Raw genomic sequence first — 57,671 nt, 5'->3', positions numbered from 1 at the left:
GCATGGCGAGCGTGCCGATCACATCGTCCGCCTCCACGCCGTCAATCACCAGCAGCGGAATACCCAACGCTTTAATCATACTGTGCAACGGTTGAATCTGCTTGCGCAAATCGTCCGGCATCGGTGGACGGTGCGATTTATATTGCTCAAACAACTCATCACGAAAGGTCTTGCCTTTGGCATCAAACACCACTGCCAGATAACGCGGATTGGCTTGGCTAATCAGGCTTTTCAGCATATTCAGCACCCCATACATCGCCCCCGTCGGTTCGCCCAACGAGTTGGTCAACGGCGGAAAGGCGTGAAAGGCACGGTAAAGATAGGAAGACCCATCCACAAGGACAAGGGCGTTATCGGCAATTTTGGCTGTCATAAATGATCACTTTTTTAATAGATGAAGTTGAATGGTATTGTAGCAAAAGTGCGGTTTGAAGTACGGATTAAATTATCACTCGCTGCAATCAAACCGCTCTCCCCTACAATACACTGTCGCCCGATTTTCACGGGCAAAGCCGACGAGGGAAAGGTTGTACTGCTGCGCCAGATTGACCGCAAAGTCGGTGGCGGCGGAGACGGCAATCAAAATTTCAATGCCACAGGCGACGCTTTTTTGTACCATTTCGTAACTGGCACGGCTAGTCACCAGAACAATACCTGGCAACTGACCGCACTTTTGTTTTTGTTGTGCGTGCCAGCCGAGCAGTTTGTCGAGGGCGACGTGCCGTCCGACATCTTCGCGGATTGCCAGCAGTTCGCCATTTAGGTTAAAAAAGGCGGCAGCGTGGGTGGCGCCGCTTTGTTGCGCCAGCTGTTGGGCTTGTTGCAACTGTTGCAAGCAGCCGTTGAGTTTGTTCAGATCAAACTGCAAAGTGCGGTCGAGCGGTTGCAGCGGACGGGTGACGTGCTGTAATTGTTCCACCCCGCATAAACCGCAACCGGTGCGTCCGGCAAGAGTACGTCGTTTCTCTTTTAACGCCATAAAACAGCGGCTTGCCATTTCTATTTGCACTTCAATGCCGTTGCTGACGTCGACCACTTCAAGCGTATAAATCTCGCTTGGCTGGTCGATAATGCCTTCGGCAAGGGAAAAACCCAGTGCGAAATCCGTCAAATCAGCGGGGCTGCACATCATCACCGTGTGCGCAATGCCGTTATACACCAGAGCGACCGGCACTTCATTGGCTAAAATATCTTGTTTTTGCAGCCAATGCGACTGTTTTTCAGTGGGGCTATCGTTGTTGCCATTGTTGCTGCAATTAAAGACCGTAACCGCTCTTTGGCATAAGGTTGACGACATATTTTCCTCTAATCATAAATGGGTAAATCATGCTAATTTTGATGTAACTCACAAAATTACGTTATATCACATTGATCTGGATTACATAAACTGCTTTTGTATATTGCACGGCGCGTGGAACAAGAGTAAGCTACGCTTGGAATGTAATCTATTTTACATTTTCGTTACAACTGAAAAACGAATGGCTATTTTACTCTATCTCTCACAATTTTGAGGAGTTCTTATGCAACTCAGCAGAAGAAAATTCTTTAAAGTTTGTGCAGGAAGCATGGCAGGGACAACCGCTGCCGCATTGGGTTTTGCGCCGGCAACCGCACTTGCCGCACCACGCTCGTATAAACTTTTACGCGCCCGTGAAACCCGTAACACCTGTACTTACTGTGCCGTAGGCTGTGGCATGTTGCTATACAGCTTGGGCGACGGGGCGATGAACGCCCGTGAAAAACTGGTTCACATCGAAGGCGATGCGGATCACCCGGTCAGCCGTGGGGCGCTGTGCCCGAAAGGCGCCGGCGCATTGGACTATGTCAACAGCGAACGCCGGGTGCAGTATCCGGAATACCGTGCGCCGGGGGCAAAAGAGTGGACCCGCATCAGTTGGGAAGAGGCGTATGAACGTATCGCCCGCCTGATGAAAGACGACCGCGATGCCAATTTTATTCCGACCAATGCCGATGGGCTGCCGGTCAACCGTTGGCTGTCGACCGGGATGTTGATGGCGTCAGCCTCCAGCAATGAAACCGGATTACTCAGCCAAAAATGGGCGCGTGCGCTCGGCATGATCGCCATTAACAACCAAGCGAGTATCTGACACGGACCAACGGTAGCAAGTCTTGCTCCATCATTTGGTCGCGGTGCCATGACAAATCACTGGGTTGATATTGCCAATGCCGATTTGGTTATCGTCATGGGTGGTAATGCCGCTGAAGCACATCCTGTCGGTTTCCGTTGGGTTATCGAAGCGAAAAAACGCCGTGGGGCGAAGTTGATGGTGGTCGATCCACGCTTCAACCGTACCGCAGCGGTGGCAGATTTCTATTCGCCAATCCGTTCAGGCACTGATATTGCGTTTTTATCCGGTGTTATCAAATATTTGTTGGATAACGATAAAATTCAGCACGAATATGTGCAGCAATACACCAATGCCAGCTATTTAGTGAATGAAGGTTTTCAGTTTGAAGACGGACTGTTTACCGGTTATAACGAAGAGAAGCACCAGTACGATAAATCGACTTGGAACTATCAATTTGACGAAGAAGGTTTTGCCAAACAAGACCCGACTTTGCAAGATCCACGTTGTGTCATCAACTTGCTGAAAGCGCACGTTTCGCGTTATACGCCAGAAATGGTGGAGCGGATTTGCGGCACCAAGCAAAAAGATTTCCTGTATTTTTGTGAAGAGATCGCCAAAACAGCGGCGCGTGACAAAAACGCTACTTTCTTATATGCCTTGGGCTGGACCCAACATACGGTCGGTTCGCAAAATATTCGTACCATGGCGATGATCCAATTGCTATTGGGCAATATCGGTGTCGCTGGCGGCGGCGTGAATGCGTTGCGCGGTCACTCTAACGTTCAAGGGATTACCGATCTCGGCTTGTTCCCGAATATGTTGACCGGCTATATGCCGTTGCCGACCGATAAAGATGCGTCTTTGGAAGCGTTTTTAAATCGGATCACGCCAAAGCTGACCCAGAAAGATCAGGTTAACTATTGGAAAAACACCCCGAAATTCTTTATTAGTCTGCTCAAAACCTTTTATGGCGACAAAGCGACTAAGGATAACGAATTCGGTTATCACTATCTGCCGAAAATTGATGGCGCTTATGATCATTTCCGCTACATCGATATGATGTTTGAAGGTAAAGTTAACGGTTATCTCTGCCAAGGCTTTAACCCGATAGCTTCTTATCCGAACCGGGCGAAAATGATGACCGCACTGAGCAAGTTGAAATATCTGGTGATTTTTGATCCGCTCAAAACCGATACCTCGGATTTCTGGCAGAACTACGGCGAATATAACGATGTAGATACCACCTCGATTCAAACTGAAGTATTCCGCTTGCCGACGACCTGCTTTACCGAAGAAGACGGCTCGATTGCCAACTCCGGCCGTTGGTTGCAATGGCACTGGAAAGGTAATGATGCTCCGCAAGAAGCTAAACCGGATGTGGAAATTTTATCCGAACTGCGTGAATACCTGTTACACCTGTACCAAAAAGAGGGTGGTCAGGGAATTGAGCCGTTGCAAGCGATGCAATGGAATTATCGCAATCCGTCAGAACCGTTGCCGGCTGAACTGGCAAAAGAAAATAACGGTTATGCCTTAGAAGATTTGCTGGATGAAAACGGTAATGTGATTGCGAAAAAAGGCGAATTGTTATCCAGTTTTGCCCAGTTGCGTGATGATGGCACCACCTCATCAGGTTGCTGGATCTACACCGGTCAATGGACGGAGCAGGGCAATATGATGGCACGCCGTGATAATTCTGACCCATCAGGCTTGGGCAATACCTTGAATTGGGCGTTTGCATGGCCGTTGAACCGTCGGGTAATCTATAACCGTGCTTCTGCCGATCGTCAGGGCAATCCTTGGGATCCGACCCGTCAATTGGTGAAGTGGAATGGCAAAAACTGGAACTACACCGATATTGCTGATTACACCACAGCACCTCCGGGCAGCAATATCAGTCCGTTTATCATGCAGCCGGAAGGGGTTAGCCGTCTGTTTGCGATTGATAAAATGGCGGAAGGTCCGTTCCCGGAACATTACGAACCGATTGAAAGTCCGATCGGCACCAATCCGCTGCATCCGAAGGTGGTTCACAATCCGGCGGCACGAATTTTGCCAAACGATAAGAAAACTATGGGCAGTGCGGATGAATTCCCTTACGTAGCGACCACTTACCGCTTAACTGAGCATTTCCACTACTGGACTAAAAATGCGCTGTTAAATGTGATTGCTCAGCCTGAGCAGTTCATCGAAATGGGCGAGGTGCTGGCAAAAGAGAAGGGTATCAACAATGGCGATACGGTGAAAGTGTTCTCCAAACGGGGTTATATCAAAGCCGTTGCGGTGGTGACCAAGCGGGTGAAAGAGCTGCAAGTGGACGGTAAAACCATTCATACCATCGGTGTGCCAATTCACTGGGGCTTTGCCGGTGTGGGCAAAAAAGGCTTTTTTGCCAATAACTTGACACCAAGTGTCGGCGATGCCAATACACAAACACCAGAATATAAAACCTTCTTGGTGAACATTGAAAAAGTGACGGGGGCTTAATATGGCAGTTCAAACTCAAGATATTATTAAAGCCTCTGCGACTTCGTCTCTGACCCCGCCGCCACAGACGCGGGATCATAAAGTCGAAGTGGCAAAACTGATCGATATCAGTGCCTGTATCGGTTGTAAAGCCTGTCAGGTGGCGTGTTCCGAATGGAATGATTTGCGTGATAAACCCGGTACGTGTATCGGGATTTACGATAACCCGATTGATTTAACCGCCAAATCTTGGACGGTGATGAAGTTCAATGAAGTGGAGGAGAATGATCGTCTGGAATGGTTGATCCGCAAAGACGGCTGCATGCACTGCGCAGAACCGGGCTGCTTGAAAGCCTGTCCGTCACCGGGAGCGATTATCCAATATGCCAACGGGATTGTGGATTTCCAATCGGATAAATGTATCGGTTGTGGCTATTGCATTGCCGGTTGTCCGTTCAATATTCCGCGTATTAACGAAGCAGACAACCGCGCTTACAAATGTACGCTCTGTTCCGATCGCGTCAATGTCGGGCAAGAGCCGGCATGCGTCAAGACTTGTCCGACCGGCGCGATCCATTTCGGCAGCAAGGAGTCCATGAAGCAGTATGCACAGACCCGAGTGGCCGATTTGAAAGCACGCGGTTATGAAAACGCCGGTTTGTACGATCCGCAAGGCGTCGGCGGTACGCATGTGATGTATGTGCTGCACCATGCCGATAAACCGGAGTTGTATTCCGGTTTACCGAAAGATCCGTCAATCAGCCCGGTCGTTGGCTTGTGGAAAGGAATTTTGAAACCACTGGCAGGGATGGCGATGGGCGCATTGGCCATCGCTTCTGCCGCACATTACATTGGGGTCGGACCAAACACGGAAGAGGACGATGAAGAGCTGCAAAAACCACTCGATCCACATGGGAAAGGAGAATAATCATGGTTGATTTAAACAGACGCGTTATTCGCCATAACCTGAAAGAGCGGTTGAGCCATTGGTTGTTGGTGCTGTGCTTCTTTATGACCGCACTTTCCGGATTGTCGTTTTTCTTTGCCGACTTTGCCTGGATTGCCGAAGTATTGGGCACACCGCAATTGGCACGGGTGTTGCACCCGTTCACCGGTTTGGTGATGATTATCGCCTTTGCCATTTTGGCGAAACATTACTGGCGTGATAACCTGATTGAAAAAGGCGACTGGCAGTGGTTGCTCAAAGTGGTTGAAGTGCTGAAAGGCAACGAACACCATGTTGCCGATGTTGGTCATTACAATATGGGGCAAAAGTTGCTGTTCTGGACCTTGATGATGGCGTTGGCCATTTTGTTGGTCACCGGTGTCATCATGTGGCGTCCTTATTTTGCCGAGAATTTTTCTATTCCGGTGATTCGGATTGCATTATTGCTGCACGCTACCAGTGCGATTGCCCTAATATTGGGGATTATGGTGCATGTGTATATGGCAATTTGGGTTAAAGGCTCGATTCGAGGCATGGTTGAAGGCTGGGTAACAGCACGTTGGGCAAAAAAACACCACCCACGCTGGTTCCGTGAGTCCATTCTACCTGAATTGGAGAAAGAGCATAGACAAGGGAAGCAAGAGCATAAATAAATGAGTATTCGCATTCTAGCGGAAAGCGAAATCAAACAAGCAGCGGCGGGGTTTTTTGCTCCACCGCTGCTTTTCGCCAATCCGAAAAATTTATATCAACGCCGGGCAGCCCGTTTGCGTAAGCTGAGCGAGAATCACCCGTTGCAAGATTATCTGCGTTTTTGCGCCAATATTGCCGATGCCCAGTTAGACTTATTGCAAACGCTACCGATTGCCGTTGATGCCCGCTTAAGTGCGGTCAAAGACAATGCTGCATTATTGGCACAACAGCCGTTGCATTGGAAAAACTGGCAGCGCGATCCGATTTGGCTTGAACTGTTACAGCAGTTGTTACAACGGATTAAACCGAGTGCCAATGATACGATTTTAGCGACAATTGAGTGGTTGGAAAAAGCGTCTGCCAGTGAGCTGAACGCACTAGCCGATCAGCTGTTACGTGATAATATGCTGCCTAATCAAAGTGATAAGGCTATATTTCTGTGGGCGGCACTGTCGCTGTACTGGACTCAACTGGTACAACAAATTCCGCACCAAGCCAAAACCGAACTGGGCGAAAACCGCCAATTCTGTCCGGTTTGCGGCTCCGCACCGGTTGCCAGTACGATTCAGCTTGGGGAAGTGCAAGGTACACGCTATCTGCACTGTTCGTTGTGCGAAAGCGAATGGCATATGGTGCGGGTGAAATGCAGCAATTGTGAGCAAGGCGGCAAGTTGAATTATTGGTCGCTGGATTCAGATCCTGCGGTGAAAAGTGAAAGCTGCGATGACTGCCATAGCTATCTGAAAGTCTTGTATCAGGATAAAAACCCTGAGGTTGAAGCCGTTGCCGACGACCTCGCCAGTCTTTTCCTCGACGACGAAATGGAGAAAATGGGCTACGCCAAAAGTGCGGTCAACCCGTTTTTATTCCCGTCAGAATAGCGTCAGAATCGTAAAAGCAAACAAGGGGGATTGATTCTACCCCCCTTCAATCTTTTAAGCCCTGGCTTTCAGAAAACGCTGTGCGCATTCTGAGGCAGCGGTCAATCCACCTGCCATCATGATAATATCTTTCAAAATTAACCGACCCGCCCCCGACAGATATGGAAAGCCGTAATTCGGTGTCGGCAGATCACCGCCCAAATTCAGTACATACGTCTCCGGAGTGGTGATCAAAAACGAGAGCGTGACAATCGACATTCCGAAGGTTAGCAAGCCGCCGAGCATGCCTGTCGTCGGATTCCAAATTCCCGATAAGGTCAGTAAGCCAATAGTGACAATCACTGCGCCCAAACCGTAAGAGAACGGATAAGTCCCGTTTTGTTTATGCCAATCAATATTTTTTTGTACCATTTTTCCTTCTGGATTTTTGTATAAGGTATATTCTTTGACCAACTCGCCTTTCTCATTTTCAACCATTTTTTGGCTGTCTTTGTAGAAAAAACTCATAAACGGGCTGTTGGCAACAAAATGCACAATGCCGTCGGCTTCATACTGAAAAGCCTTCAAGCCGCCGATCCACAACATCACGATACAGATAGCGATTCGGATAAAATTAATAAATATACGTTGTTTACCGGCAAGAAATTCTGCCGCAATTTTGATGATATTAACACTCATGTTGACCCCATTATGATTAGATTGAAAAATGCCTTAAAAAGCTTCAGCCAAGCGGTATGGTTAGCTAGACAGCACTGATTGCAACTGAATATTATTCTCATTTAATGAAGTCTGACAGGTGAAATAATCGCAATAACACCGATGTAAAATCTTAATGGGAGTAGAATATGATCTGATACATAAAAATAACAAGATGGGAATAAGGCGGAAAGTGCGGTTTGGGCAGATCGCTATTGATCTGCCCAATGTTCAAATGCTTATTTTTTACCGATTTCGTCCGTAACTTGACCGTAAATCATAATGGTAAACACGACGGTTCCACCGAGAATATTGCCTAATGCCGTCGGACCTAAAAAGGTGACGAAATAGTCATAGAGATTGGCATCGCCTTGAATCACCAGATAAGCCATTTCTGCTGAACCGACCACCACGTGAGTAAAATCGCCTAAGGCGATCAAATAGATAAAGAAAAAGATCATCACAAATTTGCCGTTACCGACCGTTGGCATCATCCACACCACCGATGCAATCAAAATGCCCGCTGGAATACCACGCAGAATATTGTCGCTGACCGACATCGAGGCAACGTGGTGGGCTATGTCATTCATTGCCACCACAAATTCAGGATTGAAAACGTGATGGTTTTGTAAAAACAACGCCGCCAGGGTAGTACCGATTAAATTGGCACCGAACACCGTTGTCCATAACTTTGCCACCGCCAGCAGTTTTTTTAGACTAAGCGGATTAAATAAGGGAACGACGGTAGTAATGGTATTTTCGGTAAACAATTGCATCCGCCCTAAAATCACCAACAAAAATCCGACGGTATAGCCCATATTGGTAATCAACGGCGCCCAAGGTTCATTTGGTGTATAAGCGGTAAATACGGCCTTGAAAATAAAGGAAAATGTAATGACTAAGCCTGCGGTAATGCCTGAAAAAAGCAACGCTTTAGTCGGGCGCGATAGTTCTTCAATCCCGTCTTGGCGGATAATTTCATACAGCAAGCGCGGGCTCAAACGCTCGTGTTCCTCCACCGCCATGCGATCGCGATAGGATAATTTGCTGCTGCTTAATTCTGATTTCATTACTCCTCCTGTTAAGTATATTTTTTGAGCAAAAAAATTAAAAAGTTTGCCACTATAGCATAAACCGTGAGTAAATAAAAAATGCCATCAACAACCGCCACAACCGCACTTAAATGCAGCAAACAGAATTGTGCCTGTTAAATCGTCGCTAAATATCATATAATTTCTCCCCTTTACAGTGAATTTATAATCGGTATTTAGAATGTTTGAAATTAATCCCGTCAAAAACCAAATCAGCGATCTCGGGCAACGCACCGAGGTTCTTCGGGGGTATCTTTGACTTCGACGGCAAAGTCGAACGATTGGAAGAGGTTAATGCTGAATTAGAGCAGCCGGATGTGTGGAATGACCCGGAAAAAGCGCAAGCACTGGGCAAAGAGCGGTCAGCGTTGGATGCGGTGGTCGATACCATTCGCACTTTGGATCAAGGTTTGCAAGACGCCGAAGGACTGTTGGAATTGGCGGTAGAAGCCGAGGATCAGGAGACCTTTGACGAAGCGGTTGCCGAGCTGCAAGTGCTGGAAGCCAAACTGGCGCAATTGGAGTTCCGCCGCATGTTCAGCGGTGAACACGACAGCGCCGATTGCTATGTTGATTTGCAAGCCGGCTCCGGCGGCACCGAAGCGCAAGACTGGACCGAGATGTTGGTTAGAATGTACCTGCGTTGGGCGGAAAGTAAGGGCTTTAAAACCGAATTGATGGAAGCTTCCGATGGTGATGTTGCCGGGATTAAATCTGCCACCATTCGGGTTAGCGGCGAATATGCTTTTGGTTGGCTGCGTACGGAAACCGGTATCCACCGCTTGGTGCGCAAAAGCCCGTTTGATTCCAACAACCGCCGCCACACTTCGTTTAGTGCCGTGTTTGTTTACCCTGAAATCGATGAAGATATTGACATCGACATCAATCCGGCAGATTTGCGGATTGACGTTTATCGCGCCTCCGGTGCGGGCGGACAGCACGTCAACCGAACGGAAAGTGCGGTGCGGATCACCCATATTCCAAGCGGAATCGTGGTGCAGTGTCAAAACGACCGCTCGCAGCACAAAAATAAAGATCAATGTATGAAGCAGTTGAAAGCCAAGTTATACGAAATGGAACTGCAAAAGAAAAATGCCGAGAAACAGGCGCTGGAAGACAGCAAATCCGACATCGGCTGGGGCAGCCAGATCCGCTCCTATGTGCTGGACGACGCACGGATTAAAGACCTGCGCACCGGCATTGAAAACCGCAATACCCAAGCGGTGTTGGACGGTGATTTGGACAAATTTATTGAAGCCAGCTTAAAAGCGGGTTTGTAACCGAATATTGAAATAACCCTAAGGAATACATAAGGAATACATTATGTCAGAACAACAACTTCCGGAACTGGATCTGCACGGTGAAATGTTGGTGCGTCGTGAAAAACTGACCGCACTTCGCCAACAAGGCAATCCATTTCCGAACGACTTTCGTCGCGAGCATTTGGCGCAAGATCTGCACCGCCAATACGAAAGCCAAGACGGCGAAACACTGAAAGCGCAAGAAATTGCCGTGAGCGTTGCCGGACGGATTATGACCCGACGCAAAATGGGCAAAGCCAGTTTTATCACTCTGCAAGATATGAGCGGCAGAATTCAACTGTATGTGGCGCGCGATCTGTTGCCGGAAGGCGAATATGAGAGCCTGATGGCGTTGCTGGATTTGGGCGATATTGTCGGTGCCAAAGGCACGTTGTTTAAAACCAAAACCGGTGAGCTGACCGTGCGCTGTACTGCACTTGAGCTGCTGACGAAAGCATTGCGCCCGTTGCCGGATAAATTCCACGGTCTGAGCGATCAAGAAACTCGTTACCGCCAGCGTTATCTGGATTTGATCAGCAACGATGATTCGCGCCGTGCGTTTGTGATCCGCTCGAAAGTGATCAGTGGCATCCGTCAGTTCTTCCTGGATAAAGGTTTTATGGAAGTGGAAACGCCAATGCTGCAAGTGATTCCGGGCGGCGCGGCGGCGCGTCCGTTTGTTACCCATCACAATGCGCTGGATATTGATATGTATTTGCGGATTGCGCCAGAGCTTTATTTGAAACGCTTGGTGGTCGGCGGCTTTGAGCGAGTGTTCGAGCTGAACCGCAACTTCCGCAACGAAGGGGTGTCGGTACGTCACAATCCTGAATTCACCATGTTGGAATACTACCAAGCCTATGCCGATTACCACGATTTGATGGACAACACCGAAGAACTGTTGCGCAAACTGGCGTTGGATATTCTCGGCACCACCACCGTGCCATACGGCGAATACACGTTTGATTTCGGCAAACCGTTTGCACGTTTAACCATGACCGATGCCATTTTGCAATACGGCAACAATATCCAAGCTGAACAACTGCAAGATTTTGCCCAAGCCAAAGCCTTGGCGACAACATTAGGCATCGAAGTGCAGAAATCATGGGGCTTGGGCGGCGTGATCAATGCCATTTTTGAAGAAGTGGCAGAACACCATTTGATTCAGCCAACTTTCTTGATGGCGCACCCGGCGGAAATTTCACCGCTGGCACGGCGTAACGATGACAATCCGGAAGTGACTGACCGCTTCGAACTGTTTATCGGCGGACGTGAAATCGGCAATGGTTTCTCCGAGTTGAACGATGCCGAAGACCAAAACGCCCGTTTCGACGAACAAGTTGCTGCCAAAGAAGCCGGCGATGACGAAGCGATGTTCAAAGACGAGGACTTCGTGACCGCACTTGAACACGGCTTGCCACCAACCGCTGGCGAAGGCTTGGGCATCGACCGCTTGGCGATGATCTTCTCCAACTCACCTTCAATCCGCGATGTGATTCTGTTCCCGGCAATGCGACAGCATAAAGATTAACCGCACTTTGATGCGTAACCGCTATCTGATTTAATCTGATAGCGGTTTTTTATCGAACAAGCCTATCGCTACATGGAGACAAATCAATTCAATCCAATCCTTATTAAGTAACCAACCGCACTTTGAGCATAATATGCCAAGTGCGGTGACAAGAAGTGCGGTTGTAGCAAATGAAAGGGGGATTTAACCGATAATTTCGTCCAGTTCAACCTTGCGGTTTTGATAACGGGATTGGGTGCAGGCATCGGCAGTGGCAATCGCATCACGGGCAGCCTCGCCGGTCAGCAGTTTACGAAATTCATCATCCACCGGCATCCCATGCAGAATATCATTGAGGTATTGCAACTCTTTACGCATCACCGAACTGAGCCACAGCGGCGTGATCACAGCCCAACTCTTTGGCAATTTCATCACCGTTATCGGGATCATATACCACGGTTACTTGCGCTTGCGGCGTGGTGTGCATAATACGCGCCAAGTCTGCGCCGAAATAGCCGACGCCAATCACTGCATAATTGATCATGTTATTTTCCTGTCGATTAAAAATAAGTATGTTAAAACAAGCTCGAGCGATATAACATAATCAATAAAATCATAACCTGCAAGTATCAGCATAAAAAATATCATCACATATTTTGCCATTATGAAAAAATGACAAAACCGCACTTGATAAATGCAAAATTAAAATGTGAATATGAAATCAAAAGAAGTGATTTTTACGGATAAAACATGAAAAATGAGTATAGTGTTCGGATAATTTATATTGTCTTAATGGGGTTTGGTTTTCCTATTATGCGCTATATGAGTTTATATTTTGATCCTTTAAATAATAATGCCATTCGCTTTCTTTTTGGCAGTCTGTTTTTATTATTGATTTGTGTATTTAAATTTAGACGTATTTTAAAAGATAGCTTAACTGATCCGATTTTAATTTTAAAATTAAGCCTGCTTGGTTTATTGATGACGGCAAATATGTACTGCTTTATGAGTGGATTGCGTCACACCAGTGCTTTGACCGGCAGTATTTTCGGGATTTTAGCGATGCCACTTGGTATCTTGATGATAGCGTTGTTTTACCAGAATGAACGGCGTAAAATTCAGCACCGCACTTTTTACCTTGGTGGCGGGCTGGCAATTATCAGCTCATTAATTTTTGTTTTCTATGGCAATCAAGCCACGACTGGCAATCAGAGTGCGGATTTTATTCACGGCGCTTTTTTTCTTGCGACGGCTATTTTTATTCAATCTCTACAAAATGTCATCGTTAAAGATATTGCGACAAAACTGCATGTTATTATTATCAGCACAACTACAGCGACTATTGCTGGATTGATTTTTTTAACGATAGCAATCTTCAGTGGCAAAATAAATCAATTAAGTGCGGTCAGTGATGGCTTATTAATTGCGTTGGCGCTGTCTGGTATTTATGGCATTTTAAGCGGAATGTTGCTGGCATTTTATATCGTGCAAAAACAAGGTGTAGTGATTTTTAATTTAATCCAATTGCTCGTGCCGTTATCTACTGCATTGGTCGCTTATGTTACCTTGCATGAACAAATTAATCTTATGCAGGCAATTGGAGCGTTAGTGGTGCTGGCGGGTTGTTTGCTGGCGTTGAAAAAAAGATGAGCCATATTCAAATTGAATACAGCTCATCCATTTTAGTTGGCTGATGAGCAGCGTTATGCGCCGGTAATCTCACTCACCGCGACTTTACGGTTTTCATAGCGGGATTTGGTGCAGGCGTCTGCGGTGGCAATTGCCGCCCGTGCCGCTTCGCCGGTCAGCAGTTTGACAAACTCTTCGGTGGGTTGCATTCCATGCAAAATATCATTGAGATATTTCATCTCTTTACGCATCACGGTGTTGAGCCATAATGGTGTCCGTTTGCCGGGTTGACCGTATTGAATGGCGCCGTCCATGCTGGCACCGGTATAAATACGGGTACGGTCGTCATCTTCTTCCTGACTTTCGTGAATTAAAAAGTGTGAATCTTGCCCATTTACGCGCAATGTGCCACCGCAATGGTACATGTCGAGTTTAATGGCGCCTTTTTCCCCTTGAATCAACACATAATGTTCGCCCCAGCGGAATGCCGAACCCCATTCGAGCAAGGCAAATCGGTTATCGTCAAACTCTAGATTAAGGAACAGCATGTCATCTTCATCGCCAAAGCTTTCCCCTTGATGTGCCACATTGCCGGCGGTCATGGTGACGGTTTTCGGTGCGCCGCCCATAATAAACTGCACACAATCCAGTTCATGAATGTGGTGATACAGATGTCCACCGGATTTTTCACGGATTTTTTTCCAAGAGATTGCAGGTTGTTGCTCTTCCCAGCCGTTGCGGGCCGAGTGACAATACAGTACCTTGCCGATCACCCCTTGTTGAATCAGTTCTTTGGCATGATGGACACCATTGAAAAAATTCATGATATGTCCCGCCATAAAGATCACACCGTTTTCCTCACAGGCACGCACCATCTCGTCACAGTCTTGGTAACTGAGGGCAATCGGTTTCTCACAAAAAACGTGCTTTTTATGTTTTGCCGCTAAAATAACCGGCTCTTTATGCAAATAGTTTGGGGTTGCCACAATCACACAGTCCACATCGGCACGGTTAATCGCCTGTTCTAAACTGGATGCGGCATCACAACCCAATTCGGCGGCAATTGTCTCACCGTTGTCGGGGTCGTATACCACAGTAATGTTGGCATCTTCGGTTTCTTGCATAATGCGCGCCAAATCTGCCCCAAAATAGCCGACGCCGATGACAGCATAATTAATCATTTTTTTCTCCTCACATTGAATTACGGTTTAATACTGATATTTGAATTTGCAATAATTTGATTATTTGACGGATCCTTCAGACAATCCTCCTGCAATCTTGTTTTGGATAAAACAGAAGAAAATCACGGACGGAATAACCACCAACACCGATGCCGCCATCATATCGCCCCAATCTAAAATTTCTGCGCCGTTTAATGAACGCAGGGCAACGGCAACCGTCATTTTGCTGGTATCATTCACCAGAATTAAGGCATATAAGAATTCGTTCCACGCATTGATAAAGGTGTAGATTGCGGTGGCGACAATGCCCGGTGCGACCAATGGCAGTACGATTTTAAAGAACACCGTGAATTTATTGGCGCCGTCAATCCGAGCGGCTTCTTCTATTTCTATCGGCACGGTGCGGAAAAAGCCGACTAGCAGCCAAACCGCATAAGGCACACTGAACGACAGATAGACAATAATCAGTCCGGTGGTTGTGTTGGTTAATCCGACTTTTGCCATGGCAATGGAATAGGGAATCGCCAATAAAATCGGTGGAAAAATATAGGTGGTGATCAGCAATTTCGACATGATTGCGCCCAACTTAGGGAAGAAGCGCACAATGCCGTAGGCTGCCATCGAAGAAATAACGATGGCGATAAACGTTGTCACCAGGGCAATCAGCAAGCTGTTTTTAATGTTTACTGCGAAATTCAAGCCGTTGATCACATGATCGAAGTAATCGAGGGTTAATACTTTCGGCCAGAAGCGCGTCGGATCGCTGGTTAATTCTCCTTTGCCTTTCAGTGAGGAGATCACAATCCAAACCAATGGGAATACCGCAATAATGGTGGCGACAGTCAAAAACAGATACGAGATAATATCACCAAAAATTGAGCTTTTCTTTTTCATCATTTATTCCCCTTCTTTTTCCCAGCGGTTGATCACTTTGAAGTAGATAAAGCAGATTAGCAGCAGGAAGATAAACAACAGCACCGTAACCGCCGAAGAACGACCCAGCATTTTAGTGCCCCAGCCCATGTTGTAGGCATAAATTGGAATGGTCATCGTGGAGTTCGCCGGACCGCCGCCGGTGATTAGATAAATAATATCGAAGTTATTAAACACCCAGACGGTTCTCAGTACCACCAATAAGCCGATCACTACTTTAATGTGCGGTAACGTAATGTGGCGGAAAACCTGCCAGGCATTAGCCCCGTCAATTTTGGCGGCTTCATATTGCTCTGCCGGCACGGTTTGCAAAGCGGATAAAACGTTTACCATGATCAACGGAGCACCAAACCAGATGTTGATAAACACCAGACTGACAAATGCCCAAGAGCTGTCGGACAAGAAACTAGGTGCAATGTCCATCAGCCCCAGTTTGGTGATCATATTCGGCAAGTAGCCGTAAACGCCGTTGAGAATCCATTGCCAAGAAAAGGCGATAACAATGGTTGGAAATGCCCAAGGAATAATCAGCAAAATTTTATATAGCCACTGCAGATGGCGGATACGATTTAAGGCAATTGCTAAGGCAAATCCGACCAATACTTGCCCGACCAGTGATAGCACTGTCCATTTAATCGAGTTGAAAAATGCCCACCAAAACTGCGGATCGATCAACACCGCACGGTAGTTGTCAAACCCAACAAAGCTGTAGTGGGGCATGATCAAATTTTTGTTGGTAAAGCTGTAAAAAATGCTGGAAAGAAACGGATAAACAAACAGCGCCGAGACGACCAGCATCGCCGGCAACACAAAAATCCAGCGGGTATAGCTTTTTTGAAGCATAAGTAACCTCCTCTCCATTAAAACAGAGCACGGAAATAACGGGGTTATTGAATTAGGGTGGGTCGAAGCCAGCAAACAGCAGCTCGCCTCGACCCGGAGCGTCTATTTTGCAGTCACTGTTGCAAACAACTCGTTCAGTTGTTTTTCTGCTTTTTGTGCCGCAGTCATTGGATCGGTACCGTGTGTCACAATATCTTGGAACATCGCTTCAATAATGTGTTGGTTAGTCAGCAATCCGCCTTGCACACTCGGACCATGTTCATAGCCGATTGCAGTTCCGGTGCGCACCGCACTTTCAATCACTTTTTCTGCATGAGCAAATTGTTGAATCACTGGATTGTCTTTATACGCCGGATCATCTGAAATACCGCTGACTGCCGGCAACATTCCGACCGGAACCGAACTTAAAAATTGAATATAGCGATCTTTTTGATATAAGGTTTCAATAAACGCTTTACTGATTTCCGGGTGTTTACTGCTTTTCCAGACAACGAGCGGAATATTCGAGGTTTCAATACCGTAATCTGGGTCATTTGCATTAATTTTCGGCATCGGGTAAGCATCAATTTGTTCCAAAAGTTGTGGTGAATTCGCTTTTACGCCACCGATTTGGAAGCCGGAATTGAAGTCAAAGGCGGTTTTGCCTTGATAATACAGTGTGGCTTGTTGCAGTACGTTATAGTTAATCGAATCTTTTGGTGAGGTTTCTTGATACATTTTCACCCAGTATTTAATACCGTCCTGCGCCAATGGGCTGGTCAAATCTACTTTTAGATCCGGAGTCAGCAAGCTGCCGCCACCGCTCTTGACGTAGAAATTCAAAAAGCGGGTTGCCATAAAATCATTGGTTCCCATCGGCACCGACAGCCCGTAAACACCGTCTTTGGTTAGTAATTTAGCCGTTTGATACAATTCATCCCAGGTTTTTGGTACTTCCAGATTATTTTGTGCCAACAAATCTTTACGAATCCACATCACTTGCGCGTGGGAATACAGCGGAAGAGAGTAATTTTGGTTATCGACCGTACCTTCGTTAATGGCGGCAGCCGAGAATTTATCCCGTCCCAGGGTATCAATGACATCATTGATGGGTTGCAACGCACCGACATTAATCATTTCCACCACTTGGTTTGGCAGTGCGGTACTCATATCCGGTACATTGCCGGACGCCAGACCGGTTGTCCATTTGGTGTAAAAGTCATTCCAAGAAAAGGTTTCAATCTTGATTTTAACTTGCGGATGTTGTTGCATAAAATCATTGGCTGCCGCTTGAATCACTTCCAGGCGCGGGCCTTGCGTGAACGAGTGCCACACGGTAATATTGCCGGCCAATTCGCCGTTAGTTGCTGTAGGGGCAGCCGTATTTGCTGTTTTGCTGTCATCGCAACCGCTTAGGACAAAAGCACCCAACACCAATGAAGCCGCTGCCGTCATTACTTTTCTGAATTTCATATCATGCTCCTTATGAATAGCTCGTTACAGGGGGTTATAAGAGCGATTGCTCTGTTTGCGGATCAAAAAAATGTGCCCGTTTCATATCAAACGCCAGGCTGATTTTTTCATCCATTTTGATTTGTTGTCTGGAGTGTACAATCGCTTTAATCGGTTGCTCGCCCAAACTGGTGTGAACAATGTATTCTGCGCCCAGTAGTTCTGCCACATTGACTGGTGCGGTAATCATCGCTTTTTGATACGAACCCAATAACAATGGTTCGTTCGAAATATTTTCCGGGCGAATCCCTAAAATGACCGCTTTGCCGACCGCACTTTGGCGCTCTAGTTGCCGATAAGCCTCGTCAGGAATGCTGAGCTGATAGTTATCGGCGGTAACAAAAAAGCCGTTTTCAATTTTGCCGTGCAGGAAATTCATGGTTGGTGCGCCGATAAAACCGGCGACAAACAGATTGTCAGGGTGATCATAAATGGCTTTCGGTGAGCCGATTTGTTTGACCACACCGCCGCTCATCACCACAATTCTATCCGCCATTGTCATTGCTTCGGTTTGATCGTGCGTTACGTACACGGTGGTGGCATTCAAGGTTTTATGAATCCGAATAATTTCGGCACGCATATTGCTGCGTAATTTAGCATCGAGGTTAGACAGCGGTTCGTCCATCAAAAACACTTTTGGTGAACGCACAATGGTTCTGCCAAGCGCCACCCGTTGCCGCTGACCGCCGGACAAGGCTTTTGGCTTGCGATTTAATAACTCGTCTAATCCTAAAATTTTGGCGGCTTCTTTAACCTTGCGATCGATTTCAGCACTGTCTATTTTGCGCAACTTCAAGGCAAACGCCATATTTTCATACACACTCATATGCGGATACAGCGCATATGACTGGAACACCATCGCAATATCACGATCTTTCGGTTCAATATCATTCATTAGCCGATCATCAATATAAAACTCGCCGTCAGAGATACTTTCCAACCCGGCGATCATGCGCAATGTTGTTGATTTTCCGCAGCCTGAAGGGCCGACCAGCGCGATAAATTCTTTGTCTGCGACTTCCAAATTAAAGTCTTGTACGGCTTCAAAACCGTTGGTGTAACGTTTAAAAATATGACGTAGTGATAAAGTAGCCATCTTGGTTTCCTTCGGTCATGGAGTGAAGATTTTTCTGACAAAGGCAGAAATATGATTTAATATGATGCCATAAACATAAGACATCATATATCTAAAATTGGATAGACATATGATGTCCTATCTTTGGATAAATAACCGTGATGAAGATCACAAAATGATAAAAATGAAGAAAATAACCAAAAAAGCAGCAACTTTGGAGTTGCAAGAGGAAATTAAATCGCTGATTTTAGAAAAAAATCTAAAACCGGGCGATTTAATGCCGACCGAAAATGAATTGATTGAGCTTTTGGGGGTTAGCCGTTCTAGCCTACGTGAAGCAATTAAGTCATTAGAAGCACTGCATATTTTGGATATTCATCACGGGATCGGAACCTTTGTCGGCGAATCTTCTCTGGTGCCGATGATTCGTGGCTTGGCATTTCATGCACAATTGCATTTACAAAATGATTTGAAGTGCCTGCTGGATATTTTGGATGTACGTGAGATTTTGCAATATGGTTTTGCACCACTGGCACTGGCAAAAATAAGCGATCAAGCGGTTGAACAGTTGCAACAGCTTGTCGCCACAATAGAACAGAATGCCCGCGATGCCCAATTTTCTGTGGAAGAGGAGCAACAAGTTCACCTCCTGATCTACCGCTCAACCGAAAATCAATTGCTGCTGCAATATTTGGACGCTTTTTGGCAGATTTATCAATTATTGGATCACGAATTACCACCGAATAATATCACCCCGACCGCACTTGCCATGCAATATCGTGACTGGGTTGATGCCATCGAGGCGCGCGACTTGGAGCGTACTCAACATGCGATTCTGGTCTATTTTCAAGGGATCCGCAGACGTTTAACCGCCACCGTTTAACAAGGAGAACACCTTCAATGAATTCAATCAAAGTTGCGCTGATCGGCTGTGGTTTTTTTGGTCAGCAATTGGCTTACGGCTTTCAAAAAAATGGCGCTGAACTGGTCGGAGTGCAAGATATACACCATCAACAGGCAGTGGATTTAGCGACTTCATTAAATACTGTCGCTTACCTTGATGTCGCTGATATGTTGCAACAAACTAAGCCAGATCTGGTATTAATCGCTACCTACAACTATGCGCACCGCCAAGTTGCTGAGCAGGCTTTACAAGCCGGCTGTGCGGTGTTTATCGAAACGCCGTTTGCCACTGAAGCAGAAGATTGCCACCAAATTTTGACCCTGGCGGCGCAGACCGATAAACCGGTATTTATCGGGCATGTGTTGCGTGCTTTACCGGGCTTGCTCAAAGCGAAACAGTTGATTGAACAGCAGGCGCTGGGAAAAATCACCGTTGCCAGAGCTAACCGCCAGCGCTGGATTGATTCGGCACGGGATAAAAACTGGTGGAAAAATGATATCAAATTAACCGGCGGCAAGCTGTTGCATGAAATTCACGAACTGGATTTATTGTGTTGGCTGTTGGGCGAAGTCGACTCGGTTTATGCCCAATCCACCAATCGCGCTCATTCAGACACACCGGATAACCATGATATTATTCAACTGTTGCTGCAATTTAAAAGCGGCGTTTTTGGCTCGTTGGAAATGGGTACGGCTTACCGTCTGCATGAATGGGGTATTTCGATTCACGGCGAATTGGGATCGTTGGTAGTGAATTTCTTTACCTCAACGCTCACGTTGTCGTTTGCTGACGGACGTCGCCAGCAGTTTAATTTATACGATGAATTTGAGGCGGATTTGTCGTTGCGCGAAAACGGAAAAAGTACGCAAAAATACAACCAAATTAATGAACTCTGTCCGTTTTGGCTGAGTCGTGCAGTAGAAATTGAAGCGCTAAGCGTGTTGCAGCACTTGCAAGGACAACAGCATAGTGTTTTACATGACAGCCCGGCGCGAGCTGTTTGCGTTGCGGTGGCAGCTAAGCGTTCAATTCAGGAAAAAGTGTTGATCAAAGTGCAATATGATTAATCCTGTATTTTCCCTGACCGCACTTTTTAGTTAAACTGAATGTCTGAAATCAACATAGATTAATTTAAAAGGACAACGATTATCGAAGCGTGGCAGCGTGGCTTTGTGCTACATCGCAGACCCTACAATGAAACCAGTCTGTTGGTCGATCTTTTCACTGAGGAGAGCGGACGTTTGACCGTGCTGGCGAAAGGCGCACGGGCAAAGCGTTCGGCGTTGAAAAGCCTGTTGCAGCCGTTTACACCATTGTTGTTGCGTTGGACAGGCAAAGGTGATTTGAAGATTTTGACCAAAGCGGAGGCGATTTCGCTCGCCTTGCCGTTGGAGCATACCGCACTTTACAGCGCTTTTTATATCAATGAGTTGGTATGTAGGGTGATCGAAACCGAAGCGCCTTATCCACAACTGTTTCAGGATTATCTGCACTGTTTGACCGCACTTGCCACTTGCCATATCAGCCATGCCGACAATGAAAGTGCGGTTCATACAGCAGTTGAACCATGCTTACGCAAATTTGAATTTCAGCTGCTGCAAACGCTCGGTTATGGTGTGGATTTCCTGCATTGCGCTGGTTCGGGCTTGCCGATTGAGCCGCAGATGAGTTATCAATACCGTGCTGAACAGGGCTTTATCGCCTCGCTGCTCAAAAACAACCAAACCTTTTACGGTGATGAACTGCTGATCTTCGCCAGCTTAGCCTTCGACAAACTGGGCACCGAACAAAAACATATCCTGCAAGCTGCCAAACGCTTTACCCGTATGGCGTTGAAGCCCTATCTCGGCAGCCAACCCTTGAAAAGCCGTGAGCTGTTTCAAGGGATTTTACCGGGTAAAATTAAATGATGGCACGTCCTAGCCTTTCGAACGCAGGTTAAACTCTGCCAACGCTTGGTCAAATTGTTCAGCGACCGCACTATCTTCCGCAGAAAACAGTGATGAGGTGATGGTGATGAAAGAGCAGATTAAAAAACCCGGAATAATTTCGTACAGCTTGGCTAAATCCGCCCAACCAAGATACTGCATTAACGGACTCCATACCACCACCGTCACTGCGCCGCAAAGCATGCCCCACAGGGCGGCTGACGAGGTGATATTGCGATTAAACAGCGATAAAATCACCACCGGTCCGAATGCGGCGCCGAACCCCGCCCAGGCATAAGACACCAGTTTCATCACCCCCGAAGAGGGATCTTGTGCAATCAGAATGGCAATGGCGGAAATCACCAAAACCATAAAACGTCCGACCCAGACCAGCTCATTGCTGGAAGCGGTTTTGCGTAGAAAACCTTTATAGAAATCTTCCGTTACCGCAGCAGAACACATCAGTAATTGTGCGGATAAGGTGCTCATCACCGCCGCCAAAATAGCAGACAGTACAATGCCGACAATCCAAGGATTAAACATCAAACGGGATAATTCAATAAACACTGATTCGGCGTTGTCTAACGGAATTTGATTGGCACTAAAATAGGCCAAGCCGAAATAACCGACCGCCACTGCACCGCCAAGACATAAAAACATCCAAGTAATCCCGATTTTGCGCGCATTTTGTAGTGATTGCACCGAGTCCGCCGCCATGAAGCGGGCTAGAATATGCGGCTGTCCGAAATAACCCAGTCCCCAAGCCAACGCCGAGATCACACCGATGCCGGACACATTGTGCAACCAGTTGGCATACGGAATACCGGTCATTTCCGATTTTGCGGTTAATGCCAAATTGATGTCTTCCCAGGTTAAATGCAGCAACACCATCACCGGCGCCAGCAAGAGGGCAAAAATCATTAAAGTGGCTTGAATGGTGTCGCTCCAAGAGACCGCTAAATAGCCACCGATAAAGGTGTAGGTGATGGTTGCCAGCGCGCCCAGCCAAAGTGCGGTCGAATAATCCAGTCCCAGTAGGCTTTGAAACAATTTTGCACCGGCAACGACACCGGAAGCACAATAGATGGTGAAGAAAAACAGAATAATCGAAGAGGAGATGATTTTCAGTGCTTTCTTTTGTTGCGGAAAACGCTGGGCAAAAAATTCCGGTAAGGTGAGCGCATTTTTATATTTTTCGGTAAAAATCCGCAAGCGGGCTGCCACCACCCGATAATTAAAATAAGCACCGATGGTCAAACCGACAGCGATCCAAGCCTCCGACAGGCCGGATATAAAGATCGCCCCGGGCAAGCCCATCAGCAACCAGCCGGACATATCGGAAGCCCCGGCCGACATTGCCGTGACGAAGCTGCCCATTTTGCGCCCGCCTAAAATGTAGTCGTCGAAATTTTGGGTGGAGCGGTAAGCATAAACGCCTATCCCCAAAATAATCAGCAGATATAACCCGAACGTGATATAAATTTGATAGTTTTGCATAGTTCTTCCTATAAGATTATTGTTCTTGTGTTGCCATTAAAGAGGCATTGCCGCCAGCAGCAGTGGTGTTTTCACTGCGCGAAAATTCATCGTAAAGCGGCATAATATCCTGTGTTTGTTGCCAATCATAACATTTAAAAATCGCATCACGGCTTTGCTGTAAAGCTAAACGCTGTGCTGCGCTCAATGGCGCTAAAAACACGCCTTTTTGGCAATCTTTCCACTGTGTGGCAATCCGCACGCCGCTTTGTGGTGATTGCGCCAACGGATGTGACGGTTCGACCACAATCGAGAACCCGTGCGCCCGTAGCCTCTCTGCCGCCTGTTGTGCTGCTTGAAGATCACCGTTTAAAATCGCCACCTCGCCGCTAAAATACGCCAGCGTATTTTCTTCGCCGGTAATACTGTCGAGTTGCGGTTTTGCATGAAGCAAGGTTTTTTCATCACCGAAGCGGCTGTAGTAATCCGTTGCGCGGGTCAGGCGCTGCAAGTAAAATTCGCCACCGGCTTTCGGGCCGGTGCCGGACAAACTGTGTCCACCGAACGGCTGCACGCCAACCACTGCACCGACAATGTTACGGTTTACATAAAAATTACCGCACTTGAGATGACGTTCGACAAAATCAATCTGCTTGCGAATCCGGCTATGGCAACCGCCGGTCAACGCATACCCTTTGGCATTTACCGCCTGCAACTGCTGTGCTAACTGTGCTTTGCGGTAAGGCACGATATGTAAAATCGGCCCGAACACTTCTCGTTGCAACTGCTGCAAATCATCCAGCAGGTAGATCGCAGGCGCAACATAGTGGCCTTGCGCCTGCGCTTCGGGGTTATCCGCACTTTCCAATTCGATATAGCGGCGTGCAAGCCCACGCATTTTGGCTTTGTGCACCAGCAGATTGCGCTTGGCTTCCTCATCGATCACCGGTCCGATATCGGTCGCCAGCAGGGCAGGATTGCCCAGTGTCAGTTCTTGTAGCGCCTGTGCCAACATAGTATAGAGTTTGTCTGCTACTTCTTGTTGCAACAACAGCACGCGCAATGCGGAACAACGCTGTCCGGCGGAGTCGAAAGCCGAACTCAGCACGTCCGCCACCACTTGCTCGGACAATGCCGATGAGTCTACGACCAACACATTTTGTCCGCCGGTTTCGGCGATTAACACCGGTTCGTTTTCGGCTTGGGCGCATTGTTCGGCAATCAGTTTGGCGACGTCGGTCGAACCGGTGAAGACGATAGCATCGAACGGCAGCTTGACCAAGGCCGCACCGACATCGCCTGCACCCAAGATCAGCTGTAAGGCGCTGCGTGGTAAACCGGCTTGATAGAACAAGTTGACTGCGGCATACGCAATTAAAGACGTTTGCTCCGCCGGTTTGGCGATCACCGCATTACCGGCGGCAAGAGCGGCAGCAATTTGTCCGGTAAAAATAGCCAACGGAAAATTCCACGGCGAAATACAAAGTGCGGTTCCTCTTGCTGGCGCCAGTCTGCCGCATTGCTGCAAATCGTCTAGCTGAGCGGCGTAATAACGCAAAAAATCAATCGCTTCACGCAGCTCGGCAATGGCATTCGGCAGAGTTTTCCCCGCTTCTAAAACCGCCAGTTTCATCAATAAACCATGATGTTGCTGATATAAATCTGCTGTTTTGCGCAAAACCTGGGCACGCTGTACCGCACTTTGTGCTTGCCATTCGCTCTGGCGGGCGGCATTGAAGATCGGTTCAAGATGCTCGGGCGCAAAAAACGTCACCTCGGCAACGACTTGATTCAGATCTGCCGGATTGCGCACCGGATGTGGCGTTAAATGACTGGCTTCATTGTCCACCGCCAATAGCGATCTTGCGTTAGCAATCTGTGCTTGATTAAGCGCCTGCTCCAATTTATCCAATTCTAATTCATTGGTGAGATCAAAGCCCGATGAGTTGAGCCGATCGGCAAACAGCGCCGACGGCGCACGCACCGCTCTGTTTTCCTCTCCTTGAGATGCAGCGTAATGTTGCCAAGGCGGTGTCATCAATTGTGCTGCTGGTATGCTTTCGTCGACCAATTGGTGCACAAACGAGGAGTTCGCCCCGTTTTCCAGCAAACGGCGCACCAAATAGGCCAGTAAGGTTTCGTGCGTGCCGACCGGTGCATAAACCCGAACCAGCCGGTTGAAATCCTGCCGGTCGATCAGTTGGTCATATAACGTTTCGCCCATGCCGTGCAGACATTGAAATTCATACCGTTTATCGTGTCCCAATTCGTAAATCGTACACAGCGTTTGCACATTGTGGGTCGCAAACTGCGGATAAACCACATCTTGCGCCGCCAGCAATTTTTGCGCACAAGCCAAATAGGCAATATCGGTGTGGTTTTTTCGGGTATAAAGCGGAAAGCCGTCCAAGCCGTCGGCTTGCGCCCATTTAATTTCACTGTCCCAATACGCGCCTTTTACCAGACGGATCATCAAATAGGCGGATTTTTCCCTAGCCAACGCAATCAGGTAATCAATCACATAAGGACAGCGTTTAGAATACGCCTGCACCACAAAACCGATGCCGCGATAGCCTTTCAGTTCCGGTTCGTCGAGTAGTTTTTCGACCAAATCCAGTGACAGCTCCAGCCGACTTGCCTCCTCAGCATCAATATTCACACTGATGTTATACTGCTTTGCCAGCAGGTACAGCCGTTTCAGTTTGGGATAAAGCTCCGTCATCACCCGATCATATTGTGCGCGGCTGTAACGGGGATGAATCGCCGATAGCTTAACAGAAACACTGTTCGCGCGATAAATATCGCTATGCGCTGCTTTGCCGACGGTTTCGATCGCGGTTAAGTAGTCTTGAAAATAGCGCTCCGCATCTGCTTGAGTCAGCGCTGCTTCGCCCAACATATCGAAAGAGAAGCAGTATCCTTTTTCCGTGCGCTTTTTCGTGCGGTTTAACGCCTCTTGAATATTAATGCCAGTGACAAACTGCTCCCCCAGCACTTTCATTGCCTGCACCATCGCCAATCTCATCATCGGCGCAGAAAGCCGGGCGAAGCTGCGGGTCAAGGCGCTGGACAGCGTCTCTGGATCAAAAGAGCGGCTCAAATTTTTACCCAGCAACAGCCCGTAGCTGGCGGCATTGATGAAAAAAGAGGAGGATTTGCCGATATGTGCGCGCCAATCGCCCTCTTTTAACTTATCGTGAATCAATTCGTCACGGGTTTGATTGTCTGGAATCCGCAGCAAGGCTTCCGCCAGACACATCAATGCAATTCCCTCTTCGTCGCCTAAGGAAAACTCTTTCATCAGCGCATCTACGCCGTACTCTTTTTTCTTGATATTACGTACTCGATTAATCAAATCAATACCGTTTTGCGTAATCCGTGCTTGCTGTTCGGTAGTAAAAATTAAGCTTTTTTGTAAGGCATCGATAGCGTCTTTTTCATGAATTCGATAGTGTTTGCTGATATTTTGGCGTGTCGGGGGATAATGTTTGGCGAGATGAAATTGCATGGCAAAGCCTCTTTGTTAAATAATTATTAAAAATTAGCAAAAAAAACGTTACTCGCAAATCTGATTATTATTGTTTTGTGAAACTAATCACTGTTTTCTTCATTATTAGGGGCTGTTGAGATCTGAATTAAAAACATGTGATATGGCTATCTTCGTCCTTACCAAGCTTGGCAGCACGTATTGAAAAGCTGAGCGCTGTTTTAAAGCGTGCTGCTGAGTAAGTTGGAAGCTTAACATTTGGAAGCTTAAAATGACGAACCCGGTTGCTGCAAAAACGCCTGCTCTTCCGCACTGCTTTCTCTGTTTAAAACGAAATTGCGGTGGGGAAAGCGTCCGAAGCGATCGATTATTACCTTATGTTGCTCGGCAAAATCCAATACCAGCGGATTATTCAGCGCTGCAAACAGTGGCAGCCCTTCCGCCTGCACAGCTTGAGATTCACTGTGCATATAGGGCAGCAGTAAAAATTGGCGTTGCTGCAGATTTAACTCGGCATAAGCCGCCAATTGCACGCTTTCCCGTGCTAATTGCAACGCTCGCTCATCTTGCGCAAAGGCGAGTGGGCTATCGCGATGCAAATTACGCGAAAATTGATCCAGCACGATGATTTCCGCTAAACGCCCATAAATGGAGTCACGCCAGAGCAAACATTGATTATTGACCACTGCTTGCCATAATTCACTAAACTTGAGCCTGATTTGCTGATCAAATTCCTCACTTTTCGCAAATCAATACGGCTGGTTTTTTTGATCAAACCAGAAATCTAAGACCTGTTGTATTTGTTGTGCCATGATGTTTACTCCTGTATTTATCGGTTCCCTATTGTAGCAACCGCACTTGGCTTATGCTATCAGCTCTTACAAGATGCTCCGGCTTTGTGCAGCTTGCCAAAATCATTTTTCGGGTTCGGTTTGCTGATATTGTTTGGCGCGCCTTTTTGCACCGGGAAAATCGAATCCATTTGCCAGGCATTCCAACCGCCGTCATAGATCACGGTATTGGTCCAGCCGGTGAGTTGGGTGATAAACCACGGCACACCGGCACGCCAGCCGGTGCCGCAGTAAAATGCCAAGTGATCACCGCGCTGAATGCCTTGCCCTTGCCATAAATTAAAAATTTCATATGGGTTGCGCAAGGTGCCGTCCGGATCGTAATAATCCGCCACGTTGGAGGAGTCGGTGCCGGCAAAGCCCCAAATAGCGCCTTGCGGTTCGCCCTTGCCCGGAATGTAGTCATAACCGCTGACTTTGCCGGTATATTCGTCCCACGAGCGAATGCTGACCAGTTTTAAGTGATACTTCTTCATTTGGTCGATGGCTTGCTGCGGCATCGAAATAGTGTATTGCGGATTTTGCGGAATGGTTGCACCGAAAGCGGCAACCGGCTCAGGAATGTTCACTTTGGTTTCAGTCGGATAATCCAGATCTTTCCACATATACAAACCGCCGTTCAAATAACGCACGTCTTGCACCCCAGCCCATTTCAACGCCCAAAAAATCCGCAATGCCGCCAGTTGATTGTCGGAGTACAGCACGACGGTTTTATCTTTATCGATGCCGTTTTTAATCAAATTCTGTTCAATCAGCGCCGGATCGGACAGATTCCACACGGGGGCATTTTCGACCCAATCAGTATCAAAATGGTAAGCGCCAGCGATATGTTGAACATAGCTGTTGGCTTTTTCTAATGGGCCCCACGACACTTCAAATACCATCAGGTTGCTTGGATCATTATTAAAACTCTCCGCTTTTTCGCCGTTCATCACCGCATTCAGCCATTGTGGTGACACACTCCAAGCATAATTCGGAAATTTCTCCAACGGGTTGCTCGCAACATTGGCGTAGTTGATAAACTCGTTAAATACCCGCACTTTGTAGCCTTTTGCCGCAAATTCGGCGCTGATTCGCTCCAAATCATCGAGATTATCGTCATAAAACACAAGGGTTTTATCTTTGCTGATCCCCTTATCGGCGGCAAATGCCTCAAATCGGTCAGCCGAAATATTGTCCAACCAAGTGGTGCTGAATTGGATTGCGCCCGTGATGTGTCCACCGCGAATCGCATTTGCGCTTTTGAAGCCGTTATACAGACTGTCGTGACGGCTGTCGATAATCACATATTCAGGATTATCCAGATTTTTTAGCAGCTCAGCGGTGTCAATCGTGGTGACAGTTTGGTTATCGCAAGCGGTCAGGGCTAAACCGACGGCGAGGGCAAGTGTGGTTTTTTGCCATAGTTTCATTAGGTTATCTCCAATTTATATGGATTATGCGGAACAATGTAGTTTGCTGAAAAAACGTGAAGTCAGCCAGACACCGATGATCATCATCAAGGTTGCCAACCAGCCTTGCCAAGAGAAATAGGCGGTGGCGACTAAGGTGTTGGCAATGGTGCAGCCGCCGGACAGTGCGGCACCAATGCCCATCAAGCAGCCGCCGACCGCACTTTTAGCTAATTGAATGGGTGCTGGCGTACGCAGGCACAACTCGCCACTGAGTTTTGCTGCCAGCAATGCGCCAAGCGGAATGCCGATCACCAGATAGGTTCCCCAATTTAGGTAACGACTTTGCCCGGTGACCAGATATTGAATCAGGTTGGCAGACGGCACGCTGATCCCCAAGCCAAAATTGCGTCCGCTCGGCGCACTCAGCAGCCAAGCGGCGATGCCGATTGCGCCAAGCAAAGCGCCGAGTAGTATTGGATTACGATAGGGTTTTAATAAAAAGAGATTTGAACCGCACTTTGTGGTTGTTTTGGGTAGAGAGGTTGAGCTTTTTAGCCAGCGGTAACTCACCAGTGCGGTGGTGGCGACCAACAGCGCAACCAAAATCCAAGGTGAAATATTTAAGGTTTGGTCGATATTGCCATACTCCGGCGGATCTGCCAGCAGCGGTCGAAACCAGGCTTTCAGCACGCCTCCCTGCGCGGCTGCCATCGTCAACGCAAAAATCAGCACGGTAAACCAGTTATTGATCTTGCCTTCACCACTGCGATACCAGCCACCGGTGGTGCAACACCCGGAAAATGCCATACCGACACCAAACAGCAGCCCACCGATCAACGTTGCCAACAGCGGCAAACTGTCGCTAGGCAGCGTCAAAACGCCAAAACTTTGCAATGAAAACAGCGCAATCGACTGCAAACTGACTGCAATCAACACAACAATTAGAAAAGGGTGGATTTTTGCCGCAGGCAAATCACGAAAAGCAGACGTCAGGCAAAAACGCCCACGCTGTAACACAAAGCCGAAAATCAGCCCAAGAAACAAGCCACTGAGAGTCATAGATTAAACCTTAATACTATGAGAAAGAGAGGGAATTATTACAGCATAAAATTGTTGTTAAGGCGAGGGGGAATTTTGAATCCCCGTTTTTATTCCTATTTCAAATAGATTTTATTCGGTGTGTGTCAATGCCGGTCATGTTTCACTGGCGAAGGTGTTGTTGCAAGGGAGGATGTAAAAATTTGCACAGTGATTGGGTTGCGATTAGGTGGAGAGCCTGATGGTGCAAGTTTACAATTTGTGCCTTTTTTCCATTTGATTTATAAGTAAAATCTAAGAATTGTAATTATTTTTTCAGCACAAGTTACAAACTTGCGCTATCAACAGACCCTAACACGTAAGGCAGATTTTTACAGGGCAGAACAAGCGCAGCGGTTTCTGCCTTCACACTGCCTAAAAAATGCGGTAGTTCTGGAAAGTATGCTGCCTATTTTTTACCTTATTCCTCTTGCGTTTTTCAACAGCATATTTTTCAGGTCAGCAACAAGCATTCCGCTACGAACTCGACAAAACTTCTGACGGTTGGCACAAACCCCCGATTTTTGTAATAAATCGCATACAGTGGCACCGGGTCGAGAGTCCAATCGGGCAATAGCTTGATCCAGCTTGGATTGATCAAACTACCGACTTCCGGCAGCAGCGCAATCCCGATATTATCGTTCACCAACTCAGCCAACAGTCCGGCATCGTTAGCATTGACTCGTTTGTTGGCGTTGACTTTTTCACTTTTCCCGTGTTGATGGAATAGCCATTCACGTCCGTCACTTTTGTGTAACAAAGTATGTTGTGCCAATTGATCTGGGGTCTGCGGTGTGCCGTTTTGGTGCAGATAGTCGACAGAGGCGTACAGTCCCAATGTCATCTCGCCCACCTTCTTCGCGACCAAATCCTCTTGTTCGGGCGAGCCGACGCGCAGTGCAATATCAATCCCATCTTGAATCATATTGATTCGGCGATTTTCCATATGAATATCCAACGACACCTCAGGATAGCGGCGGAGGTATTGTCCCAAGTGCGGTGTGATACAGTGGCGCAACACTTCGCTCGACAGCGATATGCGCAGCAATCCGCGTGGTGTACTCAGACTTTGTGCCACGCTGTTGACCGCATTGTCGGCACATTCCAACATCATGATGGCGTGGCGGTAAAAAGGTTCGCCCAGTTCATTTAAACGCACGCCGTTGCGCCCGCGATCCAGCAGTTTACTGCCAAGTGCGGTTTCCAATTCGGTCAAACGGCGGCTTAAACGGGATTTGGGCAGGTTCAGTTGCTCTGCTGCACGGCTCAAACTGCCGGCTTGCACCGTTGCGACAAAAAAGCGCATATCATTCAGGTCAATTCGTTCCATTTATGCAACCTTAAGTTTGATTTTTGTATCTTGTTCACATTTCGCAACGATTATAAACTGCACCCATCAATTCAGCAATCTGGATAACCAAGGAGGACAATATGCGTATTCCTGAACTGAACCGAATTAATGAACTGGCACGTAAAGCCAAGCTGACCGCACTTTCGCTGGCGGAATTAAATGAGCGTGATCGCTTGAGACAACGCTATCTCATGGCGATTCGCGGACAAGTCAATAATTCACTTGCCAGCGTGACGGTGGTCGATCCGCTCGGCAATGACGTAACACCGCTGAAACTGCGCCAAGCGCAACGCAGTGGCATGATGACAAATTAATGAATAATAAAGGAAAACACTATGCGTACTATTAACAAAATTTATTCAGCCCCGAGCAAACATTGGGTTGGCGATGGCTTTTATGTTTCTCCGCTGTTTTCACATATGGCGGACGACAAATTTACCAGCCCGTTTTTGATGTTGGATTATGCCATGCCACAACGGTTTGCGCCAAATGAGGCTAATCCACGCGGTGTCGGATCACATCCGCATGCCGGCTTTGAAACCGTGACCATTGCACTGCAAGGGGAGGTGGAACACCGTGATAGCACTGGTAATGGCGGTGTGATCGGCACTGGCGATGTACAATGGATGACCGCCGGACGGGGTATTGTGCACCAAGAGTTCCATAGCGAGCGTTTTAGTCGTGAAGGCGGAATGTTTGAAATGGTGCAATTGTGGGTGAATCTGCCGGCGAAAGATAAAAACGCTGAGGCAGGTTATCAAAGCATTCCGGCTGCCAAGATTCCGGTGGTTGAATTGGCGGATTCTGAGTCGACAAAGAGTGCTGGCAGTTTGCGGGTGATCGCCGGTAATTACGACGGCAACCAAGGCGCAGCACGCACGTTTACCGAGTTGAATATGTGGGAAATTGACCTCAATCCAAACGGGAAAACCGTGCTGACGATTCCGGCGGAACACAATCTGATGTTAGTGGCGTTGCGTGGCAATGCGTTGATTAACAATGATAAAGTCGCACGCCCGACCGAGTTGGTGACTTTCAAGCAAGAAGCTGGCGCAATCAGTTTGCAAGCCGGTGATGAAGCCGTGAAACTGCTGCTGCTCAGCGGTGTGCCGATTGATGAACCGATTGCAGCGCACGGTCCGTTTGTGATGAACACCCGTGCCGAGTTGGTCGAAAAATTCAATGCGTTTAATCGTGGCGAATTTGGTGCGCTATAGCATGAACTGCTAGCATGAAGCAGAGTAGTATAAAGTCGTGCTGAAAAGTAAAAGTGCGGTTGGGGAGTGATCTCGAACCGCACTTTTGTGTTGTTAATGCTATAAGTGCGGTTTTAATGCAGTGATGCAGCGCTCCACCACTTCCTCAAACGAGCCGTTAATATCAATATGCAGCACGTCAGGTTCGTCTTGTTGCGGCACTTCCAACGTATCAAACTGACTTTTCAGCATATCCACTTTCATATAATGCCCTTTGCGCTGTTTCATTCGGGCTAACACCAGCTCGAAATCTCCTTCCAAAAACAAGAACTTGATATGCTGATTGCCGTCGCGGATGAGATCACGATACTGCTTTTTCAACGCGGAACAGACGATAATTCCGATTTCGCTTTTCTGCTCCAAACTGAATGCTGCATCACGAATGCGTTCTAACCAAGGGGCGCGGTCATCATCATTTAACGGCTGTCCTGATCCCATTTTGAGGATATTGGCACGTGGGTGTAAATCATCGCCGTCGATCAACTTGATCCCCAACCGATGAGCAAGTGCGGTGCCGACAGAGGTTTTTCCAGTGCTGGAAACACCCATTAGAATAAAACTTTTGCCTTTTGTCGATGTCATTGTGTTCTCCTGAAACGGCTACGATTTAGGTAGTAACATAGCCTAAAATAGGAAAAATAGTTACCGATAACAATCAATATGGTGATCTTGATCACGAATTTATTGATAACAATAAATTCAAATATACTTTATTACCTGGATTATTTGAGCTAGATCTCAATTTTACATTTTCATCACAAATATCCCTTTACCACTAAAATAATAAAAAGTATGTTATCGGTAACGTTATTAATCAGAGGAGCCATCTGCTTCTTGGATGGCAGGATGTTAGCGGCAGTTTAACCGCACTTTTAAAAGGATTTCACTATGTTAATTTTAACCTTGCTCGTAGCCATTTTGCTATTACTGGTTATGATCATCAAATTCAAAGTTCATGCCTTTGTCGCCCTGTTGATAGTCAGTTTGCTGACCGCACTTGCCACGGGAATTCCGGTGGATAAAATTCTGCCGACCTTGCTCGGCGGTTTCGGCAGCACTCTGGCATCGGTTGCATTGTTGGTTGGTTTGGGGGCGATGATCGGGCGATTATTGGAGATCACCGGGGGTGCCAAAGTGCTGGCAGACACGTTGATCAATAAATTCGGTGAAAAAAGAGCGCCGCTTGCGTTGGGTATCGCCTCATTGTTGTTCGGTTTTCCGATCTTTTTCGATGCCGGTTTGGTGGTGATGTTGCCGATTATCTTCAGCGTGGCAAAACAGTTCGGTGGCTCGCTGTTCCGCTATGCGTTTCCGGCTGCCGGGGCATTTGCGGTGATGCACGCATTCCTGCCGCCGCATCCGGGCCCGGTTGCGTCCGGTGACTTACTGGGGGCGAATATTGGTCTGTTGGTGATTGTTGGTTTGGTGTGTGCGATCCCGACCTGGTATATTGCGGCCTATTTGTACGGGACATTTTTGGGCAAAAAAATGCATTTGGATCTGCCGAAAGCGTTCTTAAATGCCAATGCCATCAGTGAAACCGCCACGCAAAATCCGCCAAGTTTCCGCAAAGTGTTGAGCATTTTGCTGTTACCGTTGCTGCTGATCATGTTGGATACCGTGTTGAACACCTTAAGTGTGGCAAAAATGGTTGATGGTACAGAAATGTGGGTGCAAATATTGCGTTTCTTGGGCAAAACGCCGATCGCCTTATTAATCACTCTGCTGTGTGCGATTGTGATGTTAAAAGGACAGCGCAGCTATGAGCAAATCGAGAAGATTTGTGACAATGCGCTGGGTCCGATTTGTGCGATTATTCTGGTGACCGGCGCAGGCGGCATGTTCGGCGGCGTATTGCGCGCCAGCGGCATTGGCGATGTCTTGGCTGGCATGCTGTCGGATACCGGGATGCCGGTGATTGTGGCGGCATTTATCATCTCGTTGGCGCTGCGTGTGGCACAAGGTTCGGCAACCGTTGCGCTGACCACCGCTTCTGCGCTAATTGCGCCGACTGTGGCGGCGACCACCGGCTTAAGCGCATTCGATCTCTGTTTTATCGTGATCGCGATTGCTTCCGGTGCGACGGCATTCTCGCATGTTAACGACTCCGGTTTCTGGTTGGTCAGTCGTTTCTTGGAGATGGACACCAAAACCACCTTGAAAACATGGACAGTGATGGAAACCTTAATCGGCTTTGTTGGTTTCACCATCGCTTGTATCGGCAGTATTTTGTTGTAACCTCACCACACTGTGACAACCAACCGCACTTTTCCGCTGTTTTCGGCAGCTAAAGTGCGGTTTTACGTCTTTTCCCCAATCAATAGTTCGCGACAATTTCTGCATTTAGCCGGTTTAATTCCGTGTGAAAAATCACTATGAATGGTACAATTCGCCATTATTTTATTTGATCAAATGAGAATATTATGGCTCGCCAAAAGAAAACCCGCAAAATCAGCGATATTATGCCGGTGCGCAGAACCGACAAAGCACCGCCGCTGGCAACAGTAAAAAGCAAAAAAGGCCGCAAACCGACCCGTTATGAATTGGACGTGCAGGCACGCGAAGAGAAACGCAAGAAAAAACACAAAGGGCTTGATGCCGGTTCTCGTCACAGTGCTGCCGATAAAAATAGCAATAAGCAAAGTGCGGTCAAAGCCGATCCACGGGTCGGCAGCCGCAAAAAAATTCCGTTGATGATCGAAATGGTCAACAAGCCGGAGAAAGGCAAAGTGATTACGCCGATCAAAGTGGAAAGTGCGGTCGTTAAACCGAAAATTGATCCAGCTTTAGAACTGGAACAATTGGAAAACAATGAGTGCTTAAACGAGTTGCTTGACCGTTTGGACGAAGGCAAAACCTTGTCGGCGGAAGATCAGCAATTTGTCGATGACTGCTTGCGCCGGATTGAACAGCTGATGCAAGAGCTGGGGCTGAATGAAGAAGACGAAGATGAAAATAGTGAAGATGCGTTATACCGCACTTTTAATACGATTGATATCAATAAGTTTCGTTAACAAGTGAGTTTTAACGGATGAGCTGGACGATTGTTTTAAGCCTTGTCGCTGTTGTGATTGTGCTGGGATTGGCAAGTTATGCGACATGGCTGTTGCTGGCATTGCGCCGTCAAAAACAAAAAATCGCCGCCGCACGACAAAAACGGCATGATTTTACCTTTGACAGCGTGCAAATTATCGCCAAAGCAATGTTAAACGATGATTGTAATTTATCCGAAGGGGTGCTGCGGCTAAATGCGCTATTGCCGGGGTTGCAACCGCAGGCTTTGGACAAATACAGTGCAATGCAGCAGCTTTATCAGACGGTGATGGAGATGCCGACTCACGAGGCGCGTCGTGCTTTGCCGAAAAATCAGCGGATGCGTTTGGATTTAACCCGTGAAAGCGCCGAAGCCGAACTCGAACAAAAAATCAAATTGGAATTGCGCCAATTGTTGAGTGATATTGAAATAAATAACAGGAAAAATAATGTCAGAAATAGAATGGGATCTCAATCTAATCCAGAAATATAACCAATCCGGGCCACGCTACACTTCTTATCCGACCGCACTTGAGTTTAGCGACGACTACACCGAGCAGGATTTTCTGCAAGCCAGCCAACGCTATCCCGATCGACCGCTGTCGTTGTATGTGCATATTCCGTTCTGCCACAAGCTCTGCTATTTTTGCGCCTGTAACAAAATTATTACCCGTCATCAGCACAAAGCGGATATCTATTTGGATTATCTGGAAAAAGAGGTACAGCAGCGCGCGAAATTGTTTACCCAGCGCAATGTCACTCAAATACATTGGGGTGGTGGCACCCCGACCTATTTAAGCGAGCAGCAATCCGCACGTTTAATGCAAATGCTGCGTGATCATTTCCGGGTTGATCCGGCTGCGGAAATCAGTATTGAGATGGATCCACGTGAAATCGAGCTGTCGATGCTCGATCACCTGCGCCACATCGGTTTCAACCGCATCAGCATGGGGATTCAGGATTTTAATAAAGACGTGCAGACCGCAATCAACCGGATTCAAGATGAAGCATTTATCTTTTCACTGATGAAAAAAGCCCGTGAATTGGGGTTCACTTCGACCAATATTGATTTGATCTATGGTCTGCCGTTCCAAACGGTGGAGAGCTTTATGGCAACCTTGCAACGGGTCAGTGAGCTGAACCCGGATCGCATGAGCGTGTTTAACTACGCGCATTTGCCGTCTCGTTTTGCCGGACAGCACAAAATTAAAGATGCGACGTTGCCGCCGCCGACCAGCAAGTTGACGATTTTGCAAAAAACCATCGAAACCCTGACAGGTGCAGGCTACCGTTTTATTGGCATGGATCACTTTGCCAAACCGGACGATGAACTGGCGATTGCACAGCAAAACGGTGTGCTGCACCGCAATTTCCAAGGTTACACCACTCAAGAAGAAGCCGATTTGCTCGGTTTGGGCGTGTCTGCTATCAGCTTAATGGGCGATCACTATGCTCAAAACCAAAAAGAGTTGAAGCAGTATTATGCCGATGTGGAAGATCACGGCAATGCGCTGCACAAAGGTTTCGTCATGAGCCAAGAAGATTGCTTGCGCCGTGATGTGATCAAAGCGCTAATTTGCAATTTCAAATTGGATTATGCGCCATTGGAGCTGCAATACGGTATTGATTTCAAAGCCCATTTTGCCGAAGATTTGGCACTGTTAAAACCATTGGCAGAAGACGGCTTACTCACTCTTGGCGATACCACCCTAACCGTTTCTGCTAAAGGGCGGTTACTGATCCGCAATATCTGTTTGTGCTTCGACACTTACTCACGACAGCTGGCTAAACGCCAGCAGTTTTCAAGAATTATTTAATCGTTATTATTGGTGGGCTAATAGGGATATTAGCCCATTTTTATCTTTGATAAGGATAAAACAGCCCTAAGATAACCGTAAGATTTTTAAGATTAAAGTGCGGTCAGGAAAATAAGTCATTTAATCCTTCAGCAATAGTTGGATGAGTAAAAATCTGATTTTTCAGATAATCAGCCGGAATGTGATGATCCATTGCCATTTTGAATAGGTTAATGATTTCATGGGCTTCCGCACAAAATAGGGTAACACCCAAAATTTGATTATTGCCGCTATCAATAATCGCTTTTAATAAGCCATCGGTTTGATTTAATATTTTAGCCTTTGGAATTGCCTCTGCACGCAGGGTGGCAATACGATAAGGTCTTCCGCTCTTAGCAGCTTGGCTCTCTGTCATACCAATTTGTGCCAGTGGTGGTTCGGTGAACACGGTGGTTGGAAAGTGCGGTCGATCTTGGGTGTTGCGTTTTCCTTCGCCTAATAACTGTTCGCGCACAATACGGTAGTCATCAAGGGAAATATAGGTAAACTGCGGACTGCCGGCTACATCGCCCATTGCCCAAATATGCGGCGCTGCTTGCAGCTGTGCGTTGGTTTTGATAAAGCCGCGCTCTGTCAGCTCAATTCCGGCGTTTTCCAACGCCAGCCCGTCAGTGTTTGGACGGCGACCAACCGCAAGCAAAACGGCATCTGCACTGAAAGCACCTTGAGAAGTGATGACTTGAGTTTCGTTTAAATGTTGTTCAAAGCGTTTCACATCAGCACCCAAGATAATGTCAACACCTCGAGCTTGCAACACGCGCGTCATTTCATCGGCAATATCACGATCTTCCCGTGGCAGGAACGTATTTCCGCTGTCAATAATCGTTACCTTAGTGCCAAATTGATGATACATAAAGGCAAATTCCAGTGAAATATAACCACCGCCGATAATCACCAAGTGTTTCGGACGTGTGTTCAAAGATAAAATGCCGTTGCTGTTATAGATCTGTTCTCCATCTGCGCCGGGAATATTCAGTTCAACGGGCAGGCTCCCGGTATTGATAAAAATACGCTCGGCAGTGACACGGAATTCGCCGTCGCGTCCACTGAGGAGCACGGTATTTTGATCTTCAAAACGTGCTTTGGCAGTGATGATTTGCACGTTGTCCAGCACATCGAGTTTGCTAAAATTCGCTGCGCGTAATTTGGTGACCAGACTATTTTTCGCTTGCATAGCCTGTTGAAAAACATGATTTTTATCAGCGATAGCTGCATTTTGTTCACCTTCAACCAATAGCTTTTTAGATGGAATGCAGCCGATGTTGATGCAGGTTCCGCCATACATTTGCTCACTGGCCTCAGCCAGAATCACTTGCTGTCCGTGTTTTGCCAGGTCAGCAGCTAGAGTTTTTCCGGCTTTACCAAAGCCGATGATGAGATTTTGAGTGTTCAATTGTTGCATAATTCGATCCTTAAGTATTAAACGAGATTATTTCACATAAAAATAGTAGTTTTAATAATAGATGAATTAGGACAATAACAAGTCTCTATTATGCTCATTATGTACCGAAAAAATCTTATTTCCTGTACATTTTTCAAGCACCATTATAAGCAGATTCTTTCCTAATAAAAATGGTTTCACTGTAATCACATTTTAATTTCTATTACAATAGACTGAATTCATGTAAAACATCGCAAAAGGCAGGGAAATATGATTATCGTAACAGGCGGCGCAGGGTTTATCGGCAGTAACATTATCAAGGCATTAAACGCCATCGGGCGTAAAGATATTTTGGTGGTCGACAATTTAACTGACGGCACCAAATTCGCTAATTTGGTGGATTTGGATATTGCTGATTACTGCGATAAAGAAGATTTTATCGGTTCAATCATCGCCGGTGACGAGTTCGGCGAGATTGAGGCGGTGTTCCACGAGGGCGCGTGTTCCGCCACCACCGAATGGAACGGCAAATATGTGATGAGCAATAACTACGAATATTCCAAAGAGTTGTTGCACTACTGCTTGGATCGCCGTATTCCGTTTTTATATGCGTCTTCTGCCGCAACCTACGGCGACAAAACCGAATTTAAGGAAGCACGTGAATTTGAAGGCCCGTTGAATGTGTACGGCTATTCCAAATTCCTGTTCGACCAATATGTGCGCGAGATCCTGCCGGAAGCGGAATCACCGGTGTGCGGCTTCCGTTATTTCAATGTGTACGGTCCGCGTGAAAACCACAAAGGCAGCATGGCGAGCGTGGCGTTTCATCTGAATAATCAAATTTTGAAAGGCGAAAATCCGAAATTGTTTGCCGGCAGTGAGCATTTCCGCCGTGATTTCGTGTATGTCGGTGATGTAGCGCAAGTGAATATCTGGTGTTGGCAGAACGGTGTTTCCGGCATTTACAACTGCGGCACCGGCAAGGCGGAATCGTTTGAAGCTGTCGCCAAAGCGGTGCTGGCATTCCACCAAACCGGGCAGATTGAAACTATTCCGTTCCCGGAACATCTGAAAAGCCGCTATCAGGAATATACCCAAGCGGATTTAACTAATTTACGCGCCACCGGTTATGACAAACCGTTCAAAACCGTTGCCGAAGGGGTGGCGGAATATATGGCGTGGTTAAACAAAAAGTAACGAATAAAGCAGAATTGGAAAACGTGCAATGAGAATTTTGGTCATTGGCCCGTCTTGGGTCGGCGATATGATGATGTCGCACAGCTTGTATCAAGTATTGAAACAGCGTGATCCCGACTGCGTGATTGATGTGATGGCGCCCAATTGGTGCCGCCCGCTGTTGGCGAGAATGCCGGAAGTGAATCAAGCGATTGCGATGCCGATCGGACACGGCAGTTTTGCCTTGGGCGAACGTTACCGTTTGGGAAAATCACTGCGCAATCGATATGATCAGGCGATTATCCTGCCTAATTCGCTTAAATCGGCGTTTATTCCATTGTTTGCCAAGATTGCGCAACGGCGTGGTTGGAAAGGCGAAAGCCGCTATTTTCTGTTGAATGACTTGCGCAACAACAAACAGGATTATCCGTTAATGGTGCAGCGTTATACCGCACTTGCCTTTGACAAAAGTGCGGTTCCGACGGCAGAGCAATTGCCGATTCCTTATCCTTATTTGCAAGTGGACAGCGCACAGATTGCCAAAACTAAGGCAAAATTTGAGCAGCAAACCGCACTTGCCCAACGTCGTCCGATTATCGGTTTTTGTCCCGGTGCGGAATTTGGTCCGGCAAAACGCTGGCCGCATTACCATTACGCCAAATTGGCGGAATTGTTGATCGCACAGGGCTACCAAATCCATATTTTCGGCTCCGGCAAAGATGATGCCGTCGCCGAGCAAATCCGCAACAGCCTGCCGAGAGCACTGCAACGTTATTGCATCAACCTTGCCGGACAAACCCAGTTGGAAGAAGCGATTGACCTGATTTCTTGTTGCACCGCCGTAGTCAGCAACGACTCCGGCTTAATGCACATTGCCGCCGCCTTGCAACGCCCACTGGTCGCACTCTACGGCCCGACCAGCCCGCAATACACCCCACCGCTCAGCGACAAGGTGGAGATTATCCGTTTAATCGACGGTGGTTTAATCAAAGTGCGCAAAGGCAGTGACAGCAGCGAAGGCTATCACCAAAGTTTGATTGATATTCAACCGGAATTGGTGGTGGGGAAACTCAAGATACTGCTGGGACAATAAATATAGAGCGATAAGTAGGACAACAAATGGAAATAAGTTATCACATCACGGCACAAGAGTTTGCGACCGCACTTGGTCGGATGCAAGCGGCAGCTTATAAACAATCTCCACTTTATTGGAAGTTGGCGCTTTTTCAATTACTGGTTTTTGTCGTGCTTTTTGCGAGTTTCGGCTTTTTTAGTATTGTTGGTTACGACGCCATCCGAGAATATGCCGATTATTATGATAATTCCTTGGTCGATTGGGCGTTCTACGGTTTAATTGCGGCGGTAGTGCTGTATTATTTTTCGCCTATTATATACAACATGACATATACCCGTTTTTACAATAACCACCTTTTTGTTTCGGAAAAAAGTGCTTATATCGGTGAAGCAAAGTTAGTGCTGCAACCGAACGGTATTTTCTGTCAGAATCAAGGCAGCGAAGCGCTGTATTACTATGAAGGAATTTACGGCGTGGAAACGATCAAAGATTTCTTGATCATTCGTATTGATCGCGGAGTGTATCTGCCGATACCGGAGCATGGGTTCAAAAGTAAGCAACAGCGTCAGCAATTTGAATCTGAATTAAATATGAAATTGCATCGGCAAACTATTTCTGCCTAAAAGGGAAGTATCACAGAATACGTGCTAGAAAATAGAAAAAATGGTCGCAATCTTAAAACAAAATGCGACCATTATTTTTTTATTCAATCCCGGTAGTCACCGAGAAACGTCGGCTTTCATTTGCTGCCAGCATAATCAATGTACCACTGCGTTGTGCGGCTAAGTAGCCTTCAGGGCGGCAGGTTGCCGGCAGGACAAAGGCACCGACTTGCTGATCAGCATTATATAAAATCCAGCGGGTGGCATAATTAAATTGTTCAGATGAAAATTTAGTCAGGTAACAATGTCCATCCGGTGATTGCATACGATATTCTAAATCTGTTTGATATTGCTGCAAATCGTCCATGAAAAAGACGATTTCCGGATTGTACAACTCATCATTATCTAAACAAGTCAAATGGTACTCGCCTTGTTTGATTTTTTCATTGAATGCGCTCCATTCCGGCGTTGGTTTGACATGGGCTGGAATGGATTCACGCAATTTAATCGCTGCATCGGGGATGTTTTGGCTGAATGTTGCGCCATGTTCATAACAGTAATTCATATGGCACATATATTGCAGCGGCATCTCGACACTGGCAAGATTAGTGACTTGCATTTGAATATCAAACAGGCTGCTGTCGGCATAAAGAATGACTTTAGGTTGCGCCAGATAATGATCGCCAAAGCCTTTGACATATTCATATTCGCCGCAAAGCGCAATATGCTCATCTTCAAATTCAAGCCAGGCTTTATCCATTGTGGCGCAAGGCATTTCACCGTGCAGAGGGTGCTTATCTTCCGGCGCAGGGCAACCGTTGCGGATTAAACCCGAGTGAAAACTGAAGCAACCGTAAGTATCAATAATTTCGGCACCGCACTTGGGTTCGCTAAACATATTTTTCATCTTCAAGCTATGTCCATTGAAATAAGCATCCCAAATAATTTGTCCGTAGAATGGCAGCACGGTGATAAAGCCTTTTTGGTTACTGATTTTTATCGCTTCGATACCGGAGTTATACTTAAAACCTTCGACCGTAATTTGGCTATTTTGTAAGAGTATTTTTTTCTCGCTACTGAATAGCGCGCTATATAAAGGAATAGTGGTTTTCATTTTTTCTCACCTAATCTTATTTCGTTTCATTGCGTTTGCCGTAGAAATAGTAACCGACATAGGCAAAGCAGAGTAGTGGTACAATAAACGCATGTTGAATTGAGCCGATGGAATCAGAGACTAATCCGTGAATGGCGGGTACGACGGCAGCACCGATAATCGACATCACCACAACCGCCCCTGCGACTTCACGGTGTTCTTGTTCAACCGTGCCCAGCACAGAAGCATAGATTGTCGCCCAGCATGGACCAAATAAAGCGCTGGCAAAAATAGCCGCATAGACCGCAGAGAAATCCGGCACAAACGCGGTGTAAGCCAAGGTGATGACACCTAATACGGAATACCAAACCAGCACCCAATTCGGTTTAAATTTTGTCATCAAGAAATTGGCAATAAATTTGCCGACAAAGAAGCCGATAAAGCTATAGACCATAAAGTCTGAGGCATCGCGTTCATTCATATTGCTTAAATTCAGTGCCAAGCGGATAGTGAAAGACCACACTGCGACTTGCATGCCGACATACAAGAATTGCGCCAAGATCCCTTTTTTGAACGCACTGTTTTTCAGCAAATATTTTAAGGTATCGATAAAGTGTACATCTTGTTTTTCGCCTTCATTAACCGTTTTACATTTCGGAAATTGCGTGACTAAGAATAAAAAAGCAACGGCAATTAAAACAAAAATCAGATATTTATAAGGCTGTAAGGTGTGCTGCAACATTGCCAGTTTAAAATCGTGCAGCTGCTCCGGCGTCATGCCGGCGACTTGTTCGTGCAGGCTGGCTCCTTCTTGGAAGATTAGATATTTGCCCAACAAAATACCGAAAATAGCGCCGATAGGGTAGAAAGTTTGGCTGATATTTAAGCGCAAAGTGGCATAATCTTTATGTCCGATCATTGAACTGTAAGTATTGGCGGAGGTTTCCAAGAAACTTAACCCAATGGCGATCGAAAAAATAGCCGCTAAAAACATGGTGTAAGTCGCCATATGCGAAGCCGGGTAAAACATCAGACAGCCACCGATATATAAGGTTAGACCAATTAAAATAGCGATTTTATAACTGGTTTTCTTAATGATGAGTGAGGCGGGAATAGCGATCAGAAAATAACCGCCATAAAAAGCACTTTGCACCAACGCACTGGCAAAATCGCTTAAGGTGAATACGCTTTTAAACTGGGTGATCAAAATATCATTGAGACTGGCAGCCGCACCCCATAGCGGGAACAGGCAGGAGAGCAAAATGAATTGAAACAGCGGGGTTCTGTTCAGATAGCCGTCAGGCATTTGGATAATATTTTTCATGATACGATTCCTATTGTTGTGCCTGTTTAAAAAGATTAAATTGTGTTTGATCGGGATACGAGGATTGCGTTCCTTTGCCGGTCACGCTGTAAGCCGCATATAACGAAGCTTGCTGCATTGCTTCGAGTACGTTTCCGCTGTGAATATAGTGTTGCGCAAAACAGCCGATAAAGGCGTCGCCTGCACCACTGGTATCGACGGCATTGACTTTGCAAGGCGGCACTTTCACGATTTGATCACCGTACAGCCAAACCGAGCCTTTGTCGCCTAAGGTAACAATCAGGTTTTTCAACCCTTTTTCCAGTAAGAAGTGTGCGGCGGCTTGAACTTGATCCATATTAGCAACCGGCATACCGGTCAAAATTTCCAGTTCGGTTTCGTTCGGCATAAAAAAATCACACTTACAGGCGTATTCAAGCGAAAGCGCTTTGCTGGCCGGAGCAGGATTTAAGATCACTTGAATTCCGTAGCGATTGGCAAAGTCAATGGCGTAATACACGGTTTCTAATGGAATTTCCAACTGGAGAATAATTAATTTACACTGTTGCAATTCAGCGGCAGCGCGATCAATGTCTTCCGGTTTTAAGTGCGCATTGGCACCTTTGATAATTAAGATTCGGTTTTGTGAACTGGAGTCGACAAAAATAGGCGCGACACCGCTAGAGACACCGCTGACTTTTTCAACGTATTGCGTGTTAATCCCGTTTTGTTGAAAATTACGCAGGGTATTCTCTGCAAAAATATCATCCCCGACTTTGGATAACATCATTACGCTTGCCCCAGTGCGGGCTGCGGCAATGGCTTGATTTGCCCCTTTGCCGCCACAACCCATCTGAAAGGTTGGCGCTTCCAACGTTTCCCCCGCTTTTGGCATTTGATCGACATAGGTGATCAAATCAACCATATTTGAGCCAATAACTGCAATATCCATTACTTTTTCCTTTTGTTAAAATTAAAACATTAATTACTAAAAATAGTTTATAATAATAAAAATGTTAAAAAAGTTACATCGATCACAGATTTTAAATTAAATTGGCATATCATATAAAAAACCGCTTCGTTATGAAGTATAAATTCAATAGGAGAGAAAAATGGAAACTAAAGAGATTGTAAAAATGATTGATCATACCGCACTTGCTTGTGATAAGACTGAAGCTGAAATCAGTTTGTTGTGCCAGGAAGCTATTTCAAATGGATTTTATTCGGTGTGTATAAATGCCTGCCATATTCCACTGGCGAAGGCGTTGTTGCAAGAGCAGGATGTAAAAATTTGCACAGTGGTTGGGTTTCCGTTGGGGGCGACGTTGAGTTCGGTGAAAGCCTTTGAGGCAGCAGAAGCAATTAAGGCAGGGGCGCAGGAAGTGGATATGGTGATCAATGTGGGGTGGGTGAAATCCGCGCAGTGGGACAAGGTGAAAGCTGACATTGACGCAGTGCTGAAGGCTTGCGGACAGGTTCCATTGAAGGTGATTTTGGAGACTTGTTTATTAACTCGAGATGAAATAGTAAAATTGTGTGAAATTTGCCGTGCGCTTCAGGTGGCTTTTGTCAAAACGTCAACCGGTTTTAGTCAAGGCGGCGCAACGGTTGAAGATGTGGTGCTGATGCGTAGTGTTGTCGGGCGTGATATCGGGGTGAAAGCCTCCGGCGGCGTGCGTGATCTTGCCACGGCGTTGGCGATGATTGAAGCCGGCGCCAATCGATTGGGAACCAGTTCCGGCATTGCTATTGCGCATGGATTGCAGGATAATCAGGCGGGTTATTAATGTGAAACAGGAGCCGCGGTGGATACAAAAGTAAACGCGAGAATTCAACAATTGGAATTCTTGTTAAAACAAATGGATAAGATTCATTTGCGTGATGCCGCAGGCATTTTAAATGTTTCTGAAATGACAATTCGGCGTGATCTCAGCACCGAGCACGGCACTTTAGTGCTGCTTGGCGGTTATATTGTTAAAGATCCACAGCGTTTTCATGAAAACGGTTATTTTATTTTTGAGCAACAAAGCAAAAATATTGCTCAGAAAATGCAAATTGGAAAACTCGCAGCAGAGCAAGTGAAGGAAGGCGATGTGGTCTTTTTTGACTGCGGTTCTACCATTCCGTTTATTGCTTCCCAGATTCACGATTCGCTTAACTTCACCGCACTTTGTTGTTCTATCAATACCTTTATGATTTTGCAGGAAAAAAGCCAATGCAATTTGATTTTGTGCGGTGGACGGTATTCACGGGATAACTCCTTTCTGGATTCGATTACGTTGCAAAATGAGCTTGATGCAGTGTGTCCGACCAAAGCGTTTATTTCCGCCGCCGGCGTGCATCATCAAAAAGGGGTTACCTGTTTCAGTTTTGCCGAAGCGAAAGTGAAAGCCAGAGCGATACAAAAATCACAGCAGAATATTTTGGTGTTTGACGACAGTAAAATCGATAAGATTCAGCAAGCTTATATTGGCGAGCTGAATCAGTTTGATCTATTGATTTGTAATCAGGCGTTGCCAGAACGTTTTAACCAAACCGCACTTCCGTGTTTGCTTTCGGCATAATTTGAGTCATTAAGCAAGGGAACACAGAGGGACAACCGAAATATGAAAATCTGCCTGATCAAAACCTCATCGATGGGCGATATTTTGCACACGTTGCCCGCCTTAACCGATGCACAACGTGCGGTTGCGGATTTGCAGCTGGATTGGGTGGTCGAAGAGAGTTTTGCAGAAATTCCCACTTGGCATTTGGCGGTGAATCAGGTGATTCCGATAGCCTTGCGCCGTTGGCGTAAAACGCCATTCAGTGCACAAACTCGCCGAGAGTGGCAGCGATACCGCACTTTGTTGCAACAACAGCAATATGATGCGGTGATTGATGCGCAGGGGTTGGTGAAAAGTGCGGTTTTTGCCACCCGTTTAGCGCACGGCGTGAAACTGGGCTATGACCGCCGCTCGATCCGCGAACCGCTTGCCAGTTTTTTCTACGATAAAACTCATTCCATCAGTTACCAACAACACGCAGTCGAACGGATTCGCCAACTGTTTGCCTTAAGTTTGGGCTACGCTTTACCAAGCGAACAGGGCGACTATGGCATTGCCCGCCATTTTTTAAACCCCGCTAACCACACCACACCGTATTTGATTTTTATTCACTCAACGACCCGTGATGACAAACATTGGTCGGAAAGCGCTTGGCGTGAACTGATTAGCGCACTTGCGCCGTCGGGCTATCAAATTCAACTGCCGTGGGGCAACGACAAAGAGCGGTTGCGCGCCGAGCGTTTGGCACAAGGTTTTGCCTATGTACAGGTGCTGCCGAAAACCACACTGTCGCAAATTGCCACAAAAATCGCCCATGCCGCCGCTGTGGTTTCGGTCGATACTGGCTTAGCACACTTAACCGCTGCTTTAGATAAACCCAATATCACCCTCTACGGCGCCAGCGATCCGAAGCTGATCGGCGGCTACGGCAAAAACCAAATTGCACTTTGTGCTGACAGTATGTCAGCGATCGGTGCTTCGCTGGTACTCGAGGAATTGTTGAAACTGCTTTAGGGTCTGTTGATCTTTGTCTATAACTCAAATTATAAACAAAGATCAACAGCCTCTAAGCTTTTGATCACAAATCTGATTTTTACTGTAACAAATCTGTTATTTCCTTTCCGTGTTCCAATCTCCCGATTGCATAAAAAATAATCTTATTGGCATAAAAAACGTGATCATCTTCACGTTTTGTAAGTTTAAATCGACATACCCCCTTTTTGGCACGATTTTCGCATCTTCTTAAGGTAAGAAAATTTTTTTCTTTTCTGCTTATTTATTTAACTTATCAAGGAGTAGTTGTATGCAAAAAGGAGCATTAGAAGGGCTGCGAGTATTGGATTTGAGCCGTGTGTTGGCTGGACCGTTTTGTAGCATGATGTTGGCGGATATGGGCGCAGAGGTGATTAAAATCGAACAGCCGGGAAGCGGGGATGATTCCAGACAGTTTGCGCCGATGAAAAGCGGAGAAAGTTCTTACTACATGAATCTTAACCGAAATAAGAAAGGTATCACATTGAATTTGAAGGGTAAGGGGCGTGATATCTTTCTTGAAATGGTAAAACAGGCCGATATTGTGTTGGAGAATTACCGTCCGGGTACGATGGAAAAATTAGGTTTAGGTTATGAAGAGTTGAAAACGGTTAATCCGCGTATTATTTACGGTGCAATTTCCGGTTTTGGGCATACAGGCCGTAATAAGATGCGTCCGGGTTATGACATTATTGCACAGGCAACCGGGGGATTAATGAGTACGACAGGTTGGCCAGGCGGTGAGCCAACCCGTTCGGGGACTGCAATGGGCGATGTTTTGGCCGGTCTTTCACTTGCCATTGGGCTGTTGGCTGCGGTGAATCATCAAACTCGTACTGGACAAGGGCAGAAAGTCGATATTGCCTTGGTAGATTCCGTAGTTGCCAGTATGGAGATCATCAATCAAATTTATTTAGTCGAAGGACGTCTGCCTGAGAGGATTGGTAACCGGTATGAATCTTGCTATCCGTACGACTCTTTTGCCGCGAAAGACGGCTGGCTGGTTATCGGCGCTGCGAATGATAAATTGTGGCATTTGGTCTGTAAGGTCATTGGACGTGAAGATTTGATCCAAAACCCACGCTATAAAACCAATCCGGATCGCGTCAAAAATCATGCGGAAATTAAACCGCTTGTTGAGGCTTGGACAAAACAATATCCCGCAGAAGACGTGATTAATGCGATGTTGGCAGCGGGGGTGCCTGCTGCACCGATTAATACCATCGACCAAATTGTCAATGATCCGCATATTGCGCAAGATCGGCAAATGTTTGTGGATATTGAGCATCCTTTAGCGGGTAAAACCACGTTGACCGGCTCACATTTAAAATTCTCAGTGACTCAAACCGGGGTCAGAACCGCAGCGCCTTTGTTAGGGGAACACAATACGGATATTTATCAAGCACTATTGGGTTATACGCCTGAAGTGTTATCCGCATTGAAAGAGAGTGGGGTCATCTGATGCAAAGTGCGGTTGAACATTCAAATCAAACGGTATTTATTCGTGAGGTTTGTCCTCGCGATGGGTTTCAAAATGTCGCAGTATGGATAGAGACGGAGGATAAAAAACGAATTATCACATCGTTGTTGCAAAGTGGGATTCGCAGTATTGAGGCAACCTCGTTTGTTTCGCCAAAAGCGATCCCTCAGATGCGAGATGCCACAGAAATCGCCACATTTACTTTGGAAAAAGCCAAATCAAAAGGAATTGATGTGGTGGCATTGGTGCCAAATTTGAAAGGTATGGAATTGGCATATGCCGCAGGAATTCGTGAAGTGAATTATGTGGTTTCAGTTAGTGAGGCGCACAACAAAGCGAATATCAATCGAACGCCTCAGCAATCGTTACAAGAGCTGAAAAATATTGTGCAGCAATATCCGGATGTCAAGATTCATTTGGTGTTGGCGACGGTATTTGGCTGCCCATTTAACGGCGAAACTCCATTTGAAAGTATTAAGGCTTTAATTTCAAGTGCGGTGCAAGAGTGTGGGATTAAGGCAGTAACGCTGTGCGATACCATTGGCGTTGCCAATCCGGCACAAGTGAGATCAATCCTGGCTGACTTAATTTCGGCGTATCCGCAAATCTGCTTTACCTTACACCTGCATAATACTCATGGCATGGCGCTGGCCAATATCGCAGTCGCATTGGATTGTGGGATTCGCCATTTTGAAACAGCGGCGGGGGGGCTGGGTGGTTGTCCGTTTGCACCAGGTGCAGCGGGTAATTCCGCCACTGAAGATTTGGTGAATATGTTGCAGCGTATGGGGTTTAAAACGGATGTTGAGCTGCCTGCATTGTTAAGTGCGGTCAAGTTGATTGATGAGTTGATTCCAAATGCCGTTTCTAGCCAATTGAGTCGGGCGAGAACGTATCAAGAGTTTGATTTTTTTCCAATGAAGGAGTGTTGAGATGGGCAAAACATTATCAGAGAAAATCTTAGCAAAAAATGCACATCGAGATGCGGTGAATGCCGGCGATGTGGTGTGGGTGGATGTAGATCGCTCCATGATGGATGATATTTTAGGACCAAGGGTTCAGATTGCGGAAAAATTGCCGGAATTGACCAAAGAGATTAAAAATCGTGAGAACGTGATTGTGATTTCGGATCATTATACGCCGCCGGCGAATATTCGTCAGGCTGAAATTGTTAAGTTTACCCGGGATTGGTCGTCAGAAAATAATATCGACAATTATTATGAATTTGAAGGTCCTTGCCATCAAGTGATGGCGGAGTATGGGCACGTTTTGCCGGGAACCGTGATTTTGGGAACTGACTCGCATACTTGCATGGGGGGCGCATTAGGCGCATTTGCCAGCGGAGTGGGATCGACCGAAATGCTGGGGATTTTAGCCACCGGGCAAACGTGGTTAAAAGTGCCTGAAACTATCCAAGTGCGGTGGGACGGGCAGCTTAATCCTGGCGTGATGGCAAAAGATATTTCGTTGAAAACCATCGGCGTCATCGGACACGCCGGAGCAACGTATAAAGCGGTTGAATATGTGGGCGAGACTTTTGACCAAATGGAGATCGAACAGCGCATGGCGATTACCAATATGGCGGTCGAGATGGGCGCTAAAGTCGGGTTGATGCCGGTGGATGATAAAACCATTGCATATTTGGATTCTTTGGGGATTCAACGTGACAGCTATTCGGTTTATCACAGTGATGCCGATGCTCGATTCTGCCAAAAATTACATTTCAACAGTGCTGAGCTTTTGCCACAAGTGGCTTGTCCGCATGAAGTCGATAATGTGACGGCGGTGATGAATGTGAATACACCAATTCATCAGGCGTATTTAGGCTCTTGCACCGGCGGGCGACTGAGTGATTTGGTAGCAGCCGCTGAACTGTTAAAGGGCAAGAAAATCGCCAAAGGGATTCGTTTATTGGTTTCGCCAAGTTCGAAGAAAATTTGGAAAGCCGCCAGTGATGCCGGCGTTTTATCTGTGCTAGCCGAAGCAGGGGCAGTTATTCTAGCGCCGACCTGTGGAGTTTGTGTAGGGCTGCATTCGGGCTTATTGGCGCCGAAAGAAGTGTGTATTTCAGCCAGTAATCGTAATTTTATCGGACGCATGGGAAGCAAAGAAGCGTTTATTTATCTGGGTTCTCCGTTAACGGTCGCCGCGTCGGCGATTACGGGGAGAGTGACCGATCCGCGCGAGTTTTTATAAGGAGGCAGCTATGAAATTTGAAGGTAAGGCATGGGTTTTTGGCAATAATATCAACACCGATATTATTTCACCACCGCAATATATGGAACTTTCTATTGAAGAAGCCGCTGTTTATTCAATGCAGGCAGTTCATGAAACATTTGCGAAGCAAGTCGCAGAAGGCGATATTTTTATTGCCGCCGATAATTTAGGATCCGGCTCGAGTCGTGAGACCTCGCCGTTGACGCTAAAATATCTGGGTATAAAAGTGGTTGTAGCCAAATCGTTTGCGCGAATTTTTTATCGCAATTGTATTAACTTAGGGATTCCGGCAATTGAATGCCCTGATTGGGACGGAATTTCTGAAGGAGATCAGGTGAGTATTGATGTGGAACAAGGACAATTATTAAATTTGACCCGTAATACGTGTTTTAAATGCAGTAAATTACCGGACAACATTATGCAGATGATCGAGGCTGGTGGTTTGGTTAACTACTTAAAAGCAATAAAAGGAGAATAATATGCACCCGGAATTAGACAGTTTTACCGTTTCTATTGTACGTGGCGGTACTAGCAAAGGTATTTTTATTTTAGAGAGTGAGCTGCCGAAGCAGCAGCCGACACGCGATAACATTATTTTATCGATTTTTGGTAGTCCGGATATCCGCCAGATCGATGGCTTGGGCGGTGCTGACTCGTTGACCAGTAAATTGGCGATTATTGGACCATCAACCCGAGCAGATGCTGATGTGGATTATACGTTCGGACAAGTCAGTCTGACGAAGGCCTTTATTGATTATAAAGGCAATTGCGGCAATATCTCTTCTGCAGTGGGAGCGTTTGCGATTGAAAACGGGTTGGTTAGCGCGATTGAGCCGATCACCAAAGTGCGGGTACATATGGTCAACACCGGACGAATTTTGCTGTTATCGGTTCCGGTTATCGGCAATAAAGCGCGTATTGAAGGGGATTATAAGATTTCCGGAGTTCCGGGCAGTGGTGCCAAAGTTGGAATTGATTGGGCAGATTGCGGTGGCGAGTCAACCGGTAAATTACTACCTAGTGGTAATTTAATCGATCAGATTGAAGTTGATTCTGTCAGTTATCCGGTATCGGTGGTTGATGCGGGCAATATTACTGTATTTATCGCTGCGACGTCACTGGGACTGAGTGGCATTGAGTCACCATCAGAAATTGAAGCGGATAAAGGGTTAATGACATTGATTGAGAGCATTCGCGGCAAAGTGGCGCAACAATTGGGGTTGATTGACGATTGGCAACTTTCGGCACAAGAGATTCCTTATGCACCGTTTTTCTCGATTGTCAGCCCTTCGGCAAGTTATACCACACGAGATGGCAAATCGGTTGCACAGGACGAAATTAATATTGTTTCCCGCTTGTTGTTTATGCAAGGTGTTCACAAAACACATCCGGTTACCGGAACCGTGGCATTGGGCGCCTGTTGTCGGATTCCAGGGACGATTGCTCATCAGGCATTATCCGGTGCTGCCGCCGAAACTGATTTGATCTGGATTGGTCATCCGTCAGGACGAATTGAGATTGAAAGTGCGGTTGCATGTTCTGGTAACGAGTATCACTTGGCTAAATCGATTGTGGCAAGAACGGCTAGAATTATTTTGAAAGGTGAAGTGTATGTTCGCAAAAGCATAGTGACCGCACAATAAACCAAAACAACACAACCGCCTGCAAAGTGCGGTTGCATATCGTGTCATATAACCGGAGTTTTTATATGTTAAGCTTTAACGTTATTATTTTACTTTTTATTGTATTATCGATTGCCGGGGGATATTTTTTTAAAATAAATATTGGTATTTTTGCAATTGTTTTTTCATTTATTGCGGCTTATATCTATGGGCTGAATGCTAAGGATGTTTCCGGCTTATGGGGATTGAATCTTTTTTTTATTTTGCTATCGATCACCTTCTTCTATGGGATCGTGATTGCAAATGGCACGCTCTCGTTGGTCGCAGAAAAAATGGTGTTTGCCGTACGTAATCAGCCGTTTCTTATTCCCATTGTTCTGTTTGTGACGGTGGTAATTTTTGCCGGAATCGGGCCGGGACACTATGCAGCCTTTGCTTTTATGTCACCGCTGGTGATGGTGATTGCCAGTAAAATTAATATGAGTCGCTTGTTGGCGGCGATCATTATCTATAGTGGCGCCGTTGCCGGAGGATTTAATCCGTTTACTTTAGGTGGGCGTGTAACGGAAGGTTTAATTGAAAAATTGGGTTACAGTGTAGAAATATCGCAAGCGTATGCTTTAACAGTAGGCCGTAATAGTTTTGTGATCCATACTTTAATTTTTATTTTTGGGTATATTCTACTAAAGGGCTATCAGGTAACATCTGCCCAGATAGAGCAACCTAAATTATTAAATAACCAGCAAAAACGAACCTTAGCTTTAGTTGCATTGATCTTTTTACTGGTTATCGTGCCGAGTGTGCTATTGGCATTAAACCCGGAATCACTCTTTTTAAGTAAAATGACTAAAATGTTGGATCCCACTTTTCTCTCTTTTTTAGGCATTGTATTGGCACTTGTACTTAAATTGGGGAATGAAAATGAGGCAATGAAAAACATTCCTTGGTCGATCATCATCATGATCGGTGGTTTAGGGATGTTGACTGAATTGGCTTCTAAGGCAGGTGCGATGACGGCGCTGTCCAACTATTTGAACAGTATTGATGGTAGCACTGGTGGTGGTGTGATTTATTATTTAGTTGCAGCATTTTCGTCAATGATGTCGGTGTTTGCTTCTAGTATGGGGGTCGTAATGCCTACTTTTTATCCAATTGTACCGAACCTACATGTGGATAATCCTGGTTTGATGTTCTCTATCATCACTATGTTTGCCACTTTTACTGGGTATTCACCGTTTTCTTCCGGTGGTGCGCTGGTTATGGCAGGATTGACTGATCCAAAAGAGAGCAAACAATTATTCATCAGACTATTAATCTTACCATTTTTGCTATTGGCGCTAGGTTATTGTTTGCTTTATATTGGCGTTCTTTATTAATAATGTAATAACAATAGGGGCTATTGGCCAACTGGCTGATAGCCTTATTTTAATTTATAAATTATTGAGGTTTTTATTTTGAATAAAAAGATGTTTAATCTTGTTTTTGTTGCGCCGGATCAAGAGCTTGCTAAATTTGCCAGAATCGAAGCCGATAATCTGGGTTGCAATATGACAATTTTAAATGCCATTTTAGATGCACCAGATATCAGTAAATTAACCGATAACCATAAATCTTACGATGCCGTGATTAGTCGCGGTGGAACAGCCGCTTCGTTGGAAAAAATGTTGTCGATTCCGGTAATTTCAATCAATTTTTCGTTATCTGATTTGCTAAACCAGCTCACCCCATATAAAACACGCTATAAAAAATTAGTGCTGATCACTTACGAAAAAATAGCAGGGATTGAATATGTCGCTGCAGCATTAGATCTGAGCATTGAATTTCATAGTTTCCAAAATCAGGCCGATATTGATCGGTTACTGGCGAGCTACACTCCGGAACAGCATCTCTGTATTATTGGCGGTGTTTTGGTATTCCAACAAGCACAACAGCGCAACTTTAATACTATTTTATTAAAAACCGCCTCTGAGTCGGTACGCGAAGCCATTAGCCGTGCGATCTCGGTCAGTAAATTTAAACATGATGTTCAACGCAAAGCCAGTCGTTTGAATACGATTTTATCATCAGTTGCAGAAGGCGTGATTGTTACTGATAAATTTAACCGAATTGAACTGATTAATCCAATTGCCGAGAAAATAATAAAAAATACCCACTTGAACGTTATCGGCAAAGAGATTAGTCAATTGATTCCCTCTTCACAAACTGGTTTGGTGATACAAAGTAAAAAAGCACATAGTGGTGAATTAATTGAAATCGGTGGTAAAACCTATGTGGCAAACCGTATGCCTATTTTAGTTAATCAAGAGTGCTTGGGTGTGATTTGCACGTTGACTGAAGAGAATAAGATCAAGCATGCAGAATATAAGCTGAGAAAACGTGAAGCTACCAAGCGAGGATTTATTGCCAAATATTGCTTTGATAATATTTTGACGCGTAATGACAACATGGAAAAATGTAAGCTGCTGGCAACGATGTATTCAGCAACGGATGCTAATGTTTTGTTGTATGGGGCGTCAGGGGTAGGGAAGGAGTTGTTCGCCAACAGCATCCATTTTGCCAGTTCGCGTAGAGATAACCCCTTTATTGCTATCAATTGTGCCGCCATCCCTGAAAATTTATTAGAAAGTGAATTATTTGGTTATGAGAAAGGGGCATTCACTGGAGCCAATAAGGAAGGAAAAACAGGGTTATTTGAGTTGGCTCACACCGGTACTTTATTTTTAGATGAAATTGCTGAAATGCCACTTGCTTTGCAGGCAAGATTGCTGCGTGCTTTACAGGAAAAAGAGATTATGCGTGTCGGAGGCAGTGAAGTGATCCCAATAGATGTGCGGGTGATCAGTGCCAGTAATAAAAATTTGACACAAGAAGTTGTAAAAGAGCGGTTTAGACAAGATCTTTACTACCGTTTGAATCACCTTTTTTTAAGAATACCAACGCTGTCTGAGAGACCCGAAGATATTGCTTATTTATCTGAGCTTTTTTTAGCAGAACATAAAATAGATATTGACCGCCTACAATATGAGGCGTTATTGAGTTATTTACAATCTTATTCATGGCAAGGTAACGTGCGAGAGTTGAAATTTATGATGCAGCGTTTAGCTTTGATGATCGGTCTTTTCCCGCAGCAAAGTTATCTTTCATTATTTAAATCTTTTTGCTTATTTGAGGAGTCAGAGAGTAGAGAACAACATTCTAACCAAGACTTTAAGAGCAGAACATTGGCGTTTCAAGTAGCATTGATTAAGCAGTGCTTGGCTGAAAATAATCAGGATTATCAAAGGGTTTCACAAATATTAAATATCAGCAAAATGACGGTTTATCGCTATTTAAAGCAGGATGTTAATACTGTTATTAATCCTGATGTTAATCTATAGAGGTCTGCCGGGATGTCTGAGGTCAGCCAAAAACAGGAGATGAGCATAGGGTTGTCGTCTGACGATATTATGGTTGTTAATATCCTGTCATTTTCCTATGATGAATTACAGTATTTTATCACTGATCAATTACTTAATCATGCTGTTGGCGATTATCAAAAAAAATCTTATTTTAATTTCCCCACAGCAATATTACTGGAGGATGTTGAACAAAGCCATGATATTTTTCAGCCACCGAATTTACACACAAACCTATTACTGCAGCTGAATGAATTACATTTAAATGAATATGAAGAAGAGGTTTTGACTTTCATTATTGACTCAATCGATGAACGAGGTTTTTTAACGACAGATAAGCAGAGTTTGTATCAAGATTGGTTGCAGTATCAAGCAACGTTTTTTTCTGCTGGAGAGTTGTCATATGCAGATTTTTATCGCTATATTGAGCTAGTACAAACGTTAGAGCCATTAGGCATTGGTGCTGAATCTGTGCAGGAAAGCATCTTGATTCGCTTACGCCATAGTGATGATTGCCACCGTTTGTTGGCAGAACGTATCGTACAGTCAGGCTGGCGCGAATTGGGTAATAAAAATATTTTAAGACAAAAGGTTAAAAAACAATTTACTGACATTAGCGAACAGGATTTAAATGCGGCACTGGCATTGATTCAGAGTATTTCTCCATTTCCGGTCAGTTGTTATCTTGAGGAGCCAATTAAATATAGAATTCCAGAGTTTTTACTTCGAATTGAAGCAGGCGAAGTTAAAATAGAAGTATTAAATGAGAGTGACTTTCCATTTGAATCAGTATTGACGCAATCTATCTTAATGCAGGAAAACAACCCGGCACTGGATAGGATAAATGTTATTATCGGGGGTGTGAAATATAGGACGTTACTACTCCGAAAACTATTGGAGTTAATGACTCAGCGACAAAAATCATTTTTTATCAGTAAAAATCACAGTGATTTAGCCGAATGGGATTTATACGAAGTTAGTCGTCGACTTAATTTAAGTCTTTCTAGCTTATATCGTTTAATAAAAGATAAATATATTAAATTTGATAAGAAAATCTATGCATTCACCGATTTACTACCCACCAATAAATACTCTGCCAGTAGCGAATATATCAAGCAGCGAATCAGCGCATTATTACAGAAAAATAATACGCTTACTGACCAAGATATCACTGATGTTTTAACCAATGAAAATATTAAAATTTCTCGTAGAACAGTCAATAAATATCGCCATCAATTACGACTAACTCTAGGGTCTGTTGATCTTTGTTTATAATTTGAGCTATAGACTCTTTTCGCCACTCTTTTTGC

Annotated in this window: 50 protein-coding genes and 2 pseudogenes (1 of these 52 running past the window's edge); 30 read left to right on the top strand and 22 right to left on the bottom strand. The window is 45.9% G+C overall.

Annotation, left to right across the window (positions count from 1 at the left end; all coding sequences use genetic code 11):
• A protein-coding gene (gene polA / locus FHQ30_RS04880) for a DNA polymerase I (RefSeq protein ID WP_139611756.1) crosses the window boundary here: on the bottom strand, positions 1–373 show its 5' end (the start). Its footprint begins 2,432 nt before the window's first position; 373 of the gene's 2,805 nt are visible here — the first part of the coding sequence; its start codon is at positions 371–373; the stop codon falls past the left edge of the window.
• Between the two features lie 75 nt (positions 374–448).
• Entirely contained in the window at positions 449–1,297 is an 849-nt protein-coding gene (fdhD, locus tag FHQ30_RS04875; protein WP_139611755.1) for a formate dehydrogenase accessory sulfurtransferase FdhD, read from the bottom strand.
• Between the two features lie 223 nt (positions 1,298–1,520).
• Between fdhD and fdnG the strand changes: the two genes are divergently transcribed.
• The 4 genes from fdnG to fdhE are packed head-to-tail and all read left to right on the top strand — an operon-like array spanning position 1,521 to position 7,076.
• Positions 1,521–4,577 (top strand): formate dehydrogenase-N subunit alpha, encoded by a 3,057-nt coding sequence (gene fdnG, locus FHQ30_RS04870; RefSeq protein WP_139611754.1) that lies wholly within the window; start codon positions 1,521–1,523, stop codon positions 4,575–4,577.
• A 1-nt stretch (position 4,578) separates the two neighbouring features.
• Positions 4,579–5,484, top strand: a complete 906-nt coding sequence (gene fdxH / locus FHQ30_RS04865) for a formate dehydrogenase subunit beta (RefSeq protein ID WP_139611753.1) — start codon at positions 4,579–4,581, stop codon at positions 5,482–5,484.
• Between the two features lie 2 nt (positions 5,485–5,486).
• The gene (locus FHQ30_RS04860; RefSeq protein WP_139611752.1) at positions 5,487–6,155 is read left to right on the top strand and encodes a formate dehydrogenase subunit gamma; all 669 of its coding nucleotides are present in this window, start codon (positions 5,487–5,489) and stop codon (positions 6,153–6,155) included.
• Positions 6,156–7,076, top strand: coding sequence for a formate dehydrogenase accessory protein FdhE (gene fdhE, locus FHQ30_RS04855; RefSeq protein WP_139611751.1), 921 nt, complete (start codon positions 6,156–6,158; stop codon positions 7,074–7,076).
• Between the two features lie 54 nt (positions 7,077–7,130).
• Here the strand turns inward: fdhE and FHQ30_RS04850 are convergent, their stop codons facing one another.
• Positions 7,131–7,754: a DUF417 family protein gene (locus FHQ30_RS04850; RefSeq protein ID WP_139611750.1), complete on the bottom strand. Its 624-nt coding sequence runs from the start codon at positions 7,752–7,754 to the stop codon at positions 7,131–7,133.
• Between the two features lie 257 nt (positions 7,755–8,011).
• On the bottom strand, positions 8,012–8,842 hold the full coding sequence (locus tag FHQ30_RS04845; protein WP_139611749.1) for a formate/nitrite transporter family protein: 831 nt from the start codon (positions 8,840–8,842) through the stop codon (positions 8,012–8,014).
• Between the two features lie 202 nt (positions 8,843–9,044).
• On the opposite strand from FHQ30_RS04845, the gene prfB reads away from it, so the two are divergent.
• Together prfB and lysS are read left to right on the top strand one after the other, a co-directional pair.
• Positions 9,045–10,143 (top strand): peptide chain release factor 2 gene (prfB, locus tag FHQ30_RS04840; protein WP_139611748.1). Its coding sequence is split into 2 segments (ribosomal slippage): positions 9,045–9,119 and positions 9,121–10,143, totalling 1,098 coding nucleotides; the frame shifts between segments, so codons are not numbered across the junction.
• Positions 10,144–10,186: 43 nt separating this feature from the next.
• Positions 10,187–11,695, top strand: coding sequence for a lysine--tRNA ligase (lysS, locus tag FHQ30_RS04835; protein ID WP_139611747.1), 1,509 nt, complete (start codon positions 10,187–10,189; stop codon positions 11,693–11,695).
• A 183-nt stretch (positions 11,696–11,878) separates the two neighbouring features.
• Here the strand turns inward: lysS and FHQ30_RS04830 are convergent.
• Together FHQ30_RS04830 and FHQ30_RS13225 are read right to left on the bottom strand one after the other, a co-directional pair.
• Positions 11,879–12,076: pseudogene (locus FHQ30_RS04830) on the bottom strand (Gfo/Idh/MocA family oxidoreductase); the annotation flags it as partial.
• Positions 12,045–12,161: a hypothetical protein gene (locus FHQ30_RS13225; protein WP_326480862.1), complete on the bottom strand. Its 117-nt coding sequence runs from the start codon at positions 12,159–12,161 to the stop codon at positions 12,045–12,047. The pseudogene FHQ30_RS04830 and the gene FHQ30_RS13225, both read right to left, overlap by 32 nt.
• A 263-nt stretch (positions 12,162–12,424) precedes the next feature.
• On the opposite strand from FHQ30_RS13225, the gene FHQ30_RS04825 reads away from it, so the two are divergent.
• On the top strand, positions 12,425–13,324 hold the full coding sequence (locus FHQ30_RS04825) for a DMT family transporter (protein ID WP_139615044.1): 900 nt from the start codon (positions 12,425–12,427) through the stop codon (positions 13,322–13,324).
• A 53-nt stretch (positions 13,325–13,377) separates the two neighbouring features.
• Here FHQ30_RS04825 and FHQ30_RS04820 read toward each other — a convergent pair whose 3' ends face one another.
• The 5 genes from FHQ30_RS04820 to FHQ30_RS04800 all read right to left on the bottom strand — a co-directional run bounded on the left by FHQ30_RS04820 (position 13,378) and on the right by FHQ30_RS04800 (position 18,847).
• Positions 13,378–14,484 (bottom strand): Gfo/Idh/MocA family protein, encoded by a 1,107-nt coding sequence (locus FHQ30_RS04820; RefSeq protein ID WP_139610878.1) that lies wholly within the window; start codon positions 14,482–14,484, stop codon positions 13,378–13,380.
• A 60-nt stretch (positions 14,485–14,544) separates the two neighbouring features.
• A complete protein-coding gene (locus FHQ30_RS04815; RefSeq protein WP_267963707.1) occupies positions 14,545–15,381 on the bottom strand; it encodes a carbohydrate ABC transporter permease in 837 nt (278 codons plus the stop codon).
• Positions 15,382–16,260, bottom strand: a complete 879-nt coding sequence (locus tag FHQ30_RS04810) for a carbohydrate ABC transporter permease (RefSeq protein WP_132965846.1) — start codon at positions 16,258–16,260, stop codon at positions 15,382–15,384. It lies immediately after the preceding gene.
• Positions 16,261–16,362: 102 nt separating this feature from the next.
• Complete coding sequence (locus FHQ30_RS04805) at positions 16,363–17,712, bottom strand: ABC transporter substrate-binding protein (protein WP_139610879.1); 1,350 nt, start codon at positions 17,710–17,712, stop codon at positions 16,363–16,365.
• A 34-nt stretch (positions 17,713–17,746) separates the two neighbouring features.
• A complete protein-coding gene (locus tag FHQ30_RS04800) occupies positions 17,747–18,847 on the bottom strand; it encodes an ABC transporter ATP-binding protein (RefSeq protein WP_139610880.1) in 1,101 nt (366 codons plus the stop codon).
• A gap of 163 nt (positions 18,848–19,010) precedes the next feature.
• Between FHQ30_RS04800 and FHQ30_RS04795 the strand changes: the two genes are divergently transcribed.
• From FHQ30_RS04795 to recO, 3 genes are all read left to right on the top strand, one after another.
• Positions 19,011–19,709 (top strand): FadR/GntR family transcriptional regulator, encoded by a 699-nt coding sequence (locus FHQ30_RS04795; protein WP_139610881.1) that lies wholly within the window; start codon positions 19,011–19,013, stop codon positions 19,707–19,709.
• 17 nt (positions 19,710–19,726) lie between these two features.
• A complete protein-coding gene (locus tag FHQ30_RS04790; RefSeq protein WP_139610882.1) occupies positions 19,727–20,797 on the top strand; it encodes a Gfo/Idh/MocA family protein in 1,071 nt (356 codons plus the stop codon).
• Between the two features lie 78 nt (positions 20,798–20,875).
• Complete coding sequence (gene recO, locus FHQ30_RS04785) at positions 20,876–21,640, top strand: DNA repair protein RecO (protein WP_139610883.1); 765 nt, start codon at positions 20,876–20,878, stop codon at positions 21,638–21,640.
• A 9-nt stretch (positions 21,641–21,649) separates the two neighbouring features.
• Here recO and putP read toward each other — a convergent pair whose 3' ends face one another.
• The 6 genes and pseudogenes from putP to FHQ30_RS04755 form a co-directional block, all read right to left on the bottom strand.
• The gene (putP, locus tag FHQ30_RS04780) at positions 21,650–23,155 is read right to left on the bottom strand and encodes a sodium/proline symporter PutP (RefSeq protein ID WP_139610884.1); all 1,506 of its coding nucleotides are present in this window, start codon (positions 23,153–23,155) and stop codon (positions 21,650–21,652) included.
• Between the two features lie 16 nt (positions 23,156–23,171).
• Positions 23,172–26,642, bottom strand: coding sequence for a bifunctional proline dehydrogenase/L-glutamate gamma-semialdehyde dehydrogenase PutA (gene putA, locus FHQ30_RS04775; protein ID WP_139610885.1), 3,471 nt, complete (start codon positions 26,640–26,642; stop codon positions 23,172–23,174).
• A gap of 245 nt (positions 26,643–26,887) precedes the next feature.
• Positions 26,888–27,358 (bottom strand): annotated as a pseudogene (locus FHQ30_RS04770) (DUF924 family protein); the annotation flags it as partial.
• A 134-nt stretch (positions 27,359–27,492) separates the two neighbouring features.
• Positions 27,493–28,884, bottom strand: a complete 1,392-nt coding sequence (locus FHQ30_RS04765; protein ID WP_139610886.1) for a rhodanese-like domain-containing protein — start codon at positions 28,882–28,884, stop codon at positions 27,493–27,495.
• A 24-nt stretch (positions 28,885–28,908) separates the two neighbouring features.
• Positions 28,909–29,925: a YeeE/YedE family protein gene (locus FHQ30_RS04760; protein ID WP_139610887.1), complete on the bottom strand. Its 1,017-nt coding sequence runs from the start codon at positions 29,923–29,925 to the stop codon at positions 28,909–28,911.
• Positions 29,926–30,397: 472 nt separating this feature from the next.
• Positions 30,398–31,273 (bottom strand): LysR family transcriptional regulator, encoded by an 876-nt coding sequence (locus FHQ30_RS04755; RefSeq protein ID WP_139610888.1) that lies wholly within the window; start codon positions 31,271–31,273, stop codon positions 30,398–30,400.
• Positions 31,274–31,374: 101 nt separating this feature from the next.
• Between FHQ30_RS04755 and FHQ30_RS04750 the strand changes: the two genes are divergently transcribed.
• Positions 31,375–31,608, top strand: coding sequence for a DUF896 domain-containing protein (locus FHQ30_RS04750; RefSeq protein WP_139609827.1), 234 nt, complete (start codon positions 31,375–31,377; stop codon positions 31,606–31,608).
• A 21-nt stretch (positions 31,609–31,629) separates the two neighbouring features.
• The gene (locus FHQ30_RS04745; protein ID WP_139610889.1) at positions 31,630–32,511 is read left to right on the top strand and encodes a pirin family protein; all 882 of its coding nucleotides are present in this window, start codon (positions 31,630–31,632) and stop codon (positions 32,509–32,511) included.
• Between the two features lie 99 nt (positions 32,512–32,610).
• Here the strand turns inward: FHQ30_RS04745 and FHQ30_RS04740 are convergent, their stop codons facing one another.
• Positions 32,611–33,132, bottom strand: coding sequence for a gluconokinase (locus FHQ30_RS04740; protein ID WP_139610890.1), 522 nt, complete (start codon positions 33,130–33,132; stop codon positions 32,611–32,613).
• 306 nt (positions 33,133–33,438) lie between these two features.
• On the opposite strand from FHQ30_RS04740, the gene FHQ30_RS04735 reads away from it, so the two are divergent.
• From FHQ30_RS04735 to hemN, 4 genes are all read left to right on the top strand, one after another.
• Positions 33,439–34,788 (top strand): GntP family permease, encoded by a 1,350-nt coding sequence (locus tag FHQ30_RS04735; protein WP_139610891.1) that lies wholly within the window; start codon positions 33,439–33,441, stop codon positions 34,786–34,788.
• Between the two features lie 185 nt (positions 34,789–34,973).
• A complete protein-coding gene (gene yihI / locus FHQ30_RS04730; protein ID WP_139610892.1) occupies positions 34,974–35,564 on the top strand; it encodes a Der GTPase-activating protein YihI in 591 nt (196 codons plus the stop codon).
• Positions 35,565–35,581: 17 nt separating this feature from the next.
• Positions 35,582–36,076 carry a DUF2489 domain-containing protein gene (locus FHQ30_RS04725; protein ID WP_139610893.1) on the top strand — a complete coding sequence of 165 codons (495 nt, stop codon included), beginning with the start codon at positions 35,582–35,584 and terminating at the stop codon, positions 36,074–36,076.
• A complete protein-coding gene (hemN, locus tag FHQ30_RS04720; protein WP_139610894.1) occupies positions 36,033–37,400 on the top strand; it encodes an oxygen-independent coproporphyrinogen III oxidase in 1,368 nt (455 codons plus the stop codon). The genes FHQ30_RS04725 and hemN overlap by 44 nt, the downstream gene beginning before the upstream one ends.
• 103 nt (positions 37,401–37,503) lie before the next feature.
• On the opposite strand, the gene FHQ30_RS04715 is transcribed toward hemN, so the two are convergent.
• Complete coding sequence (locus tag FHQ30_RS04715; protein ID WP_176552614.1) at positions 37,504–38,841, bottom strand: FAD-dependent oxidoreductase; 1,338 nt, start codon at positions 38,839–38,841, stop codon at positions 37,504–37,506.
• 249 nt (positions 38,842–39,090) lie between these two features.
• On the opposite strand from FHQ30_RS04715, the gene rfaD reads away from it, so the two are divergent.
• The 3 genes from rfaD to FHQ30_RS04700 are packed head-to-tail and all read left to right on the top strand — an operon-like array spanning position 39,091 to position 41,694.
• Positions 39,091–40,017 carry an ADP-glyceromanno-heptose 6-epimerase gene (gene rfaD / locus FHQ30_RS04710; RefSeq protein ID WP_139610895.1) on the top strand — a complete coding sequence of 309 codons (927 nt, stop codon included), beginning with the start codon at positions 39,091–39,093 and terminating at the stop codon, positions 40,015–40,017.
• Positions 40,018–40,045: 28 nt separating this feature from the next.
• Positions 40,046–41,089, top strand: a complete 1,044-nt coding sequence (waaF, locus tag FHQ30_RS04705; protein ID WP_139610896.1) for a lipopolysaccharide heptosyltransferase II — start codon at positions 40,046–40,048, stop codon at positions 41,087–41,089.
• A gap of 26 nt (positions 41,090–41,115) precedes the next feature.
• The gene (locus FHQ30_RS04700) at positions 41,116–41,694 is read left to right on the top strand and encodes a YcxB family protein (protein ID WP_139610897.1); all 579 of its coding nucleotides are present in this window, start codon (positions 41,116–41,118) and stop codon (positions 41,692–41,694) included.
• 79 nt (positions 41,695–41,773) lie between these two features.
• On the opposite strand, the gene FHQ30_RS04695 is transcribed toward FHQ30_RS04700, so the two are convergent.
• The 3 genes from FHQ30_RS04695 to rbsK are packed head-to-tail and all read right to left on the bottom strand — an operon-like array spanning position 41,774 to position 45,021.
• Positions 41,774–42,787 (bottom strand): aldose 1-epimerase family protein, encoded by a 1,014-nt coding sequence (locus FHQ30_RS04695; RefSeq protein ID WP_139610898.1) that lies wholly within the window; start codon positions 42,785–42,787, stop codon positions 41,774–41,776.
• Between the two features lie 16 nt (positions 42,788–42,803).
• Positions 42,804–44,090 (bottom strand): L-fucose:H+ symporter permease, encoded by a 1,287-nt coding sequence (gene fucP / locus FHQ30_RS04690; RefSeq protein ID WP_176552615.1) that lies wholly within the window; start codon positions 44,088–44,090, stop codon positions 42,804–42,806.
• Positions 44,091–44,100: 10 nt separating this feature from the next.
• Positions 44,101–45,021 carry a ribokinase gene (rbsK, locus tag FHQ30_RS04685; RefSeq protein WP_139610900.1) on the bottom strand — a complete coding sequence of 307 codons (921 nt, stop codon included), beginning with the start codon at positions 45,019–45,021 and terminating at the stop codon, positions 44,101–44,103.
• Between the two features lie 160 nt (positions 45,022–45,181).
• On the opposite strand from rbsK, the gene deoC reads away from it, so the two are divergent.
• The 11 genes from deoC (at position 45,182) to FHQ30_RS04630 (ending at position 57,636) form a co-directional block, all read left to right on the top strand.
• Positions 45,182–45,856 carry a deoxyribose-phosphate aldolase gene (gene deoC, locus FHQ30_RS04680; protein ID WP_139610901.1) on the top strand — a complete coding sequence of 225 codons (675 nt, stop codon included), beginning with the start codon at positions 45,182–45,184 and terminating at the stop codon, positions 45,854–45,856.
• A gap of 18 nt (positions 45,857–45,874) precedes the next feature.
• The gene (deoR, locus tag FHQ30_RS04675; RefSeq protein ID WP_139610902.1) at positions 45,875–46,633 is read left to right on the top strand and encodes a DNA-binding transcriptional repressor DeoR; all 759 of its coding nucleotides are present in this window, start codon (positions 45,875–45,877) and stop codon (positions 46,631–46,633) included.
• Between the two features lie 42 nt (positions 46,634–46,675).
• Positions 46,676–47,629, top strand: coding sequence for a lipopolysaccharide heptosyltransferase RfaC (gene rfaC / locus FHQ30_RS04670; RefSeq protein WP_139610903.1), 954 nt, complete (start codon positions 46,676–46,678; stop codon positions 47,627–47,629).
• A 289-nt stretch (positions 47,630–47,918) separates the two neighbouring features.
• Positions 47,919–49,109, top strand: a complete 1,191-nt coding sequence (locus FHQ30_RS04665; RefSeq protein WP_139610904.1) for a CaiB/BaiF CoA transferase family protein — start codon at positions 47,919–47,921, stop codon at positions 49,107–49,109.
• Entirely contained in the window at positions 49,109–50,059 is a 951-nt protein-coding gene (locus FHQ30_RS04660; protein ID WP_139610905.1) for a hydroxymethylglutaryl-CoA lyase, read from the top strand. Before FHQ30_RS04665 ends, FHQ30_RS04660 begins: the two co-directional genes overlap by 1 nt.
• Before the next feature lies 1 nt (position 50,060).
• Complete coding sequence (locus FHQ30_RS04655) at positions 50,061–51,323, top strand: 3-isopropylmalate dehydratase large subunit (protein ID WP_139610906.1); 1,263 nt, start codon at positions 50,061–50,063, stop codon at positions 51,321–51,323.
• Between the two features lie 10 nt (positions 51,324–51,333).
• The gene (locus tag FHQ30_RS04650) at positions 51,334–51,822 is read left to right on the top strand and encodes a LeuD/DmdB family oxidoreductase small subunit (RefSeq protein WP_139610907.1); all 489 of its coding nucleotides are present in this window, start codon (positions 51,334–51,336) and stop codon (positions 51,820–51,822) included.
• A 1-nt stretch (position 51,823) separates the two neighbouring features.
• On the top strand, positions 51,824–52,987 hold the full coding sequence (locus FHQ30_RS04645; protein ID WP_139610908.1) for a 2-methylaconitate cis-trans isomerase PrpF family protein: 1,164 nt from the start codon (positions 51,824–51,826) through the stop codon (positions 52,985–52,987).
• Between the two features lie 65 nt (positions 52,988–53,052).
• Complete coding sequence (locus FHQ30_RS04640) at positions 53,053–54,342, top strand: SLC13 family permease (RefSeq protein ID WP_139610909.1); 1,290 nt, start codon at positions 53,053–53,055, stop codon at positions 54,340–54,342.
• A gap of 78 nt (positions 54,343–54,420) precedes the next feature.
• Positions 54,421–56,343 carry a sigma 54-interacting transcriptional regulator gene (locus tag FHQ30_RS04635; protein ID WP_139610910.1) on the top strand — a complete coding sequence of 641 codons (1,923 nt, stop codon included), beginning with the start codon at positions 54,421–54,423 and terminating at the stop codon, positions 56,341–56,343.
• Between the two features lie 12 nt (positions 56,344–56,355).
• A complete protein-coding gene (locus tag FHQ30_RS04630) occupies positions 56,356–57,636 on the top strand; it encodes an RNA polymerase factor sigma-54 (RefSeq protein WP_139610911.1) in 1,281 nt (426 codons plus the stop codon).
• Positions 57,637–57,671: the final 35 nt, after the last annotated feature.

The organism is Testudinibacter sp. 'clade 2' (assembly GCF_006227735.1).
Classification (GTDB): domain Bacteria; phylum Pseudomonadota; class Gammaproteobacteria; order Enterobacterales; family Pasteurellaceae; genus Chelonobacter.
The sequence above is the reverse complement of the archived record's forward strand: the minus strand, read 5'-3'. Positions and strand labels throughout refer to the sequence as shown.

Excerpts from the sequence above, each read along its gene's own strand:
- FHQ30_RS04745 (WP_139610889.1), top strand. The coding sequence starts at position 31,630 with ATGCGTACTATTAACAAAATTTATTCAGCCCCGAGCAAACATTGGGTT.
- FHQ30_RS04660 (WP_139610905.1), top strand. The coding sequence starts at position 49,109 with ATGCAAAGTGCGGTTGAACATTCAAATCAAACGGTATTTATTCGTGAG.
- FHQ30_RS04725 (WP_139610893.1), top strand. The coding sequence starts at position 35,582 with ATGAGCTGGACGATTGTTTTAAGCCTTGTCGCTGTTGTGATTGTGCTG.
- FHQ30_RS04735 (WP_139610891.1), top strand. The coding sequence starts at position 33,439 with ATGTTAATTTTAACCTTGCTCGTAGCCATTTTGCTATTACTGGTTATG.
- hemN (WP_139610894.1), top strand. The coding sequence starts at position 36,033 with ATGTCAGAAATAGAATGGGATCTCAATCTAATCCAGAAATATAACCAA.
- FHQ30_RS04845 (WP_139611749.1), bottom strand. The coding sequence starts at position 8,842 with ATGAAATCAGAATTAAGCAGCAGCAAATTATCCTATCGCGATCGCATG.
- FHQ30_RS04815 (WP_267963707.1), bottom strand. The coding sequence starts at position 15,381 with ATGATGAAAAAGAAAAGCTCAATTTTTGGTGATATTATCTCGTATCTG.
- FHQ30_RS04755 (WP_139610888.1), bottom strand. The coding sequence starts at position 31,273 with ATGGAACGAATTGACCTGAATGATATGCGCTTTTTTGTCGCAACGGTG.
- putA (WP_139610885.1), bottom strand. The coding sequence starts at position 26,642 with ATGCAATTTCATCTCGCCAAACATTATCCCCCGACACGCCAAAATATC.
- deoC (WP_139610901.1), top strand. The coding sequence starts at position 45,182 with ATGGAAACTAAAGAGATTGTAAAAATGATTGATCATACCGCACTTGCT.
- FHQ30_RS04760 (WP_139610887.1), bottom strand. The coding sequence starts at position 29,925 with ATGACTCTCAGTGGCTTGTTTCTTGGGCTGATTTTCGGCTTTGTGTTA.
- rbsK (WP_139610900.1), bottom strand. The coding sequence starts at position 45,021 with ATGGATATTGCAGTTATTGGCTCAAATATGGTTGATTTGATCACCTAT.
- FHQ30_RS04820 (WP_139610878.1), bottom strand. The coding sequence starts at position 14,484 with ATGATTAATTATGCTGTCATCGGCGTCGGCTATTTTGGGGCAGATTTG.
- fucP (WP_176552615.1), bottom strand. The coding sequence starts at position 44,090 with ATGAAAAATATTATCCAAATGCCTGACGGCTATCTGAACAGAACCCCG.
- waaF (WP_139610896.1), top strand. The coding sequence starts at position 40,046 with ATGAGAATTTTGGTCATTGGCCCGTCTTGGGTCGGCGATATGATGATG.
- FHQ30_RS04790 (WP_139610882.1), top strand. The coding sequence starts at position 19,727 with ATGAATTCAATCAAAGTTGCGCTGATCGGCTGTGGTTTTTTTGGTCAG.
- FHQ30_RS04800 (WP_139610880.1), bottom strand. The coding sequence starts at position 18,847 with ATGGCTACTTTATCACTACGTCATATTTTTAAACGTTACACCAACGGT.
- FHQ30_RS04750 (WP_139609827.1), top strand. The coding sequence starts at position 31,375 with ATGCGTATTCCTGAACTGAACCGAATTAATGAACTGGCACGTAAAGCC.
- fdhE (WP_139611751.1), top strand. The coding sequence starts at position 6,156 with ATGAGTATTCGCATTCTAGCGGAAAGCGAAATCAAACAAGCAGCGGCG.
- FHQ30_RS04825 (WP_139615044.1), top strand. The coding sequence starts at position 12,425 with ATGAAAAATGAGTATAGTGTTCGGATAATTTATATTGTCTTAATGGGG.
- rfaC (WP_139610903.1), top strand. The coding sequence starts at position 46,676 with ATGAAAATCTGCCTGATCAAAACCTCATCGATGGGCGATATTTTGCAC.
- fdhD (WP_139611755.1), bottom strand. The coding sequence starts at position 1,297 with ATGTCGTCAACCTTATGCCAAAGAGCGGTTACGGTCTTTAATTGCAGC.
- lysS (WP_139611747.1), top strand. The coding sequence starts at position 10,187 with ATGTCAGAACAACAACTTCCGGAACTGGATCTGCACGGTGAAATGTTG.
- putP (WP_139610884.1), bottom strand. The coding sequence starts at position 23,155 with ATGCAAAACTATCAAATTTATATCACGTTCGGGTTATATCTGCTGATT.
- FHQ30_RS04665 (WP_139610904.1), top strand. The coding sequence starts at position 47,919 with ATGCAAAAAGGAGCATTAGAAGGGCTGCGAGTATTGGATTTGAGCCGT.
- FHQ30_RS04810 (WP_132965846.1), bottom strand. The coding sequence starts at position 16,260 with ATGCTTCAAAAAAGCTATACCCGCTGGATTTTTGTGTTGCCGGCGATG.
- FHQ30_RS04715 (WP_176552614.1), bottom strand. The coding sequence starts at position 38,841 with ATGCAACAATTGAACACTCAAAATCTCATCATCGGCTTTGGTAAAGCC.
- FHQ30_RS04655 (WP_139610906.1), top strand. The coding sequence starts at position 50,061 with ATGGGCAAAACATTATCAGAGAAAATCTTAGCAAAAAATGCACATCGA.
- FHQ30_RS04640 (WP_139610909.1), top strand. The coding sequence starts at position 53,053 with ATGTTAAGCTTTAACGTTATTATTTTACTTTTTATTGTATTATCGATT.
- FHQ30_RS04795 (WP_139610881.1), top strand. The coding sequence starts at position 19,011 with ATGAAGAAAATAACCAAAAAAGCAGCAACTTTGGAGTTGCAAGAGGAA.
- FHQ30_RS04645 (WP_139610908.1), top strand. The coding sequence starts at position 51,824 with ATGCACCCGGAATTAGACAGTTTTACCGTTTCTATTGTACGTGGCGGT.
- FHQ30_RS04850 (WP_139611750.1), bottom strand. The coding sequence starts at position 7,754 with ATGAGTGTTAATATCATCAAAATTGCGGCAGAATTTCTTGCCGGTAAA.
- FHQ30_RS04740 (WP_139610890.1), bottom strand. The coding sequence starts at position 33,132 with ATGACATCGACAAAAGGCAAAAGTTTTATTCTAATGGGTGTTTCCAGC.
- FHQ30_RS04860 (WP_139611752.1), top strand. The coding sequence starts at position 5,487 with ATGGTTGATTTAAACAGACGCGTTATTCGCCATAACCTGAAAGAGCGG.
- fdxH (WP_139611753.1), top strand. The coding sequence starts at position 4,579 with ATGGCAGTTCAAACTCAAGATATTATTAAAGCCTCTGCGACTTCGTCT.
- rfaD (WP_139610895.1), top strand. The coding sequence starts at position 39,091 with ATGATTATCGTAACAGGCGGCGCAGGGTTTATCGGCAGTAACATTATC.
- FHQ30_RS04695 (WP_139610898.1), bottom strand. The coding sequence starts at position 42,787 with ATGAAAACCACTATTCCTTTATATAGCGCGCTATTCAGTAGCGAGAAA.
- FHQ30_RS04805 (WP_139610879.1), bottom strand. The coding sequence starts at position 17,712 with ATGAAATTCAGAAAAGTAATGACGGCAGCGGCTTCATTGGTGTTGGGT.
- FHQ30_RS04650 (WP_139610907.1), top strand. The coding sequence starts at position 51,334 with ATGAAATTTGAAGGTAAGGCATGGGTTTTTGGCAATAATATCAACACC.
- FHQ30_RS04700 (WP_139610897.1), top strand. The coding sequence starts at position 41,116 with ATGGAAATAAGTTATCACATCACGGCACAAGAGTTTGCGACCGCACTT.
- FHQ30_RS04765 (WP_139610886.1), bottom strand. The coding sequence starts at position 28,884 with ATGAAACTATGGCAAAAAACCACACTTGCCCTCGCCGTCGGTTTAGCC.
- FHQ30_RS13225 (WP_326480862.1), bottom strand. The coding sequence starts at position 12,161 with ATGCACACCACGCCGCAAGCGCAAGTAACCGTGGTATATGATCCCGAT.
- FHQ30_RS04630 (WP_139610911.1), top strand. The coding sequence starts at position 56,356 with ATGTCTGAGGTCAGCCAAAAACAGGAGATGAGCATAGGGTTGTCGTCT.
- yihI (WP_139610892.1), top strand. The coding sequence starts at position 34,974 with ATGGCTCGCCAAAAGAAAACCCGCAAAATCAGCGATATTATGCCGGTG.